This is a genomic window from Deltaproteobacteria bacterium, from assembly GCA_016210005.1.
In the GTDB taxonomy this organism is placed as follows: domain Bacteria; phylum Desulfobacterota; class Binatia; order HRBIN30; family JACQVA1; genus JACQVA1.
Genome location: JACQVA010000006.1, coordinates 57,672 through 115,039, shown reverse-complemented (window position 1 = coordinate 115,039; position 57,368 = coordinate 57,672). Strand labels below are relative to the sequence as shown.

The following is a 57,368-nucleotide window of genomic DNA, read 5'->3' as shown; positions in this document are numbered from 1 at the left end:
GGTGGCGCTGTGGCTGCCGGGCACCGATCACGCCGGCATCGCCACCCAAAACGTGGTCGAGAAAGCGCTGGCTAAAGAGGGCCTCGATCGCCATACCCTCGGCCGCCAGCCGTTCTTGGATCGCGTCTGGGTGTGGAAGGAGAAGTACGGCAGCACCATCCTGCTCCAACTCCGCCGCTTGGGGGCGTCGTGCGACTGGCAGCGCGAGCGCTTCACCATGGACCCGGGCCTGTCGCGCGCGGTGCGTGAGGTCTTCGTGCGCCTGTACGAGAAGGGCCTGATCTATCGCGGCCACCGCATCATTCATTGGTGCCCGCGCTGCCACACCGCGCTCTCGGACGAGGAAGCCGTTACCACCGAGGGCGGCGAGGCCGGCAGCCTGTGGCACATCCGCTACCCCGCGGAGGACGGCGGTGCCGGTGTCGTGGTCGCCACCACGCGGCCGGAAACCATGCTGGGAGATACCGGTGTCGCGGTTCACCCCGATGATCCGCGCTACGAAGCACTGCTGGGCCGCCGCCTCACCCTGCCGCTGATGGGCCGCAGCATTCCGGTCGTTCCTGACGCCCTGGTCGATCCCGCCTTCGGCAGTGGCGCGGTCAAGGTCACACCGGCCCATGACGCCAACGACTTCGAGATGGCACAGCGCCATGGCCTGGCGCCCATCTGCATCATGAACATCGATGGCCGCATCAACGAGAACGGCGGCGCCTACAACGGGCTCGACCGCTTCGAAGCCCGCAGCCGCATCGTGGCCGACCTCGAGGCGCAAGGCCTGCTGGTGAAGACCGAGCCCTATCGCGTGCCGATTCGCCGCTGCGAGCGCTGCCACACGGTGATCGAGCCCTACCTCTCGGATCAGTGGTTCGTGCGGATGGAGCCGCTGGCACGGCCCGCCATCGCGGCCGTTAAGAGCGGGCGGCTGCGCTTCTTTCCCGAACGCTGGGTCGGGGTCTACCTGCACTGGATGAGCAACATCCGCGACTGGTGTATCAGCCGCCAGCTGTGGTGGGGCCACCGCATCCCGGTGTGGTACTGCGACGATTGCCGCGCGATCACGGTGGCGCGGGAAGACCCGGCCGGCTGCGCTCAGTGCGGCTCGGCGCGCATCAAACAGGACGATGACGTGCTCGACACTTGGTTCAGCTCGTGGCTGTGGCCGTTCTCGACCATGGGCTGGCCGGAAGAAACGCCGACGCTGCGCCGCTTTTACCCCACCGATACCCTGATCACCGCCGCCGACATCATCTTCTTCTGGGTCGCGCGCATGGTGATGGCGGGCTACGAGTTTATGGGCGACTGCCCCTTTCGCGATGTCTACTTCAACAGCATCGTGCGCGACCTGCAGGGGCGCAAGATGTCCAAGTCGCTGGGCAACTCACCCGACCCGCTGCACGTCATCGACCGCTACGGCGCCGACGCCTTGCGCTTCACCATCGTCTCCTCCGCGCCGCTGGGCGAGGACGTCCGCTTCGCCGAGGAGAAGACCGAGTTCGGCCGCAATTTCGCCAACAAGATCTGGAACGCGGCGCGCTTCTGCCTGATGAATGCCGCCGGCGCGCTGCCGCTGGCGGCGGATCACTCGCAGTGGAGTTTGCCGGAACGCTGGATCGTGTCGCGACTGCAAGCGCTCACCGGCGAAGTTCGCGCCGCGCTCGAGGCCCACCGCTTCAACGAGGCGGCGATGGTGTTGTACCGCTTCATCTGGGGCGAGTTCTGCGATTGGTTCGTCGAGCTGAGCAAGCTGAGCCTGTACGGCGAAGAACCGGCGGCGAAACAGCGCGCCCAGGCGGTCCTGCTCCACGTGCTGGAACAGATTCTGCGACTGCTGCACCCCTTCATGCCGTTCCTGACCGAAGAGATCTGGCAGGCCCTGCCGCAATGCAGCGCCGGCGCCAGCATCATGGTGGCGCCCTATCCACGAGCGGATGATCGCCTGCGCGACGAGGCTGCGGAGCGAAGCGCGGCACACTTGATCGAGATCATACGAGCGGTGCGTAACATCCGCGCGGAACTGGGCATCGCCCCGACCACGCCGCTGGCGGTGCGAATTGCCGCCACCGACGGGGCGGACGGCGTGGCGCGGTTCGAGCCCTACGTCAAGGCGCTGGCGCGAGTCAGCCGCGTCGAGCAGTTGGCCGGCGGCGAGCGGCCGAGCGGCGAGCCGTCCGCCGTCGTCGAAGGGGTGGGTGAGGTGTTCGTGCCGTTGCGCGGTGTGGTCGATGCCACCGAGGTGTGCAAGCGGCTGGAGAATGACCTCAACAAGGTGGCCAAGGAGCTGCACGGCGTCGAGGCGAAATTGGCTCGGCCCGACTTCGTCGCCAAGGCCCCCGAGGACATTGTCGCCAAAGAGCGTGCCCGCGCCGCCGCGCTGACGGAGCGTGCGGCCACACTGAACCGTCACGTCGAGACCTTGCGCCTAGGCCTCTGAGTACACGGTGTCGCATGGATGATGCACTCAGCCTTCCCGGTGTTGCCGACGTGATTGCGGCCGCGGTGGCTGAGGACCTCGGTCACGGCGATATCACCACCCGCCTCACGGTCGCGGCCAGTAGCCGCGCCAGCGCGCAGATTGTCGCCAAACAGTCCGGCCTGCTAGCGGGCTTGCCGCTGGTCGAGCGAGTTTACGCGCTCTTTGGCGGCGTGACGCTGGATCGGCACTACGCCGACGGCGACCCGCTCGAAGAAGGCGCCGTGGTCGCGGTGGTTTCCGGCAACACCCGTGCGCTGCTGGGCGGCGAGCGGGTCGCGCTCAACTTGTTACAGCACCTCTCCGGCATCGCCACCCTGACGGCCGCCTTCGTGCAAGCGGTCGGGGACGCTCGCTGCCGCATTGTCGATACCCGCAAGACCCTGCCCGGCCTGCGGCTGCTGGAGAAATATGCGGTACGAGTCGGCGGCGGCGCCAACCACCGCTTCAATCTCGCCGACGGCATTCTGATCAAGGATAACCATATCGCCGCCGCCGGCGGAGTGAGCGCGGCGGTCCAGAGCGCGCGTGCAGGGGCACCGCACACGCTCAAGATCGAGGTCGAGTGCACCACGCTGGCACAAGTTGACGAGGCGCTGGCGGCCGCGGCTGACTGCATTCTGCTCGACAACATGGAAGTGGCGGCCATCGCCGAGGCGGTGCAACGCATCGCCGGCCGCGCCCTGGTCGAGGCCTCCGGCAACATGACCCTCGCCCGTGTCCGCGCTGTTGCCGCCGCCGGGGTCGACCTGATCTCGGTCGGGGCGTTGACGCACTCGGCTCCCGCCTTCGACTTCAGCATGAAGCTGGTCACCTCCTCGCCGTCCGCCCGAGGGCAGGGCTGAGTGCCAGGGTTCGTATGAGTGCCGCCGCCCTGCCACTACGTACCGACGACATCGCCCCCCATCTGGAGACCGTCCGCCTGGGCCGCCGGCTGCACTGCTTTGATCTGCTCGACTCCACCAACACCCGCGCGCGCGAGCTGGCCGAGGCGGGCGCCGCTGAGGGCACGGCGGTGATTGCCGACCGCCAGAGTCGCGGCCGCGGCCGGCTCGGCCGCAGTTGGTCCTCGCCGCCGGCGCTGAACCTCTACCTGTCGTTGATCTTGCGCCCGCCGCTGCCGCCGATGGCCGCCCCGCAAATCACGCTGGTGCTCGGCCTGGCAGCAGCGCAGGCGGTGCGCGAGTGGACGCCGGAGGTCAGCATCAAGTGGCCGAACGATCTAGTAAGCCGTGGCCGCAAGCTCGCCGGTATTCTCACCGAGATGGCGACGGACGAAGACCGCATCCGTTTCGTCATCGCCGGCATCGGCGTGAACCTCAACGGTGAGGCCGGCGACTTCCCGCCTGAATTGCGCGACTCGGCCATATCCCTGCGTAGCGTTACCGGCGCCTCCGTCGATCGCGGCCGCTTTGCCGCCCGGCTATTGCATCACCTCGAGCTGCGCTACGATGAGTTCGTGCGCGATGGCTTTGCCGCCATCGCTCCGTGCTGGCAGGCCTACTCGGGTCTGACCGGCGCGGCCATCGTGGTGCAGAGCCAAAGCGGCGACATGAGCGAGAGGATTACAGGCACGGTGCTCGGGTTGGCGGACGACGGGTCGCTGCGGCTACGGCAAGCCGACGGCAGCGAACGGCGGATCGTGGCCGGCGAGGTGACGGTGGTGGGCGGATACGGCGTCGCCGGAGGCAGCAGCTGATGTTTCTCGCAATCGACGTTGGCAACACTCACACGGTGTTTGGTATCTACGCCGGGACGGCGCTGCAGCGGCATTGGCGGCTGATGACCGACATCCATCGCACCAGTGACGAGTACGGCTTCCTCCTCCGCGGCCTGCTCGGCGAACAGTACGCGCCGCAGATCACCGGCATCGCGGTGTCGAGCGTGGTGCCGGCGATGACCGGCGTGATCGAGGCCCTCTGCCGCGACTACCTACACACCGCGCCGCTGTTCGTCGGCCCGGGCGTCAAGACCGGCATGCCGATATTGTACGACAATCCGCGTGAGGTCGGCGCCGACCGAATTGTGAACGCCATCGCGGCCTACGAGCGTACCCGCGCCACCACCATCGTGGTTGATTTCGGCACCGCCACCACCTTCGATTACATCTCGGACAAGGGCGAGTACGTCGGCGGCATCATCACGCCGGGCCTCGGCATCTCCGCCGAAGCGCTGTTCGAGCGCGCCGCCAAGCTCTATCGCGTCGAGCTGGTCAAGCCCAAGCACGTGGTCGGCCGTAACACCGCCGGCGCGATCCAGTCCGGTCTGATCTACGGCTATGTCGCGATGGTGGACGGTTTGGTGGAGCGCATCCAACATGAGAACGGCGTGCGCGCGCGGGTGATCGCCACCGGCGGCTTTGCCGCCTTGCTCGCGCCCGAATCCGCCACCATCGAGGAGGTGGACGAGTTCCTCACGCTCGAGGGCCTGCGTTTGATCTATGAGCGCAATCGCGCAACCAACTGACTTGGAGGAAGTATGCCCGTCGAAGATGTAGGCGCAATTCGCAACCTCGGCTTGGCCGGCCAAGGCGGCGTCGGCAAGACGGCGCTGGGAGAAGTCATGCTGTTTGACGGCGGCGCCACCACCCGTATCGGCCGGCTGGACGAAGGCACGTCGGCCTTCGGCCACGAGCCCGAGGAGGTCCGCCGCCAGCTGACGCTGACCACGGCGTTTCATCACCTCACCTGGCGTAAACACGATGTGACATTGCTGGACATGCCGGGATACGCCAACTTCATCCCCGATGCCCTCAACTGCATGCGGGCCGCGACCGGCTTGGTGTTCGTACTCGCCCCGGCCGCCGGCGAGATCAAAGTGGAAGCCGAGAAGCTGTGGGAGCGCGCCAACGAGTTGCAGCTGCCGCGGCTGGCCTTCGTCACCAAGATGGACCGCGAGCGCGCCGATTTCGCCCTCGCGGTCGCCGACCTGCGCAAGATCCTGGGGGCGAAGGCGGTGCCGATCCAGTTGCCGCTGGGCGCGGCCGAGACTTTTCGCGGGGTCATCGACCTGGTCGCGATGCGCGCCCTGGTGAGCAAGGGCGACGGCACGTTAGCCGAGGAAGCCGTCCCGGCCGATTTGCAAGCCGAGGCCCAGACCGCACGCGAGCAGCTGATGGAGCTGGTGGCCGAAGCTGACGACGAACTGCTGGAGAAGTATCTCGAAGCCGGCGAGCTCAGCACCGAGGAAATCTTGCGGGCGCTGCGCACCGGCACGGCAGCCGCCAAGCTGGTACCCGTGCTGTGCGGCTCGGCGGGTAAGAACATCGGTATCCCGCCGCTGCTCGACGCCGTGGTCTCCTATCTGCCGTCACCGGCGGAGTTGGGCGCCGCTGGCGGCAGCGATCCGAAAATCCACGAGCCCATCGAACGCCGCCCAGCGGTCGATGAGCCGTTCTCCGCCTTCGTGTTCAAGACCATCGTCGATCCCTTCGCCGGCAAGCTGTCGGTCTTTCGGGTGTTGTCGGGCCGCGTCAATGCCGATGCCACCGTGCTCAACGTCGGCCGCGATACCCGGGAGCGCTTCGGACACCTCTTCAAACTCGAAGGCAAGAAACAACAGGCAGTGCCGCAAGCCATCGCCGGCGAGATCGTCGCGGTGCCCAAACTCAAGGACACCGCCTCGGGCGACACCCTGGCGGAGGAAAAGGCGCCGATCCTGTACCCCGGGCTACTCGAGACTCCGACCGCGATGTCGTTCGCGATCGAGCCCAAGTCCAAGGGCGACGAGGAGAAGGCGACCACGGCGTTGCACAAGATGATGGAAGAAGACCAAACCCTGCACGTCACCCGCGACGCCGACACGCGCGAGATCATTCTCTCCGGCGTCGGGCAGTTGCACATCGAGGTGGCGGTGGAGAAGCTCAAGCGCAAGTTCGGCGTCGAGGTCTCACTCAAGGCGCCCAAAGTGCCCTATCGCGAAACCATCAAAGGGCGCGCCGAGGCCCAGGGCAAACTCAAGAAGCAGAGCGGCGGACGCGGCCAGTTCGGCGACGCCTGGCTGCGGGTCGAGCCGCTGCCGCGCGGTGGCGGCTTCGAGTTCGTCGATGCCATCGTCGGCGGCGTGGTGCCGCGCCAGTTCATCCCGGCGGTGGAAAAGGGCGTGCGCGAGGCCTTGGTCGAAGGCGTGATCGCCCACTATCCGATGGTGGACGTCAAGGTCACCTTGTACGATGGCTCGTTCCATACTGTCGACTCTTCAGAAATGGCTTTCAAGATCGCCGCCTCGCTGGGGTTCAAGATCGCCGTGGCGCAGGCCAAGCCGATATTGCTCGAACCGGTAATGACCATGGAGATCGTCGTCCCCGACGAGTGCATGGGCGACGTCATCGGCGATCTCAACAGCCGCCGCGGCAAGGTGCTCGGCGTCGATCCGAAATCGGGCAGCCAAGCGATCCGGGCGCTGGTGCCGATGTCGGAAGTGTTGAAGTACGCACCCGACCTGCGCTCGATCACCAGCGGCCGCGGCGCTTTTACCATCGGCTTCGACCACTACGAGGAAGTGCCAGCCCACTTGACCGAGAAGATCATCAAAGAAGCGGAGGCGGCCCGGGCCGCGAAGGCGTGATGGCCGGCGACATTCACTCCGACGAGGTCGCGGCGATCGTCGAGCACATTGGCCGCGGCGATGATCCTTACGTCGTACCCAAGGAGCTGGTCGAGGAGCCGGAAAGCCCGCCCCCGCTTGCGGCGCAACCCGCCGCTGAGCAGGAGATCGTCAACAAGAGCTTGTACAACCTGATTAAGAACATGGGGGTGGGCGAAAAGATCAAGCTCGCGCTCAAGGGCAACCGCGACGCCCGCACCATTCTGATTCGCGAAGCCAACCGCCTCATCCCACGTTTCGTGCTGCAGAACCCGCGCATCACCGACGATGAGATCGTCGGCATCGCCCGCAACCGCAACGTCGACGCCGAGTTGCTGCGCATCGTCAGCGAGCACAAGGAGTGGGGGCGCAACCAGCAGGTGCGCTCGGCCCTGGTCAGCAATCCGAAGACGCCGGTGGCGGTCGCCCTGCGCTTCGTCAACTCGCTGACCGAACGCGAACTGCGCCTGCTGGCCAAGAGCAAGAACATCACTTCGGCGGTGGCCGGCGCCGCCAAGCGCATCCTGATTCTGCGCACCACGCCGGGCCACTGACGGCGTCGAGCGGCTACCAACTGGAGTGCGGAGGTCACAGCAATGAGCACGTTGATTGAAGGCTACCGCATCGTCCTCGAGCCCGAGGACGAGTACTGCCACGCCCCCGATGCCGCCAAGAACTACAACGAGAGCATGTACTTCAATGTCTTCGACCCGAAGCAGAAGATCGGCGGCTGGTTTCGCCTCGGCAATCGCGTCAACGAAGGCTACGCCGAGCTGTCTTCCTGCCTCTATTTGCCCGGCGGCCGGGTCGGCTTCATGTTCAACCGCCCCAACATCGACAACAACGACGAGCTCAACGCCGGCGGCATGCGCGTCGAAGTGATCGAGCCTTTCAAGCGGCTGCGCGTGACCTACGACGGCAAGATCCTCCTGCTCAACCACCCGTTGGAAATGGCGCACCCGTCGCGGGCCTTCAAGAACAACCCGCTGGTCGACTGCACGGTCGCCCTCGACTACCGCGGCATCGCGCCGATGTACGGCGGCCGCCCGCTGCAAGCGGACGGCTCGGAGATCCCCGTCGACCCCGAGAAGTCCTTCGCCAAGGCGCACTACGAGCAGCACGTCGCCGCCAGCGGCCGCTTCACCATCGGCGCCGAGCACTGGGACATCGACGGCTTCGGCCTGCGCGACAAATCGTGGGGGCCGCGTTACTGGCAGAGCATCACGTGGTACCGCTGGCTGCCGATGAACTTCGGCTCCGACTTCGGCATGATGATCTCGATCATCGGCCTCGAAGGCGGCGCACCGCGCCGCAGCGGGATGGTGCTGCGCAACGGCGAATACGTCATGATCACCGACGCCCGCATCGAAAGCGAATGGGACGAGAACTGGTACCAGACCAAGCTGCGGGCGTGGGCCAAGACCGACGAACGCGAGTACGTGGTCGAGGGCAAAGTGCTCTCGCTGATCCCGTTGCGCAATCGCCGTAAGGCCGACGACGGCTCCGACCTCGTCACCCGCATCACCGAGGGAATGACCGAGTACACCTGCGACGGCCAGACCGGCTACGGCATGTCCGAGTATCTCGACCAGATCGTCGCCGGCCGGCCGCTGGGTCCGGACGCCCAGTAGCGCCTTCGCTGCGGCGCACCCGCGCTACTTCCTCGGCGTCATCAGGCCGAGACCGACGATCTGGTTGAGCGTGTCGAGCGCGCGCGGCAGCGAGAGCGCGCTCTCGCCTTCGAGTTCCGCACGCACCACCGCCCAGCCGATCTCGAACAGCACGGCGGCCGCCGCCCCGACGTCGAGCTTGGGCCGGACCGTGCCGTCGCGCTGCCCGGCCTGCAACACCTCGACCAGGAGCTGGCGAATGCGCTGGCGCTGCACGCGCGCCGCCAGGCGCGCGACGCGCTCGTCAACCAGCATGCCGTCTCCGAACAGCGAGGCGCGCAGGATGTCGTCACTGCCGTAGTGTCGCGCGGTGAGCTCGACCAAGGCGCGCAGGCGCTGGGGCACGCTCCCGCGACCGTGCAACACCGCCGACGCCTTGCGGAGAAATCCCTCGAGCCGGCTTTCAACCACCGCCAAATAGGCCTCTTTCTTCGACTGGAAGTGCAGGTAGAGGGTGCCCTTGCCGATGCCGGCTGCTTTGGTGATGTCTTCCACCGTGGTGCGCCGGTAACCGAAGCGGTGGAAGCTGGCCGCCGCGGCGGCAATCAGCCGGTCCTTGGGCGCGTCGCGCAACGGGTCGCTCATGCCGCGGCAGTGTAGCAGGTTGACGATAAATGACCAAATTGCTATTTCGGTCATCGGTCAGAGACCGGGGAGGGAAGCCGATGAGTACAGCCGAACGGGTGGGCGCGATCGATGCCTGGATGTCGGTGATGGCGCCACACACGGCGCAGCGCTGGCCGGACTCGTTCTGGCACATCTTCCGCAAGTACGGGGTCGAAGAGCGCTTCCGCCGCGGCGCCTCGCTCGACGAGATCATCGCCGAAATGGACGACGCCGGCGTGCAGATCGGCGTGGCCTCGTCGTTCAACTTTCTCGGCACCTGGATCGTCGACAACGACGAGACCGCCGCCTACGTCCGGCAGGCCCCGGACCGGTTCATCGGCTGCTTTACCGTCGACATCCGCAACCCCATGCCGGCCATGCGCGAGTTCCGCCGCTGCGTCGAGGAGCTGGGCATGCGCGCCTGCCGCCTCGAGCCGTATCAGTTCGGCGACGGCCGTACCTGGGCGCCGCCGCCGACCGATCGGATGTACTGGCCGTTCTACGTTGCCTGCTGCGAGTACAACATCCCGGTGGCGATCCAGGTCGGGCATACCGGTCCGCTGCTGCCGTCGGAGTGCGGCCGTCCGATCTACCTCGATGAAGTGGCTCTGACCTTCCCCGAGCTGCGCATCCTCGGCACGCACGTCGGCAACCCGTGGGAGGAGGAGATGATGATCCTCGCTTGGAAGCACCCGAACGTCTACGTCGAGACCTCGGCGCGCCCGGCTCGGCACTGGCCCGAGCGCCTCAAGCAGTTCGCCGGCGGTTACGGTCAAGACAAGCTCATCTGGGGCACCGACTATCCGCTGTTGCCGTTCAAGCGCACCCTTGACGATGTCTACGCCTGCGGCTTCTCCGTCGAGGCCACGCGCAAGATCGTCCGCGACAACGCCGCGCGCGTGTTCGGGATAGCGCGCTGAATCTCGATGTCGCGCGCCGTCATCGCCGGTGTCGGGCACACGCCTCTGGCCGCGCGGCTCGAGCGGTCCGCCTGGGCGCTGCAGGCCGAGGCGGTGCGCGCAGCGGTTGCCGACGCCGGCCTGACGCCGAGCGCCGTCGACGGCCTGATCACTGAACCCGGCTACTCACAGGGCGTGATCGAAGGCGTCACGCCACACTTCCTGCGCTTGGGCGCGATGCTGGGGCTCAACCCGCGCTACACCGCCTCGGAAGTCATCGGCGGCGCCAGCTCGGTCGCCATGGTGCAGCGCGCCGCGATGGCGATCGGCGCGGGCCTGTGCGAGGTCTGCGTCTGCGTCTTTGGCGACGCCCCGTCACAGGCCGAGGGCACCTGGCGCTACGGCCGCGGCGACGACGCAGCGTTCGGCCTCTTCGGGGCGCCCGGCCTGCACGCGCTCGCCGCCCAACGGCAGATGGCGCTCTACGGCACACGGCCGGAACACCTCGGTGCCGTCGCCGTCACCATGCGCCACCACGCCAGCCTGACGCCGCACGCCCAGCAGCGCACGCCGCTGACGCTCGACGACTATCTCGCATCCCGTTACCTCGTCGAGCCGCTCCGCACGCTCGACTGTTGCCTGATCTCCGATGCCGCCGGCGCGGTAGTGGTGACCTCCGCAGCCCGCGCCCGTGATCTCCGCCATCCCGCCGTCCGCATCGCCGGCTTCGCCCAGGCGCACAACCTGACCAGCTTCGCCGCCGCCGACTACCTCACCGAACTTCCCGCGCGGCGCTGTGGGCCGGCAGCATTTCAAATGGCCGGCGTGGGCCCCGCGGACATCGACGTCGCGGAGTTGTACGACTGCTTCACCATCGTCGTCCTCATGCAACTCGAAGACTACGGGTTCTGCGCCAAGGGCGAAGGCGGCGCGTTCGTGGCGGCGGGCGGCCTCGGTCTCGCCGGCGCGCTGCCGACCAACACTGCCGGCGGCTTGCTCTCCGAGGGCTTTGGCGGCGGCATGCTGCACGTCATCGAGGCGGTGCGCCAGTTGCGTGGCGGCTGCGGCGCTCGGCAAGTGAGCGATGCGGAGGTCGCGTTGGTGAGCGGTCACGGCCTCGGCATGAACACGCACGCGACGTTGATCCTGAGCCGTAACTGACATGGATGCGCCCCGGCCCGTTCCGCAATCGGATGCTGTCATCCGCCCGTTCTGGGAAGCGTGCGCGCGTCACAGCTTGTGTTTTCAGCAGTGCGCCGCCTGCGGGCATCGCTGGCTGCCGGCGTCGGTGGTCTGTCCGCGGTGCTGGGCGGCTGGGGCTGAGTGGCGCCAAGCGCGCGGCGAAGGGAGCGTCTTCAGCTTCGCGGTGTACCATCGCGCCTATCACCCCGCCTTCGAGCCGCTGCTGCCGTACATCGTCGCCGTCATCGAGTTGGCCGAAGGCCCACGGTTGGTGAGCAACATCGTCGGCAGCGCGCCGGGCGAAGTGCGTGTCGGCGCGCCCGTACGGCTTGAATTTCTCGACATCGGCGACGCGGCTCTGCCGGTCTTCCGGCTTGCACCGCAAGGAGCGTGATAATGGCCGTGGGCTTCGAGAACCGAGAGCATATTGCCATCATTACCATCGACCGCCCGGAGGCCCGGAACGCCATCGACCGCGAAACCGATCAGGCATTGGCCGGCGCCTGGCGGCGCTTTCGCGAGGACGCGGAGCTGTGGGTTGCCGTGCTCACCGGCGCCGGCGACCAGGCATTCTGCGCCGGTGCCGATCTGCGCGGCGTCGGAGAGTTCTACCGCTCGCTCACGTCCGCCGAGCGCCTGGCGCGCGCCGGAGTCGAGCCGGGTCTCGGCGGGCTAACGCGCAATCTGCCGCTCTGGAAGCCGGTCATCGCCGCCGTGAACGGCTACTGTCTGGCCGGCGGCTTCGAGCTGGCGCTCGCCTGCGACATCCGCATCGCCGCGGACACCGCCAGTTTCGGCCTGCCCGAAGTAACCTGGGGCATCATGCCGGGCGCCGGCGGTACGCAGCGGCTGCCGCGGATCGCGCCGCTCGGCGCTGCGCTCGAAATGATTCTCACCGGCGAGCGTATCGCGGCCGCCGAGGCGCATCGCCTGGGTATCGTGAACCGCGTCGTTCCGCAGAGCGAGTTGATGCCGGCGGCGCTAGCGCTGGCCGAACGCATCTGCCGCAATGGCCCGGTCGCCGTGCGCGCGGCGAAGGAAGCCGTTTACCGCGGCCTGCACCTCGCACTCGACGAAGCGCTGCGCCTGGAGCAACTGCTCGCCGAGCCGGTCCGCCAGAGCGAGGACGCGCAGGAAGGACCGCGGGCGTTCATGGAGAAACGCCCGCCGCGGTTCAAAGGACGCTGACGCATGAGCAGCAAGCCGAAGGCCTCGCGCCGCCGATCGATCGGCGACTTTGTTCGGAGCGGTGACTTCTCCGACTACTGGCAGACGCGCATCAGCTCCGCCGCGCCGGGCAAGATCCTCGTGCGCGGCTACCCGATCGAAGAGTTGATCGAGCACCTCAGCTTCATCGAGAGCGCGTGGCTGATCGTGCGCGGCGAGCTGCCGTCGGCGCGCGAGGCGGCGTTGCTGGAATTGGTCATGAAGAGCGCGATGGACCAGCAGTTCATCAACTCGGCCGCCTGCGCCGCGCGCTTCACCGCGTCCGCCTTTCCCGAATCGCCGATCCCGGCAATCGCCAGCGGGATGCTGGCAACCGGCTCGGTCACCGGCTCGCCGCAGGAGTGCGCCGAGATGCTGTACGCGGCCCGCACCCGGCCGGGGCGTGCATCGCTGCAGCGTATCGCGCGCGATACGGTGGCCGAGTGGCTAGGGGCGAAGGGGCATGTGCCCGGGTTCGGCCATCCGATCCACAAGAGCGGCGAGCCCCGCGCCAAGATCGTGCGACGTTTGGCGCGCGCGGCCGGCGGTTGGGGAAAGAGCGGCGCGCTCTTCGACGCCATCGGCACGGCGCTGGCAACCGCGAAGGGCCGGCCTTTGCCGATGAATCTCGCGGGCGCGATCGCCGCCGTGATGGTCGATCTCGAATGGCATCCGCTCGAAATCGGCGCGCTCGGCGCGGTGAGTTACGGCATGGCGCTGGTCGCCCACGTGGTCGAGGAAATCCGCGAGGGCGTGCCGTTGCGCATCATTCCCGACGCGCTCGGGGCGAAGTACGTCGGCCCGCCGGAACGGCACCTCACACCCGCAGAGCGCAATCCGCGGTCCGCAATCCAAAATCCGAGATCGCGATGATTCATCCCTATTCTCACTACCTCGCCCGCGCCGGGCGGCACTGGCCCAACAAGGCGGCGATCGTCGATGGCGGCACCGTGCTGACGTACGCGCAGCTCGATCAGCGCGCCAGCGAGCTGGCCGCGGGCCTGCGCGCCCTGGGCCTTGGCCGCGGCGACCGTGTCGCCATCGTGCACGAGAACAACCACCGCTACGTCGAATCCGTTTGCGCCGTGGCGCGTGCCGGCGGCGTGTTTGTGCCCATGCTCGGAGCGCTCACGCCGCGCGAGCATGCGTACATGCTGGCGGACTCGGAAGCGCGCCTGGTGATCGCGCTCAGCCCGGACGGCAGCCGCCGTGCTCACGAGTTGTGCCGCGAGCGCAGCGGCGTCCGCGTTGTCGAAGCCTTCGCGCACGCCGCGCTTTCGAGCGCGTCCGCTGAAGCGCCCGACGGCGCGCCCGACGATCTCGGCCAAATCCTCTACACCTCGGGCACCACCGGTAAGCCTAAGGGCGTGATGCATTCCTTCGCCAGCATCAGCGCGGGCATCGCCGCGTGGGCCACCGGCGCCGGCATTCGGCACGACGATCGCTTGCTCGGCCACTTCGCCCTCAGTCATTTCGGCGGCCGGGTGATGGACTCGGGCATCTGCACCGGCGCGACGCTGGTGATCTTACCGAAACCGGACCCGGTGGAAATCTTGGCGGCGATCGGTGCACAGCGGATCAGCGTGCTGCTGATGGTCCCGACGTTGCTGCAAATGCTGCTCGACCATCCGGACGTCACAAGCTGCGATCTTTCCAGTCTGCGCCTCGTCCTGTACGCCGCTGCCCCCGCTTCGCCCACGCTGGTCCGGCGGGCGTTCGAAGCCTTCGGACCGATCTTGGCCACCGGCTTCGGCCAGACCGAGGCATACGGCCTCAGCACGTTTCTCTCTTCCGCGGAGCATCACGCCGCCCTCGAGGCCGGCGGTGCGCGGCTGGCCTCGATCGGGCGTGAGGCCGACTCGTCGGTGCAGGTGCGGCTGCTGAACCCCGACGGCAGCGACACCGCGCGCGGCGAGGTCGGCGAGATCTGTGTTTGCGCGCCGTGGGTGATGAAAGGCTACTGGAAGCTACCCGAGCTGACCGCGCAGACGCTGAAAGACGGCTGGTTGCGCACCCGTGATCTTGGCCGCCAGGACGACGACGGCTATTTCTACCTCGCCGACCGCCAGGACGACATGATCATCAGCGGCGGCTTCAACGTCTACCCGCGCGAGGTCGAAGACGTGATCGCCGCCGTGCCGGGCGTGCGCGAGTGCTGCGTGGTCGGCGTGCCGGACGCCAAGTGGGGCGAGGCCGTCAGGGCGATCGTCGTGGCCGCGAGCGTGGACGGAGCGACGATCATCGCCCACTGCAAGGCGCAGCTGGCGGCGTTCAAGGTCCCCAAGCAAGTCGACTTCGTCGCCGAGCTGCCGAAGAGCAGCGTCGGCAAGATCCTGCGCCGCGCCGCGCGCGCCCCGTTCTGGCAGGGCCGCGAGCGCGGCATCCACGGTGCAGAGTAGCTCCAATGTTCTCCCTCTTCCGCGCGCTTCACGCTTCCCGACTCACGGTTCACGTGCTTTGGAGGTAGATGATGCCCTTCCCGCCCTTCACCGAAGATCACGCACTGTTCCGCGACTCTGTGCGTGCTTTCGCCGAGCGCGAGATCGCGCCCCACGGCGAGACCTGGGACCGCGAGCAGTCGTTCCCAAGAGAGTTGTTTCGCAAAGCCGGCACCCACGGCTTTCTCGGCGTGCGCTTCGAACCGGCGTACGGCGGCAGCGGGCTCGACTACTGGTACACCGGCATCCTCATCGAGGAGCTGATGCGCGGGCGCAACGTCGGTGTGGTCGTGAGTCTGATGGTACAGTGCGAGATCGCCACGAGCATCATCCACGCCTATGGCTCCGAGGGGTTGAAGCGCGACTGGCTAGTGCCGGCAATCAAGGGCGGGCGCATCGCCGCACTCGGCATCACCGAACCCGGCGCCGGCTCGAATGTCGGAGGCCTGCGCACCACGGCGCGCCGCGACGGCGACGACTACGTCATCAACGGCTCCAAGATCTTCATCACCAACGGCACCATCGCCGACTTCGTCACGCTCGCCGTCCGCACCGGCGAGGCGGGACCGCACGGCGTCAGCGTCGTCATCGTTCCCACCGATACGCCCGGTTTCACCGTCGGCCGTAAGCTGCGCAAGGTGATGGCGCACTCGTCGGATACCGCCGAGCTGTTCTTCGAGGACTGCCGCGTGCCGGTCCGCAATCTCGTCGGCGAAGAAGGGCACGGCTTCTACAACATCATGAAGCTGTTCCAGGGCGAGCGCCTGGTACTGTCGTACATCACCAATAGTTGGATGCGGGAGATCCTCGACGAGACGCTTCAGTACGCCGGCGAGCGCGAGGTGTTCGGGAGTCTGCTCGCCGGCATGGCGGTCTGGCGCCACCGTTTCGCCGATCTGATGACGCAGCTCGAAGCCTCACGGACGCTGACTTGGTACGCCACCGAGCTGATGTGCGCCGGTGACCCCCAAGCCGAGGTGTACGTGTCGATGGCGAAGCTGTTCGCCGGCGAGTTGTTCAAGCGCCTGGCGCCCGAGTGCGACCAGGCCTTCGGCGGCTATGGCTGCATGGAGGAATACTTCGTGGCCCGCGCCACCGGCGGCATCAGCGGCTTTGCCATCGGTGCCGGCACCAGCGAGGTCATGCGCGAGATCATCGCCCGCCGCGGCATCGGAAAGGCGAGGTGACGTCGATGAACGCCGACGACCTGCGTGCCCTGATCGCTGGCGGCATCCCCTTCTTGAAGAAGGTGGCGGTGCAGGTGGACGAGATCACGCCGACGCGCGTGCGCTTGCGCTTGCCGCACGATCCCACCAACAACAACTACGTCGGCATCACGCACGCCGGCGCCATCTTCACCTTCGGCGAGACCTGCGCCGGCGTCGCCGCCGGGGCGGCTTTCGATCTGAGCCGCCTGCGCATGCTCGCCCGGCGCGCCGAGATCGATTACCTCAAACCAGTCGACGGCGAGATCGCCAGCACGGTCGAGATCACCCCGGACACTGTCGCTGGAGTCGAGCGCGCCGTCGAACGTGACGGCAAGGCCATCCTGCCGCTGGCCGTGATGATGTACAATACCGCGGGCGCGGCGGTGGCGGAGATGACCGTCGAGTACCATTTCAGAAAGCTCGCATGACGAGCGTGTGCCGGTAGGAGCAACCCAACAGCCTGCGCCAGGGAGTGACGATGCCATTTGAAGCGCTCGAGCTGTCGCACCAACAGGGCGTGACGACGCTGACCCTCAACCGTCCCGAGCGGTTGAACACTATCGACCTGCCCGCGCTCGATGAGATCATCGCGGCGCTGGCCGAGGTGCGTCGTTCCTCGGCGCGCGTGCTGGTGCTCGCCGGCAAGGGCAAGGCTTTCTGCGCCGGGGCCGATCAGGGTGAGATGGTGCCGCGCGCGCCGGCGGAGTGGGAAGCGATCGTCGATCACTACCTCGATCCGTTGCGCGCCTTGATGGCGTTGCCGATCCCGACCGTCGCCAAGATCCACGGCGACTGCATCGGTGGCGGCGTCGGGCTGGCGCTGAGCTGCGACTTCCGCATCATGCGTGCCGGCGCGCGCATCGGCATCCCGTTCGTGAAGATCGGCCTGGCCGGCTGCGACATGGGCGCAGGCTATTTCCTGCCCCGGATGGTGGGCTTCGGCCGTGCGCTCGATCTGATGATGACCGGGCGCCTGCTCGCGGCGGAGGAAGCCGAACGCATTGGCCTGGTGCAGCGCATCGCCTCGGCCGAGACGTTCGAGGCCGATGCGGCGGCGCTCGTAACGCAGCTTGCCGCCGGGCCGCCGCGGGCGTTGCGCGCCACCAAGGAAGCCGCCTACCGCTCGCTCGATCGCGATCGTGAAGCCGAGTTCGACTTCGAGGTCTTTGCCCAAGTGCAGTGCCTACAGACTGCCGATCACCGCGAAGGCGTCGCCGCGTTCAAGGAAAAGCGCCCGCCCACATTCAAAGGGGCGTGAGCCGACCTTGGACCTTGGACTTCGGACTCTAACGCGGAGCGTGAGCGATGATCGATTTCTCACTGACGGAAGAACAGGAACAGTTCCGGGCCGCCTTGCGTGACTTTGCTGCGCGTGAGATCGCCCCACTGGCCGAGTCATGCGATCGCAGCGGTGCCTACCCGCGTGAGCTGTTTCTGAAGCTCGGTGCACTTGGCTACCTCGGCGTGGGATTCCCTGCCGAACACGGCGGCAGCGGCGGCGATGCGGTCACCTTCGCCGTCTTTGCCGAGGAGCTGGCGCGGGCCTCGGCCGGCATCGCGCTCGGCATTTACGTGCACGTGGCGCTGGCGCTGTCGGCGGTTGCGGCGTTCGGCAATGACGAGCAGCGGCGGCGCCAGCTTGCGCCCGGCCTGCGCGGCGAGCGGATCGGCGCCTGGGCCTTCGCCGAGGCTGACGCCGGCTCCGACCCCGGCGGTATCCGCACGCGAGCCGTGCGCGACGGCGATACCTACGTCGTCAACGGCGCCAAGATGTTCATCACCAACGGCACCTTCGCCGACTTCGTCGTCGCCACCGTCTCGACTGCGCCGGAGCAGGGCATGAAGGGCTTGAGCCTCCTAGTCGTCGAGCGTGGGACGCCCGGCTTCCGCGCCGCCCGCCGGATCGAGATGCTCGGCGTGCGCGCGGCTGAAACCGCCGAGCTGGTGTTCGAGGAGTGCCGTGTGCCGGTGGCAAATCTGCTCGGCGCGGAGAACACCGGCTTCACCGCCGCCATGCGCACGCTCACGCGCGGGCGCATAATGGCCGCCGCCTTTGCCGTCGGCTTGGCCACAGCGGCCTTCGAGCAGGCACTCGCCTACGCCAAGACGCGCAAGGCGTTCGGCCAGCCGATCGGAGCGTTCCAAGGCATCGGTTGGATGCTCGCCGACATGCACACGGCGATCGAGGCGGCCCGGCTGCTCACCTATCAGGCGGCGTGGAAAGCGGCGCGCAATGAGCCGCACATCCTCGAAGCCTCGCGCGCCAAGCTCTTCGCCACCGAGACTTGCACGCGGGTCACCGAACAAGCGCTGCAAATCCACGGTGGGTTTGGCTACGCGATGGAGTCGGCGGCGCAGCGCTTTTACCGCGACTGCAAGGTGCTGGAGATCGGTGAAGGCACCTCGCAGATCCAGCGCAACACCATCGCCCGCATCCTGGGTTTGCCGGCGTGATGAGAGCGCCGGCGGTGCGCATCCGTACGCTGCCGCGGCAACGGCGGGATGAGGAGCCGGCGAGCGCGATAGCAAGCGGGGAAGCCCACCAAGCGCCGGCGAAGACCCCGGTGAACGCATGCTCCAACAAGCTGCGCGTCCGCTCGCGCCGCTTCGCCAGCTTCCGCTGCCAGGCCCTCACCCTGACCCTCTCCCAGAGGGCGAGGGGGTCTCCCTGCATTCACGCCGTGGCGGTTGGCAGATTTCAAGACCGCAAGTTGGACTGTTGGACTGGTCATCGCCGGCGCCGGCCGCTACCCCGCCCTGACCTTATCGTGAATCGGGTTCGCGATTCGCGCGCGCGGCTGTGAGCGCCATCGCTGTTTTCCCAGCCTCGTTGGCTTCCCCTCCTGCGGTTGCGAGCTCGACGTGCTCATGCACGACGGCGTTTCGGATCTAACTCCAGGCTATCAACCGGGCACCAGACGCGCGCCATGGCCGCGGGATTCTGGATGCCTTGAGCACGCATCCAGTCCTCGCTCTCGCTGCGCAGGCGCTGGCCGGTGTCGCCACCGCGCAGCTCGCCCTCGCGATAACGGGCGGCAGCAGCGTACAGGTTCATGTCGGCGGAGGCGCAGGCGCATGCCGCCTCCGCGTATGCATCGGCAGCCTGCGTGGGGCGGCCTTCGGCGTGTGCCACCCCGGCGAGAAGCAGCTTGGAGAACGGGCTGGCCGAGGCGATGCCGGTATCCCGCGCGATGCGCGCGGCGTCGCGCGCGGCGAGGCGAAGCAAGCGCGGGACGGTCCATCGCCGATCCATGCCCCCCGCTGTGGCGCCAGCTCCGGTGCTGGCTGCGGCCAGCGCCGCGCGCGCACGCATGTTGCGCAGCTCTACGCGCGGGCTTTCCATGGCCAGCAGCAGCGCCCGTTGCAGCTTGGGCCAGACTTCGTTGATCCGCCGCCACGCGCCCCAGCCACCGGCGTAGAGATCCAGGTGCATGCCGGCGATCAGATGGAAGTAGTGCTCGATGTCGAAGGCTCCCGAGCTCGGCCAGCGCCCGATCGCCTCATCGGCGACGCGACGCGCATAGTCGGGCCGGTCTTCGGCCAGGTACACCAAGTTGGGAAAGCTGGCCTTGAAGCAGAGCTGCGCGTACAGGTCCCCGCGTTCCTCGGCATCACTGACTAGCAACGGCAGCCGCCGGCCCACCTCGCGCAGCTCCCCCATCTGCGCCAGCGCCGACAGAGCGAACCCTTCGAAGGTGACGGTCTCCCAGGCGACCCCGCGGCAGTGCTGGCGCAAGATCACTGTGGACTGATCGGCGTGCGCCCACGCCGCGCTCCACTTCCCATCTTCGAACGCGCTGCCTGCCAACGACGCGTGGAACATGGCGTGCTCGTAAGGGCCTCCGTTCTCGGTCGTGAGCCGCTCCAGCAATCGCACCAGTCGCTCCGCCCGCTGACGCAAGAACCGACCGCCGATCTGTTGCGTTTTCGGGATCTCAATGGCAAGGCCGCGCGCGATGTGGAGAGCGTCGCCGGCGTTTAGCGCGTCGAGAAGGTGGCGCATGGCGACCACTTCTGCCGCGACCTGATCGATCATGGCGAAGCTGGAGCACGTACCCCAGCAGGTATCCAGGCGCAGACGCAGCTCGGGCGGGATCTCATCGGGCGTACGCGGGTGGAACTTCAGACCGCGCCAGGCCAATCTGGCACGCAGGGCGAGCGCCCAGAGCAACGCCTTGCCCGGCGAGCGCGGGTACGAGACGCCGACGGCGTCCAAGACTGCTCGCATGGCGGCGGTACCGGCGGGCACATGTCCGCTTCGTAGATAATGCTCGCCGGCGCGGCGGCGCAGATCGAGCACGCGCGGCTTTTCTGCCCCGCATGCTTCAAAGGCCTGCGCCGCGGCCTCGAATTGGGCGGCAGCGCCGGCAGTATGCCCCGCATTGGCCAAGGCTTCGGCGTGCTTGGCCAACAGCGCCGGGCGGCCGCGGTGCTCCGGCTGCAGCTCGAGCACCTGGCCGTACAGCTCTGCGGCGCGGCGGAAGGCAAGCGCCTCGGCCGCCCGATCGGCGGCGCGCTCGCCCCACAGCGCCGCACGCTCGGGCCGTCCCGCCCCGAGGCAGTGACGCAGCAGCGCCTCCGGCTCGGGCGACGACAACCGCTCAAACTCGTCCGCCAGCTCACCGTGGCAGCGGCGCAGCTGGTCCGCCGGCAAGCTGGCCAGCAGCGCCTCGCCGATGCGATCGTGATAGGGCTCGATCTGCACCGACTCATTAATCACCGCCGAGCGCAGCAGACACGAGTCCGCCAGGCGCGCCACCACCGGGCGCCCCGGCGCACCGAGGTGTGCGACCCGCAGTGCGAGCTCTCGTTCGATGGGCCGCGCCGCCACCGCGACGACTTCCAACAGCCGGCGCGCCGCTGGCGCAAGGGGCTGCAATCGCCGGCTGACAACGTCAGCCAGGGCTGACGCCGGCGCGTGCTCGTCCGCCCTCGGTGCACTCGGAGCAGCAGACAGTCGCGCCAGCTCACACAAAAGGAACGGTGATCCGGCGGCCTCGGCCGCAATCCGCTGCGCGCCCTGAGCGTCGCCGCGCAACCGGCCGGCAAGCATCAGCGACTCGGCCGGGCTCAAGGCCGCCAGCTGTACGACCTCGCTACGCAGCTGGCGCAGGTCCTCAGAGTGCTCCTCCCACGCGCGCAGGAACGGCACCTCGGCCTCGCTCCGGTACGACAGCAGCAAGAGCATCCGCGGGGCCTCCGCCCCGCGCAGCAGGTCGAGTAACAACAAAGCGCTGTCGATGTCGCTCCACTGCACGTCATCGACCCACACGATCACCGGCCGCGTTTTTCCCAAGCCCCGCAGCAGCTCGCGCAAGGCGGCGACGCCGCGGCGGCGGATCTCGTGCGGTTCGGCTTCCGGTGGAGGCTGCGCCGAGAACAACGCCACCCGGCGCAACACCGGGAAGAGCTGGGCCAGCTCGGCCGGGTGCAGCCGCCCGAGGCGGGCGACCTCGTCGTCGGAGAGCGACAGCAGGTGCCGGCTGAGTGCATCCACCACCGCATCGAGCGCGTTGTAGGGCACGCTCTCCTGCGGGCGGCAACGCCCGCGTAACACCAGCGCCTCGCCGCCAACCCCGTCGATGAAACGCTGGGCGAGCGCGGTCTTGCCTATGCCCGAGGGCCCGACCACGTGCGCCACCACGGGGGCGGCCCCAGCTCGTACCGCGGCAAACAGCTCGGCCAAGCACGCCATCTCGTTCTCGCGGCCCACAAACGGCGAGCTCTCCGGTGACTGCGCCGGTGGGGGCGATGGCGCGCGCCCGCCATCGCACTCGGCCAAACATTCGAGGATCTGCGCGGCGCCGGGGCGCTGCATCGGATCGGAATGGAGCAAGGCGGTAATCAGCTCATCGAGCGCGGCCGGGATGTCCGGCCGCAACGCCCGCGCTGAACGCAGTGGCGGACGGGCTTTGTCTCGTATTATGCGCGCGGGCGAGCCGGTGAAAGGCAGCTCCCCCGTCAACGCCTCATAAAGCACCACCCCCAGCGCGTACCAGTCGGCCGCCGGCGTCAACGGCCGCCCCCAGGCTTGCTCGGGAGCCATGTATGCCGGCGAGCCGCCGAAGCCATCGAGCTCGCCGGTTAGGTGCAGCGCCGTGGCCAGTCCGAAATCCAGCACGACGATGCGGCCGCCGGTGGTGACCATGATGTTGGACGGCTTCACGTCGCGATGGAGTTTCCCGGCCTCGTGCACGGCGGACAATCCTGCCACCACCTGTCGGACATGTTGGCAAAGCACGCTGAGGGCGGCGACCTCGAGGCCCTTGCCCCCATCACGCAGACCGGCAGCCACCGCCTCGGCAAACCCGATGCCGTCGACTAGCTCCATGGTGAAGAAGCACGACTCTCCGGCAACGAACAGCTCGTACAACTCGATCAGGTTGGGATGGACGATGCCGGCGAGGGCGCGGAATTCCTGTTTCAGGCTATAGAGACGATCGGGCGCGGGGACGCGCACCGTCTTCAGCGCCACGTCGGTTTCCGATTCCAGGTCGTGAACGCGGTAGACCACGCCGATGCTACCGGAGCCCAAACACGCGATCGGGCGAAACCGCGCGGTCGCAGGAAAATCAGCGAACTGCGTCCGCGAGTCGTCGTGCATGAGCGGTCATTCTCTTGCGGCCCGCACAACAGATACGGAATGAACCACCGAGGCCCAGGGGGCGCACAGAGGAAACCCCCTCGGAGGCTTGTGTCGTGTTCTTGCTCGGCGTCTTGCGCGCCTCCGTGGTTCGATCATCTTTCGATTACTCACGCACTCAGGCTACTGCTGGCCGCGCAGGCCGAGGGCGCGGATGAGCGCGTAGAGGTGCGAGCGCGCGAGGTCGAGCCGCTGCGCGGTCTCGGTGATGTTCCAGTCCGTAGCGTTGAGCGCGTTCGTCAAGAAGCTCGCCTGGAAACGGCGGGTGGCTTCCTGGAACGTCATCGTTGCAGCGGGCCGGCTCTCGGCCGTCTCCGGAAACACGTGTGCACATTCAATTTGTGACACGCCTTGGCCGGCAGCGCGAATCACCGCCGCCTCGACCGCGTTGGCCAGCTGCCGGATGTTGCCCGGCCACGGCGCGGTCGCCAGCGCTCGCAGCGCGTTGGCGGAAAACCTCAGCAGTGGCAGCTGATGGCGCGCAGACGCCGAAGCACAGAAGAACTGCACGAGCTCGGGGATGTCTTCGCACCGCTCTGCCAGCGCCGGCACGCGGATGGGCAGCACATGCAGCCGGTAGAACAGATCCTCGCGAAAGCGCTGCTCCGCCACCGCCCGCTGCAAGTCGGTGTTGGTCGCCGCGATGACTCGGACGTCGGCTTGCACGGGGGTATCCGCCCCGAGCGGATAGTACTGGTGTGATTGCAGCAGCTGCAGCAGCTTGGCCTGGGCGCCGAGGGGCAAGTCGCTGACCTCGTCCAAAAACAGCGTGCCGTTCTCGGCGGCCGCCACTTTGCCCACGATCCGCTTGACGGCGGTAGAGTGTGCACCGGGCAGCGCGCCGAAGAGCTCGTTCTCCACCAGTGATTCCGGCAACGAGCCGCAGTTGACCTCGATCAGGGGCTGCGCAGCACGGCGGCTGTTGTCGTGGATGGCGCGCGCCAGCTGGCTCTTGCCGGTGCCGGTCTCGCCCGTCAGCAGCACATTGATTTCGAGCGGCGCCGCCAGCTCCACTTGACGCAACACCTCGGCCAGGGCCGCGCTCCGGCCGACGATGCCGTCCACGCGCAGGTGTTGCCTAATGCTCAGCGTCGGGTCCGCCGTCACCCGGCGGTGCTCCTGCTCGATCAAGCGCTCGACGAAGGGTTCGATATGAAGGGTGAAGATCTCGGCCTGCGCGCAGCCGGCCTCGGAGAACAGCCCGCTGCCGGCCGGGCCTTGCAGATAGAGGACTCCACGCGGGTGATCCGTGCCGATGGGCGCGCAGAGCACGGCTTCGATGCGGCTGGCTTGGACGCTGTCGCGTTCCTCGAAGCGCGGGTCCAGGACCGCGGACGGGGTAACGACGATTTCGCCGGTTGCCAGCGCCTCGGCGATGATGCCGCGCGAGATCTTGCCGCGCACGGCCTCGATTTCGTCGTCGGCGAAGCCGTGCGCGATCCACCAGCCGGGCTTGCCGCCGGCTTGCTCGCCGTCGTAGAGTTCGAGGTAGCCGAGCCGAGCGTCAGCGAGATCGACAAAGAGCGCCAGCGCCTCCTTCAAGAACGGCGTCAGCTCGCGCTCGCGGCCGAGCTTGAGCAGCCGGAGGTAAAGATCGCGCTCACGGGCCGCCGCCGAGGTGTCTTCCGGCTGACCGTGCGGCTTGGCCATTGCTCGCCCCTACCTAACTCCGGCCCGGGTCCTTACTGCTTCTCGCCCCAAACGTCGCCGGACGGATCGTCCGGTGAGGAAGAAGCGCGGGCCGCAATATGCCTCGCCGCCGTGGAAGAAGAGAGCACCTCGACAACTACCTCTAATCAAGAAAGTGGCCCAGGAGGGACTTGAACCCCCACGCGGTTGCCCGCAACAGATTTTGAGTCTGCCGTGTCTGCCATTCCACCACTGGGCCTCGGGCAGCTCTGCCATAGCGAATGCAGCGAGCGGAATCCAGCACCGGCACGCTATTGCGGTTGTTCTTGCGGCGGGCGTTTGGGCTCCAAGAAGGTCGCCGGCGGCTCCTTGGCTTCGCTTTGTACCGCCGCTTGGTGCTGGCGCACCTTGGCGGCCGCCTCGCCCGCTAAGCGGCGCAGGGTGGGATCGTTCTCGGCCTGTGCGATCTGGGTCAGGCGTTCGAGCGCCTCGGGCGCGCCGATTTCACCGAGGGCGAATATCGCGGTGCCGCGCATGGCGGGATCGAGATCACGCTGGAGGAATTCCATGATCGGCTGCGCCGCGCGCGGGTCGCCGATTTTACCCAGCGCTGCCAAGATGCGCTGCTTGAGCTGCCCGTCGACGGTGCGCAGGAAGAGATACTGCACCAGCACCGGGGTGGCGTCGTTGGCCCGCAGCCCCGCCAACAAGTCGATGGCCTTGACCTTCACCCGCATATCCGAGTCGCCCACCGCTTGCATGATGTAGGTGACCGCCTTGGCGTCCTTGGTCTCACCCAGTGACTTCAGCCCGTCGAGCCGCACTTCCGGTTCGGGGCTATCGAGCTTCTTGACGAAGTCCTCGAGTTTCGTGCCGCCCTTGGTGTTGCGCTCGTAGCGCTCGCGGATTTGCTTCGACGAAATCTGCGCCCCGGCGCGCGCCGCGCCCAGCGCCAGCGCCAGCGCCAGCAGCAGCCACAACCCGGAGAGCGGGCGAGTCCACACTGCCATCACGCCCACGACTTTACCTGTCCCACACGGCGCCGCGCAACCTACCCGCCGTCACTTCGGCGGGTTGAGCCGGACCATGATCCAGTCGGCCATTTGATGCACGCTATGACGGGGCACGACGCTGCCGCTGAGTTCGACCACCAGAGTCAGCCGGCCGCCGGTGCGCGACATGTTGATCTGACTGACCAGGGTATCGGCGCCGGGATACGATTGCGGCGCAATGTCATCGCCCGCCGCCGGACCTTCAACCTCGACCACGATGCGGGCGGGCTCGCTCTCCTCGTGGCTGGCGACACGGTCGGGTACGCGCGAAAGCTTGAAGAACACCCCGCGCTGTCCGTCGACCGAGCTGATTTCGAACGATCGCACCGCCAGCGGCACCACTATGTCGCCGAGCGGGCTGGGGGCCGCGCCACCGGCGACTGTACTGTCGAGCGGTGCGTGGCGGCGCACACAGCCGCTTAGCAACGCCAGCGCCGCCACCAGCGCCCAGGTCTTCACCACGCCCGATCGCAGGGTCATCTTCATGAGTCGGGGTGATAGCCGAAGCGCCCCGCCGGAGCAAATCGCCCGGGAGCCGGTCGCAACCGCGCCGATGCCGGGCGAAGGACTCGGGCGAATCGGGATTGACTCGCTGGATAGGCCCCGTTACATAACCGCAAGTTTCGAGGAGGCATGATGCGCGGACGTTTTGGGGCAGTGTTTACATGTGTGCTGGCTGGGGCGATGGTGGCGGCGGGCTGTGCGGCGAGAAAGCCGGCGCCGGCTACACCGTCGCCGCTTCCGACTTTCACCATGCCCACCCCGCGGGTGGCGGAGACGCCGGTACCGACCGTACCGCCCGCTACCCCGGCGCCGATCCCGACCCGGCCCGTGCCCAACCCCAACGTCAAGGCTACCAAGGGCAAGCCCATCGGCCCGATCATCACTCACTTCGGCGCGGCCAAGGCTGACGGGCACTCGTACGAGCCCGAGTCGGTGGCCAAGGATGGCACCGCGACCTACCGCAACCGCGTGGGCTCCGGTTTTATGATCGTGGTGGAGACCAAACCCGGTCTGAGCAACACCGAGGTCGGCCACAGTATCTATGCCCACGACCCCAAGGATCCCAGCCGGCGCCCCGATCTCCAACTCATCAGCAACCGGCCACTGGGCGATGGCAGTAAAGAGGTCTGCGACCGCCGCATGCCCAACATCGGTGGCATCCCCGCCGCGCCCTCGTTCAAGGAAACCCAAGAGATCTCGGATACGCTGAACGACATGGGCTGCCGCTTTGAAACCTTTCTGGAAAGCAGTGGCGCCTGTACCGTTACCCCGAACGGCGATTTCTCCTTCGTGTCCAAGGAAACCACCTCGCAGTTTTGCATGGTTGTCGCCAAGGCCTGGGCGCTTCCGATCGGCACCACCGAGCTGACCGTTCGTGTGCGCGATGTCGAAGGCAATCCTGGCCCGGCTAAGAAGATCAAGATAGTTTATCCCGGCCCCCAACCACGACCGAAGCGCAAACCAGGGCCGCGACCGAAGACGACACCGAAGCCGAGACTGCTACCAACACGGTGACAGTAGTAGATCACAGAGTGTGGCTACTGGGCGGGCTGCTGCTTGTGGCAGGATGCGGCGGCTGCCGGGAGTCGAGTGAGCCGCAGCCGGACACGGCCCCGCGCCTGGAAGTGCGGCGGCCGCCGGCGCGCACGCTGGCCGCCGGCGGCGCGCGTGCGCCCACCCCCGCCGGCCGCATCGTGCCACCAACACTGGCTCTGCGGCCGACCAAGGCGCTGGCCCCCGAAGCCGCGCCCACCTTCCCACCGGCGCCGGAACCACCCCCCGAAGAAGACGCGGCTGCCGGCACCGAAGCCGAGCTCGCGGATGAAGGCGACTGCGTCGTGATCATCGACGCCGATCCCGATTTCGGCGAGCCGCCGCTGACCGTCAACTTCAGCGTGGAAAGCCAGTGCCCGAGCGGCATCCCGACCTACGCTTGGGACTTCGGTGACCAGTCGCCGCCGTCATCTGAGCCGGCCCCGGTGCACGTGTTCGAGAAGGCCGGTGAGTACCTGGTGCGCCTGCGGGCCGCCGCCCCGGACGGCTCGCGCGCCTCGGACGAGCTCGATATCACCGTCGAGGCCGGCTTCGAGCAGTAGCCCCCCTCGCTTGCTCCCGGCATTTGGGCTAGAAGTTCGTTCGTTAGCGACAACCAGGCTGGCTGCGTGATGCATCCTGATGACATCAGAGAATTGCTCGCTGCCGCGATCCCGAACGCCGAGATCGAGGTGCGTGATCTGACCGGTGGCGGCGACCACTTCGAGGTCACGGTGGTGTCCGAGATCTTCGCCGGCCGGGGGCGGGTCGACCAGCATCAGCTGGTTTATGCCCCGCTGCGCGCGGCGCTGGCCGACCGCATTCACGCGCTGGCGCTGAAGACCTATACGCCCGAGCAATGGCGGCAGCGCCCGAAATCACTCCGGGTGATCGCTTGAGGAGGCACTGATGACCGATGAGTTGAGACAGCGTATTCAGTCGCTGGTCGCGACGCACAAGATCGTGATCTTCATGAAGGGCACTAAGGTGTTCCCCATGTGCGGCTTCTCCGCCAGCGCGGTGGCCGTGTTTCACGAGCTGGGCGTGCCGTTCGAGACGGTGAACATTCTCGAAGATCCCGAGCTGCGCGAAGGCATCAAGGAATTTTCCAACTGGCCGACGATCCCGCAGGTATATCTGGCCGGCAAGTTCGTCGGTGGCGCCGATATCGTGCGCGAGATGTACGAGAGCGGCGAGTTGCAGCCGCTGGTGCAGTCGGCGTTGGCGGCGTGAAGGGCCGCGGCCGCCTCCGGCCGGTGGATGAGCGTGCCGGCTAGCCTTAGATCTTGCGGCCGGCGGCGGCCCAGTAGCGCTGGCGCAGCTCGCGCTTGAGGATCTTGCCGGAGGGGTTGCGCGGCACCTCGTCAACGAAATCCACGCTGCGCGGGCGCTTGTAGTCGGCCAGGCGCTCGGCGCAGAAGTCGCAAATATCCTCGGGGCGAGCCGCCGCGCCCGGCTTTAATTGCACCACCGCTTTCAACTCCTCGCCCCAGTCTTCGTTGGGTACGCCGATGACGGCAACGTCGAGCACCGCGGGATGCTCGTGGATGACCGCCTCGATTTCCGCCGGGTAGATATTGACCCCGCCGGAGATCACCATGTCGATCTTGCGGTCGACCAGATAGAGATAGCCCTCGGAATCGAAGTAGCCGACATCGCCGACGGTCATGTACTGGCCGCGAAACGACTTGCGCGTCTTCTCCGGGTCCTTGTAGTACTGCATCGCTGCCACCAGCGAGTTGTAGATGTAGACGTCACCGGGCTCGCCCGCGGGCAGCTCATTGCCGGCCTCGTCAAAGATCTTGATCTCGTGCCCCGGCAGCACCCGGCCGCAGCTGCCCGGCTTGGTGAACTGCTCGTGCGGCGGCAGGATGGTGTTCAGGCCGGCATCGGTGGAGCCGTAGTACTCGTACAAGCAGTCACCGAAGTAGTCGGTGATTGCACGTTTGGTTTCCATCGGGCAGGGGGCGGCGCCGAAGATCAGCGCCCGCATCGAGCGCCCCTGGTAGCGTGTCCTCACCGCCGGCGGCAACGCCACGATGCGCTTCATGATGGTGGGCACGGCCATCGTCGAGGTCACACGCTCCTGCTCCACCAGGCGCAGGAACTCCTCCGGCTCGAATTTCGGCATGATCACCAACGTACCGCCCAAGGCGATTGTCAACGCCGAGCCCAGTAGGGGGGCGCTGTGATAGAGCGGCGCGCACACCAGATGCACCTCGTCGGGCGTCAGGTTGAAGCCTTGGATGATACCGAGGACGATCATCGGATCGACCGGGCCATTGCGGGCCACGCCCTTCGGCTGGCCGGTGGTGCCGGAGGTGTAGATCATGGCCGAGAGCCCGGGAACGCTGTCGCCCTCGGGCTCGCCGCTGGGCTGGGCGGCGAGCAGCTGCTCGTAGGCGGCGAACTCGCCGTTGACGCCGTCGCTGACGACGCGCAAGTTGTCGCGCGGCACCAGCGGCAATTGCTCCTGCACCACGCGCACGCGGTCGGTGAACTCGGCGCCGAAGATGAATGCACGCGAGTCGGAGTTGTTGACGATGTAGGCAATCTCGCTCGAGGTCAGCCGATAGTTCAGCGGCACGGCCACCGTCCCGGTCTTGCTGCACGCGCTGGTGACCTCCAGCGCCTCGTGGCAGTTGTTGAGCAGCACCGCCACCTTGTCCCCCGCGCGCAAGCCGAGCGCGCGCAGCCCATACGCCAGCTGATTGATGCGCGCATTCCACTCGCGCCAGGTGTAGCGCCGGTCGCGGCAGACGATGGCGAGCTTATCGGGATAGTTTTGCGCGTTGGCGGCCGGGCCGATCTGCATGGTGATACCCTCCGAGAATGAAACCGTGGCCGGATGCTAAACCCATGTCCGCGGCCGGTCAATTCGGGGGCCACAGCCGGGCGCACGGCAGAGTCGCGAGGCTGGCGGGTGAGCCGGGCGGTGGCCCCTACGCCGTCTTTGGGGCTAGAGCTCAGTACCCCGGCGAGCCGTTACTCGAGCGCGACATCGGACGCCGGCGGGCCCAGGGGCAGAGGGCGAGTTGCTGCTGCAGGTGGCGAATCAAGGCGATCTCGTGGCGGATGTGACGGCGCAGGTCGATCGCCGACTGGCGCGCTTGGTCGCCGCGGAGCTCGTTGTGATGCCGGCGCGGTACGCTCGCCTGCACCGCTCGGCCCCAATAGGCGCGGTACAAGCCCCACAGAAACCGCAGCTGCTCGGCTTGCTCGCTCAACACCGGGCAGGTGGCGCACGGACCGGTGTTGAGCGCGGCGCGCTCCACCGAGGTCAGCTCGGGATGCACTTGTAACGCCGCCGCCAGCCGCGCCATGGTCATGAGCCCCTCGCCGGTCAGCCGTTGTACGGTCTCACGCACGATCGCGGTGATAACCGGGGCACGCGCCTGCAACGTCACCCGGTTGTATACCCGCCCGCAGCAGCATCGCGGCGGCCGCCCCGAGGTCGTGTTGCGCACGAAATAGCGAATGCGGCACATCGGCCAGTGCTGTGCGCTCCACGGCAACACCGCGTCGGCGCTGTCCGCCTGCCCGGCGCGCCGAACCAGCTTGAAGCGTTGCAGGTCGATGACCTCGGCCGGCATGTGACTCCTGGCTGTGAGCTTTGGCACAGCTCACGGCCCCAGATCAAGTGCTTTCTTTGCCCGCCGCGGGACCGCCCGCGCTGGTCAGACGACGAGACGCATCAGCTGCACCAGCCCCAGCAGCAGCACCACCACCCCGCCGGCAGCAGCCAGCGCCATGCCTGCCGCCAACGCCACGCCCTTGGCACGGGCGGGCGCGCTCCGGTTTTCCTCGCGCCGCCAGTAACAGCGCAACCAGAAATACGGCAGGCCGAAGACGAAACTCAGCGGCGCGGGGCGCAAGTGCATGAGCAGCAGTCCGAGCAGGGCTTGCGGCTCGATGTAGATATCGGCCGGGAAGCTCCCCATCATCGTGCCCTTGATCATCAGCCGGTCGCCCACCCGGTCGACTTGCTCGACCTCCATCATCGTCGTGTCCATGTCGGACACCATCTTGACCGAACGTGCCACTTGCAGCCTCCAATCATTCCACGCCGCCGCCATCATGAAGGACTGGCTTACTTCTTGCCCCACCACTTCTTCAGCTTGAGATCGTCCAGAACCGCACTGGCCGCGTTGCGCCCCGCACCGCCGGTGACACCGACCCAATCCCCGGCCAGGTACAGCTTCTCGATCGGGCAACGTCCCTGCGGGTAGTCGTGAAACGGCCGGTAGTAGCCGACCTGGTGCGGTTCGGTGGAGCCGTTGCAACACGAGCCCTTGACGAACGAGGGATTGCGCCGCTCGATGTCGAGCGGCGAATCGACGTGACGCTTGAGGATGCTCTTGCGGAAATCGTTCTTGGTGAAGCCGGCGGTAAATTCCTCGACCTGGTCGGCGTACTCCTCTTTGATCGCGTCCCAGCGTGCTGCGCCGCCGTCTTCGAGGTCGTAGGGCGAGTGCTTCCAGGCCAAGCCGGTGTGTTTACCCGCGGGCGCCTGCGTCGGATCGAGCACGGTGGGAAAGCTGCCGTAGTAGCCCAAGGAGCGCGGCGGCCGGCCGGCGCGATTGTCTTCGTGACACTGGCGCCAGTGGGCGTCAGGATCGAGCGGCAGCACGGCGATCGACCAGCAGCGCTGAATGTCGGGGTCGTTGTCCGACGCCTTCCATACTACAGGTTCATTCAGCGCCCAGTGGGTGTTGTGGAAGCTGTGCTCTTCCCAGCGCCAGGTTTTCACCTTGCGGGCGAACTTCGGCTCCAGTAGCTGCTCGCCGACCATTTGCAGCAGGGTGGTGACGTGGGTGACGTCACTGATGACGCCCTTCTTGGCCGTGTAGCGCGAGCCGTCGCTGCAAACGACTCCGCTGGCCGATTTGTTCTCGGTGACGATCTCCCGAACGTCCTTGCCGAACAGCACCCGGCCGCGGCTTTCCTCCAGACACTTGCGCAGCGCCAGGCAAACCTGGCCGGTGCCGCCCTGCGCCAGCCCGAAGCTGCGCCCGACGGTATGGCTCATGATCAAGTGCATGATGAATGGGTTGCCGAGCTGCGGCTCGTCGTCGGGGCGGGTGAAGCCTTCGGAGATGCGCTGGCGCAACAGGTTGCGCAGGCGGGGTTCTTCGAAGAAGTCGTTCACCAGATCGACCGGTGGCTTCATGCTCAAGCGGATCAGCTCGCGGCCGGCGGGGCTGCGTTCGAGCGGGGAGAGAAACAGCGAGCCGGGCGAGGCAGCGGCGGCGCCGCTGACGGCCTCTTCGGCGGCGGCCCACATCGGGGCGGTGTCCTTGTAGGTCAAGAACAGCTCGCGCCAGGTGTCGGCGTCGCGGCGATTGTAGCGGGCGATGTTGGCGCACATCTTGTCGAGGTCGTGATGCCAGTGGATGCAGCTGCCGTCATCGAACACGGCCGACATGGCGACATCCGTGTAGAGGTAGTTGACCCCGTACTTTTTCAGCTCCAGCTCCTTGTGAACACCGGTCCAGAGCGTGCCCCCCATCCACACCGCGCCCAGGTTGTGCTTGAAGCCGGGCAGGGTCACTTCCTCGCTGGTGGCGCCGCCGCCAACGATGCCGTCACCGCGGCGTTCGAGCACCACCACGTCGAGCCCGGCGCGGGCCAGGTAGCAGGCGCTCGAAAGCCCGTTGGGGCCGGCGCCGATGACCACCACGTCACAGGTTTGTGTCTCGGGCATGTCACTCCTCCAGTTCAAGTTTGCGGCTTATCCGGTCGCTGTTTACCGACTTGGCGGTAGTAGCGCTCGGGGACGCGGCCGGGATCTTTGTAGATGTGAATGCGGCAGGGGTCGTCCGGGGTCGCCGGGTGATCGATCGCCCACTGCGGGTGACCGAACCACTCGATGCACTGAATGTTGTTCCACACCGCGCAGTGGGCACAGTAGCTGGGAAAATCGGGCTTGTCGAAGGTCATGGCTTGCGGGCGGTCGACGCGGCTAAGCCCGTCGGGCCGATCATAGGCGCCCTCGCGCATCAGCCGGCCGCCGGAGCCGCACGGGTCTTGGGTGATGGTGAACTTCTCCTCGTCCTCGCTCACGCTCACCCGCCCCATGTGGGTCTTGAGCAGATGGACCGAAGCGCGGGTGAAGGCGGCTGCCGACTCGCCTCGCCACTGTTGCTCCCAGCGCTCGAAGCCGGCGCGCTGGCGTTCGCCGGTATGGCGCAGGATGCCTTCCAGGCGCTGATCACCGAAGACCTCAGCGACGTAACTGTAGAAGCCGGCTTTCGTGTCGATGAACCGATCGTGGATGACTTGGTGCTGGCGATCGCGCTCGTGCAGCAAGGCGCGCGCCCGGTCGAAGTCGCCGGCTTCGACGGCGGCGGTGATGCGGGCGGCGACCGCGGCCTGCTCGGCGCGGAAGATCTGCTCGATGTACTCCATGGCGTATTCGAGGACCTGGCGCAGCCCTTTGTGAATCAGCACGTACTCCTTGGGCAGCTCGGCGCAGGCGCGCCGGGCCTCGTCCAGATCATTGACCGCCAGCGCCGCCTCCAAGCGCTCACGCGCGCGCCGGCCCAACTGCTTCAGCTCTGCATCGTTCATGGCGGTGCGCTCCGAGAGGCCGTGGCGGCAGCAATCAGCAGCCCAGATGGCGGGCGATCACCATGCGTTGGACCTCGCTGGTGCCTTCGCCGATGGTGAGGATTTTCGAGTCCAGGTAAAAGCGCGAGACCGCGTGCTCGCGGGTGTAGCCGTAGCCGCCGTGGATCTGCACCGCTTCCTCGGCGGCCCGCACCGCCGCCTCGGAGGCGAACAGCTTGGCCATGGCGGCCTCTTGGGCGTAAGGCCGGCCGCTGTCGCGCAGCCAGGCGGCGCGATATGCCAGCAGGCGCGCGGCCTCGACCGCGGTGGCGATATCGGCGAGCTTGAACTGGATCGCCTGGTGCTGGCTCAGGCGCTTGCCGAACGTCACTCGTTGTTGGGCATGGGCCAGCGCCAATTCCAAGGCCGCGCGCGCCAGGCCGACCGACAAGGCGGCGATGCTGATGCGGCCGACGTCGAGGGTCTGCATGAACTGGCGCAAGCCGGCGCCTTCGGGGCCGAGCAAGTTCTCGCGCGCCACGCGGCAGTCCTCGAATACCTGCTCGCGGGTGTCGACGGTGTGCCAACCCACCTTGTGATAGCGGCGGCCGACGGTGTAGCCGGGGGTATCGCGCGGGACGATCAGGGTGCTGTAACGCTTCTTGCCGGCGGCGTCACGCCCGGTCACCGCCAGTACCACCAGCCCGTATGACAGCGGCGTGCCGGCGTTGGTGATGAAACACTTGGTGCCGTTGATGACCCAGGAGTCGCCGTCCAAGATCGCCGCGGTACTGATATTGGCGGCATCGGAGCCGGCCTCCGGTTCGGTGAGGCCGAAGGCGCCGAGGATCTCGCCGCGCGCCAGCGGCACCAGGTAACGTTGCTTCTGCTCCTCGGTGCCGAAGTGCAGGTAGGGCAGTGAGCCGATGGTCAGGTGCGCGTTCCAGGTGGCGGCGATCGACTGGTCGACGCGCGCCAGCTCCTCCATGGCGGCGACGAAGGCCACCGTGCCGGTGTTGCTGCCGCCGTACTCCTCGGGAATCAGCAAGCCCATCAGCTGCAGCTCGGCGAGCTTGCGGAAGACCGCCGTCGGGAACTCACCGGCGTCGTACCACTGCTCGGCGTGCGGAGCGATCTCGTGCTGCGCGAAATCGCGGCAGAGGTCGCGGATCATCCGCTGTTCGTCGTTGAGCTCGAACTCCACTGGATTCCTCGGGCGGTGGGGTAGTTAAGGCTGGACCAGGATTTTGAGATGTTTTGCCGGCTCTTCGAGCAAGGCGCGCAGGCCGCGCGCTTCCAGCTCGGCGAGGTCGATGCGATCAGTGATCAAGGCGGCGCCGCGCACGGCGTCGCTCGCCAGCAGCCGCAGGGCCTCGGGGAACTCGTCGGTGTAGGCGCTGGAGCCGATGATCTCCTTCTCGTGCGCTTGCAAGCGCGCCCACGGCGCCGGCGACGAGTCGCGGTAAATGCCGACAATCGCCACGCGCCCGGCTTTGCCCGAAACCCGCAAGGCGGTTTCGATGCCGGCGAGCGAGCCGGTGCACTCGAACACGACATCGGCGCGCCGGTTGTCGGTGGCGGCGGCGATCTCCTTATCGACCGCGCTCGCCGCCGGATCGAGAGCCAGGCGCGCTCCCAGCTCCTCGGCCAACTGGCGCCGGGCCGCGATCGGCTCGATGCTGAACACCTCAGCGGCACCGCCGGCGCGAGCCGCTTGCAACACCAACAAACCGATCGTACCTGCTCCCACCACCGCCACGGTTTCCCCCGGCTTCAGCCGCGCACGCCGGCAGGCATGCACCGCCACCGCTGTCGGTTCGGCCAGCGCACCCACCTCCGCCGGCATGCCGGCAGGGAGGCGGTAGAGCGAATAGGCGGGGACGTTGACGAACTCCGCCAGGCCGCCGTCAGCGCACAGGCCGATGCTACCGAGCTTGGCGCACAAGTTGGGCTGTCCCGCGCGGCACCACGCGCATTGGTGGCAGACCAGGCAGGCATTGGCCGTAACCCGCTCGCCGGCAGCGAAGCCGGCGGCGGCGCTGACCACCGTGCCGCAGAATTCATGCCCCAGTGTGATCGGCGGCACACGGCCGGTGAGCGGATGCGGGCGCGATGGGATCAGCACCGGACCGTGCGTGTACTCGTGCACGTCGGTGCCGCACAGCCCGCACCACTCGACTCGCACCAGCACCTCGCCGGCGCCCGGCTGCGGCGGCGCCAGCGCTTCGATGCGCAGATCACGCGGGGCGTACCAGCGCGCCGCCCGCATCAGCCGCTCCTCCGCTCAGCCATGCCGTCACTTCCCGGCCCGCACCAGCGACTGGGCGCTGAAGAACTGGGGGTCGAGCTTGATGCGGCGATCGTTAGGCGGATCGGCTTGATCCGGCGGCGCGGTGATCACGGTGGCGCGGCTGAGCTTGAGGTTCTCGGCGCCTTGGTAGACGATGTTCCCGGCCCCGTAATAGTCGCCGTCACCGCCCGAGCTTCCGTTCAGATCGGCAAACACCACGTAGATATTGACCAACTCGCCGCTCCAGTTGAACTTGCGGTTGTAGGCGCCGTGATAAGTCTCCTTATCGATGTAAAGCTGGATCTTGCCGAACAGATAGTAGGTGTCCTTCGGCACCGCCTCGATGACCCAGCAGCGGCGGCGCGCCAGGGCGGTGCCCAGAGGCGCCCAAGGCGACCCTTGCCAGCTTGGGTCCTGAAACCCGACCATGGGAACCTTCTTCCATATGCCGCGCCACCCGCCGCTGGGCAGTTGCACCCGGTGCTGCTCGCCGTCGAGACTGTAGGGATCAGTCAGGCGCAGGATATCCTGTTCCCCGGCCAGCTTCCAGTTGAAGTCCTCCGGCTTGCCGTCGAAGAAGGGGCCGTCGTCCTGACTCATGTCGGAGCCGAGGAAGCCATCGGAGCGGTTGGTGGGCGAGACCGCGCGCACGCGCCGCAGAGCGGGCACGTAGGCCCAGGAGGAGTCGCGCTTTTCGGGATCGCGGTAGCGCCAGCTCAACGCGGCGGTGCCGTTGAGGTCGGCGGGTTTCACGGTGGTGGCCAAGAGCTGGGTGAGCAAGTCATCTGGGTTACTTGTGGGGATGTACTGGCGCGGCTGGCCCTGGTAATAGAGGAAGTACACGTCCTGTGTGGCTTTTCGTTCTACGCCTTTACTTGATACCCAATTGATCTCGACGTAGTTTCGCAGGTTGCCGTTGTTCCACCAGTAGAGGTAGTGGTTCCACAGGATTTTCAACGCCGCCTGGGGATCATCGGCGGTCACGTTGGGGAACGGGAAGCCGCGCATGTAAGCCGGCCGCTTGCCGGTGGCCTTGTCGACGATGCTGCCCTTGGCGTCGAGAGCCAACTCGGTGGCGTTGCGCGCGGTCGCCTCGAGGAAGTCGGCGCTCCACTTCTGGCGGCCGTTCTCCCAGGCCAGGATCGGGCTGACGTATTCGCCGCGCTCGTAGTGGCGCAGGATCTCCGGGGGCAGCAGATCCTTGGCGAGTTGCCAGTTCTGCTGCGACAGGGTATCGCCCGGCTTCAACTCCTGCGCCCGAACGGTGCTGGTCGCGACCAGCGTGGCCAAGAACCACAGTGTTGCCGTACGCTTCATGGAGGCTCCTTTCTCACAGCGCGGTGGGTTGCGCGCCGGCAACAGCCCCGGCCTGGAACTCGGCCGGATCGACGTAGCGCTCGGGCCCGTACGGCGGCGGGGCGCAGTTGGCGCACGAGCAGCCGTGGGCGAGCCGCCGGAAGTCCGCGTTGGTATCCCACGCCTGGCCCATGAAGTAGTTGTGATCCATGATCCCGTACAGGCCGGCAGCTTCCATGCAGCGGTGGCGCTCGGCGAACACAGCCAGGGTGTATTCGGCCGGCGGCGGCACCTCGTGCTCCCAAGGAGAGCCGACTTCCTTTTGCCACGGGATCAGCATGGGTACGATCTTGTGTTGCGTGCACCACTCGAAGCAGCCGGTCCACGAGGCCAGGCCTTGATCGAGGTCTTTGAAGCCATACGGTTGCACCATTTCGGGCCCGACCACGAAGGCGCTTCCTACCATGCCGGCGCCGTAAACCTCCAGGCACATGAGCAACGAGTCGATCCAGTACTGGCGGCCGACGAACTTGTGCTTTCCCGGAACGATGACGGGCCAGAGCTTTTCCTCCCAGCAGTCCATGTTGGGGGCGATGTGGTACAAGCCGGCATCGTGCAAGCGCGTCAGGATCTCACGATCGGGCGGGGCGGTGACACAGGCGTAGAACTGGGTGTCGGCCTTGAGTTCGTCGCGCACGTCGCGCAGGGCGGCGTACAGCGCGATGTATTTCTCCATTTCCTTGTTGGTGTTCAGCAAGCTGCCGCCGGTGAATGACACCTGGCGGATGCTGCCGGTTTCGATCACCGCGGCGCGGTAGGCTTCGGCGGCATTGGCCGGCTTGACCGCCATATCGAGCTTGAAGCCCAACTCGCTGAAGCGGCTGGCTTCGGCATCGAGGCAGCAGTAGCGGCATTGGTCGCCGGACTTGGTGTACTCGCAGTAGCGCAGCGCTGCGCCGAGCAAGGCCTCGCGCGTCCACGACAGGAACACCGATCCGTTCATGGTACCGTCGGAGGTGGTGTCGAAGATCCAGCGCGCGCCGCGCTCGAAGCGCACCGGCTCGATCGCTTGGCCGTCGCGAAAGAGCACGAAACCCTTGGCTTCGGTGAGGCGGATCTCGTAGGGGCTGGCGGAATCGAGCCGGCAGACCACCGGCGCGTGTCCGTCGTCCAGGATGAAGTTCCACGGAATCGCCTTGACCTCGCTGCCGGCTTGCACCGCCGGGTTCCACACGTGATCGGAGTTCCACACCAGGAAGTGAGGGAAGGCGTGCGGGCCGACGCGCGGCAACAACTCGTTGGGCTGGATGCCTTCGCGCAGAACGTCGGTCTTGATCACGATCGCCCGCGGGATGGTGGGAAACTGCGCTTGTAAGGCGGCGACTCGTTCGCGCCCTCGTAACTGCACGGCCGTTTTCATACTCACCTCCCTAAGTTGGCATTGGGGCCTGGCGACGCCCGCGTTACTTTCCAAAGCGGACCAGCGACTGGTAGCTGAAGAACTCCGAGTCGTAGGAAACGAAAAAGTCGTTGGCCGCGTCGTGCATTTGCGGCGGCGGTGCGCCGGCATAGGTAGCGCGCCCCTGCTTGAAGTTCTCGGCCACTTGGTAGTAGAGCGCGTGGCCCCAGATATAGTGCTTGCCGTCGGGGCTGCCGTTGACGTAAGCGCCGACCTGATAAGTGGTGACCAATTCGCCGGCCCAGTTGAACTTGCGGCTCCACGCGCCGCGGAAGTTCTCCTTGTCGATGTACAGCTGAATCTTGCCGAAGAGGTAGTACTGGTCGCGCGGCACACCTTCGATGACCCACATCGGGCGTTGCACCAGCACGAAGTTGAGCGGCGCCCAAGCCAGGCCGCTCCAGTCCGCCTGTTGCACGCCCACCATCGGCAGCGCCTTGAAGGGCACGCGCCAGCCGCCGCCGGGCAGTGGCTGGTAGGTGAATTCGCCCTTGAGGCTGTAAGGATCGGCGAGGCGCAGTGTCTGGCGTTCGCCGACCAGCGTCCAGACGAAGTCCTCCGGCTTGCCGTCGAAGAAGGGGCCGTCGTCCTGGCTCATATCGGAGCCGAGGAAACCGTCGGAGCGATTTGCCGGCGACACCTGGCGCACTCGGCGCAAGGCGGGAACGTAGGCCCAGTTGGAGTCACGCTTGTCGGCCGCGCGGTAGCGCCAGGTGAGCGAGGTGGTGCCTTGCAGATCCGCCGGCCGCAGGGTGGCGGCGAGGAACTGCTGCAACACCTCGTTGGGATTGCTCTTCGGGCGGTCGTCGGGCGGCTGGCCGTCGTACTGCGCGAAACAGACGTCAATCATCGCGGTGCGATCAAGACGCGAACGGCCGAGCCAGAGGACGTCGGTGACGTTGCGGCGGCTGCCGTTGGACCAGTAGCCGTAGTAGTAGTTCCACAGCACCTTGATGCCGGCCTGGGGATCATTGGGCGCAATCTCGGGGAACGGAAAGCCGTAAATCGCCGCCGGCCGCTGGCCGCTGCCCTTCTCGATGATGCCGCCGGCAGGACTGACCTCGAAGCGCCCGGCGTTGGCCGCGGTGGCGCTGGCGTAGTCGGGGCCGAGGTTGACCGCACCGTCCGGCCATTCCGCCACCGGGTTGCGGTACTCGCCGCGCTTGTAGTGATCCAGAATCTCCGGCGGTAAGAGATCGGCGGCGAGCTGCCAGGTCTTCTCGTCCAGCACCATGCCGGGCTGCAGCGTCTCGGCCAGCGCCGGCGTCGCGGTCAGCACTGCGGCCAGGCAGATGATTCTGATGAGCGGCATCGCGATTCTCCTCGCACTTAGTGGTTCAACACCGCCTCGGCGCACTGCAGGGCGACGTCGTAAACCTTGTCGGAAGCCAGACTGCTGACGGACAGAATCGAATCGCCGGCGAAATACAGGCCTTCGACCCCGAGCGCCCGCACCGACAATTCCCGCGGCATGACCGAGTACGAGTAGCGGCCCCAGTTGAGTTGGAGATTGTACACCCGCGCTTCGACTTGGCGGGTGAAGTCCGGGAACACCTTCTCCACCGCGGCTTCCCACTTATTGATGGCTTTGCGCACCATCGCGGGTGAGGCATCGAGGCCGAACTGGGTGCCTTCGAAGTTGGCCGTGATGTAGTTGCCGACGAGCTGTTTTCCCGTCGGCACCTTGGCGTTGATCATGTCCCCCAAGATCCAGTCGCCGACGTAGTTGGGCTGCCCTTCGGCCGCGTCGAAGAGGTGGATCCAGCCGTAGTAGTCCTCGGGAATGACCCGCTCGCGCAGCAGATAGAAGACGGTCAGGTCTTCATGCGACAGCTCGCGCAGCTGGGCGATCGAGGCGCGGCCCTCCGGGGTGAGCATCTCGTCGGGAATCAAGCGGCGAAAGCCGACGGCAAACTGGATCGGATAGGCTACCACCACCCGCGGCGTTTGCACCTCGCGCAGCATCTCGTCTTCGTCCCGCATCCAGACGCCGCTGACCTTGTGGCCGTCGAACAGCACCCGGCGCGCCTTCACCCCGCAGACGACGTCGCCGCCGTGAGCCCGAATGTAGGTGGCCAGCGGCGCGATGATGGTGTCGGCCAGAATGCCGTTGGCCGGATACCAGAACGGGACGGCACCGATGCGCGGGAAGGAGCCGAAGATATTGGCCATCTGGCCGATGTTGACCTTGTCGGCGGTGCTGCCTTGCAGCGGCCCGGTCACGCCTGCCAGCACCATGTGGACGACGGGATTCTGCACGTGCCGGTCGAGCCACTCCGCAAAGCTCATGTGCACTTGCTTACGGCAGGCCTCGGGCGACATGTCGGCCATGAGATGGAAGATGCGCGACATCTCCGCTTTCTCGAGCTCGCCCAGCGGCATACCGGCGGCGAACGAAAAGAAGTCGAAGAAGTTCTCGACCCCCTTGGTGCGATCCATCGAGAAGAAGTCGATAGCGGGCCCGCCGCTGCGGCCGACCAAGCCCATCACCCACTTGATCTCCTTCTGCGCCAGCGCCAGCCCGAGTTTGTCGAACACCTGTTTGGCGTAGGCGTCGTCGATGTCGTTGACCATGCCGGTGAGCAGGTGCTCGGCGATGTCCACACGGCAGCCGGCAAACTCGATGGCGCGATAACGGCCGCCGAGCGTCGGCTTTTGCTCAACCACTAGCGGCCGCATGCCGCCCTGACAGAGCAGGGCCGCCGTGGCCAGCCCGCCGGGGCCGCCGCCGACGACCACGACGTCGTACTGGTCGCGAATGCTGTGAATGCCGCGCGAAGGGTTCATGCTACTCCCTCATGTCCCGCGCCGGGTGGCCGCGGCGCAGTGCCCGCCGCTTGCCGCTCTGCCGCGGCGAAGAAGTCGAGCACCAAGCGATTAAAGAGGTCCGGCCGCTCGATCTGCGGCAGATGCGCCGCATCTGGGATGACTTGGTTGCGTGCGTTCGGCAACGCCTGCGCGAGCAGCGCCGCGCCGGGTGCCGAGGTCGGGATCGGGTCGAGGGCACCGGTCACGATCAACGCCGGCACCCGCAGCTGTCCGAGGCGGGGGGTCAGGTCAGGTCGATTGCCCAGAGCGCGAATCGAGGCGGCATAGCCGGCCGGGTCGATCCGTTCGAGCCGCTGGCGGAAGTCCGCCAGGTCGTCCGGATGGCTGTCGGCAAAGTCGGACGAGAAGATGAAACTGATGAAGCCTTCGGCAAAGCCGGCGAGGTCGCCGGACTCGACCACCTCGGCGGAAGCTTCAAAGCGCAGACGCATCTCCTCGGTGGTATCGGGTGCAGTGCTGATCAGCACCAGGCTTTGCACCGCGGCGGGCCGGGCGAGGGCGAACTCCAGCACCGCGACGCCGCCGAGGGTGGCGCCGATCAAGTGCGCGCGGGCAATGCCGAGGTGACGCAACAACTCGGCGATGTCGTCGGCGAAGTCGGTGATTCGTCCGGGTGGCGTGCTCGCCGCGGAGCGGCCGTGGCCGCGCGCATCGAAGGCAATCACGCGGTGGTGTGCTGCCAGCGCGGGGACCTGATGGCGCCATTGGCTGAGATCGCCGCCGCCGCCGTGGGCCAACACCACCGCCGAGCCGGCCCCGGCCTCTTCGTAGTAGAGCTTTGCGCCGGCAGTCGTGACGGTAGGCATGGGGCCTCTTACCTCGGCATCCCCATGAGAAAGGCGATGGTCGAGAGCATGACCTCGGTGTTGCCGAGATCGACGGTTTGCAGCACCGCCTCGCGCAGCCAGCGCTGCATCGGGAACTCCATGCAGTAGCCGTAGCCGCCCATCACCTGCATGCCGTCGAGCGTCACCTGCTTGTAGATCTCGGACGACTTCAACTTGGCCAGCGCGCACTGCATGTGAGTTTCGACGCTATCGCCCTGCGAGAGGTACCAGGCGGCGCTGTAAGTGAGCAAGCGCGCCGCTTCGACCTCGAGGTAATCGGCCGCCAGCTTGTGCTGGATCGCCTGGAACTTGCCGATCGGCTGGCCGAACTGCTGGCGCTGGCCGACGTATTGCACGGCGTAGTCGAGCGCGGCGCGGGCGCTGCCGGTATTGTGCGCCGAGATGCCGACGCGTTCGGTGTTGATGGTGGCGATCAGCTGATACCAGCCGTTGTTCAACTCGCCCAGGAGGTTCTCGCGTGGGACGCGCACGTTCTCGTACCAGACCTCGTAGGTGGGAATGATGTGGCCGCCGAGTTTGGGGATCTCGCGCATGGTGACGCCGGGCGCCTTGGGGTCGAGCAGCAGCAGCGAGATGCCCTTGTGCTTCTTCGCCGTCTTGTCGGTGCGGGCGGCGACGATGATGACGTCGGCGAGATTGATCAGGCTGGTGAACATCTTGTGCCCGTTGAGCACCAGTTCATCGCCGCGGGCGTCGGCGCTGGTGGTGAGGGCGGCGAAATCGGTGCCGGCCTCCGGCTCGGTGAAGGAAATCCCGAAGATCACCTCGCCGCGGGCGATGCGCGGCAGGTACTTCTGTTTCTGCGCCTCGCTGCCGTACTTGGACAGCGCCTCGGCGCTGAAGATGCCGGTGGGAATGAAATCGCAGCCGATGCCCCAGCGCGCCGTCTCCTCGATGATGATGGCGATGTCGATGATGCCGCGGCCGCTGCCGCCGTAGGCCTCCGGCACCATGGTGCCGAACCAGCCCTGCGCCGCCATCTTGGCGCGCAGCTCCGACGGGAAACGGTGTTGCTCATCGCAGCTGCGCACGTATTGCGGCGGGCATTCGCGGCGCATGAAGTCGCGCACGGTGTTACGCAGCAGCTCTTGCTCTTGGGTGAAGCCGAAATCCATACCCGCGTGCTCCGTCTCGCCTCAGCTGTAGTCCTCGCCGATGACCCCGGCCGCGCGTAATTCGGCCACCCGTTCCGGGCTGTAACCGAGCGCCCCGAGGATTTCGGCATTGTCCTGACCCAGGCCCGGCGCTCCGCGCCAGACCTGCCCCGGAGTGGCCGAGAATTTCGGAATGATGCCCACGCCCTTGACCCGGTCCCACACCGGATCGTCCCACTCGATGAAGTTCTCCCGCGCCGCACAATGCGGATCGTCAGCTAAATCCTTGATGCTGTACACCCGCTGGCACGGCACCTGGTACTCGACGGTGAGAATGGCTTCGACCTCGGCGGCAGTGTGCGCCTGCAGCCAGCGGCGCAGCTCGGCCTCGAAGGCAACTGCCCCAGGCATGCCTGAAAGACATTTCTCGAACTGCGGCGACCAGCGCTCGTCGTCGGGATCGACGCCGAGGGCGCGGCACAGGCGCGAGAACGGCTCGCTGGCGGCGTTGATGCAAAACCACACGCCGTCGCCGCTCTGATAGGTGTCCCACGGCACCGCCACCGGATGGCGGTTGCCCAGCCGCTGCTTGACCTCGTCGTTCTGGAAATAGTTGATCGCGGTGTCGGCGAGCATGCGCAGCATGCACTCGTATTGGGAGATGTCGATGGCCTGGCCTTTGCCGGTGCGTTGCGCGCTGACGTACGCCGCCAGCGCCGACCACAGCGACCACAAACCGGTGATGTAATCGCACAAATAGGGCTTGGCGGCGATCGGCGGATTGGGCTCGGGCAGGCCCTGGATGAACATCAGCCCGCCGAAGGCTTGGCCGATCATGTCGTAGGAGGCGCGCCGGACGTAGTCGGGGTGGCCGGTCTGGCCGAAGCCGGAGACGTGGACGATGACCAGCTTGGGGTTGACCTTCCAGACCGCCTCGTCGGTCAGCCCGAGCCGGCCGTAAGTGCCGGGGATGGAGCTCTCGATCCAGATGTCGGCGCGCGCGCACAGCTGCAAGAATATCTCCCGGCCTTGCGGGTTGCCGAGATTGAGCGTGAGGTCGCGCTGGTTGCGTTTTTCCTGCGCCCAAGCGGATTGATCGAAGCGGTAGATCTCGCCTTGCAGCGGCTCGACGTGGATGACCTCGGCGCCGAAATCCGCCGCCAGCGAGGCCGCCCACGGCCCGGCGTTGTTGCGGCCGGTGTCGAGAATGCGCAGCCCTGGCAGCGGGCCGAAGGCCGGCGTGGCTAATGCCGTCATATCCGCCGTCCGACCTCGTGCCCTTCGAGGATGGCCATGTCGACCTTGCGGGGCGCAACGCAATCGCCGATCTGGTACAGCTCGGGCACCTGTCCCTTGAGCTGCTTGTAAAGCGCGTCGTCCGCCCGGCCAGGATAGGCGAACACCACCGTGTCGATGTCCGTGATCGTGCGCTCGGCGAAGGAGAAGACGTGAAAAGCGTTGACGCTGTCGCCGGCGATGCTGCGGACCATATGCATGGGCGTGAACACCGCGCCTTTGCTGCACAGGTTCATGTAAGTGATGATCAAGCTCGGCATGGCAACGTTCATGCCGACGAAGAACACGGGGCTGAGCACTTCGACGGCAACTTCCCGGTTGAGCAGGAAGTCGGCCGCCGTCAGCGCGCGGTAATGGCACTCGCCGTCGATGACCACGGCCCGCTTGCCGGGTTGCACGCGGCCCGCCAGCAGCTCGCTGACGTCACAGACGTTGGGCCCGTCGGCACCCGGGAGCTCGGGGTGTGCCGGCAGTGAGCCGGTGGCCACCACCACCGCATCCGGCTTCTCAGCCAGGACGGCCGCGGCGGTTGCCGCCGTCTGCAAGCGCACGTCGATTTCGAGCTTCTCCATCTGGTAGGCGAGGTAGCGCACGACGCCGCCGAACTCCTGGCGGCCGGCCGCTTGGGTGATGAGATTGATCTGGCCGCCGAGCTGAGCCGCCTTTTCGTAAAGCGTGACCGCGTGGCCGCGTTCGGCCAGGATGCGGGCACACTCCATACCGCCGGGGCCGCCGCCGATGACGGTGACGCGCTTGCGCTTCGGGGCCGCGCTCAGCGTGCCAATACCCCACTCGCGCTCGCGGCCGGCGGCAGCGTTCTGGATGCAGCCGATCGACTTGCTCTGCATGACGCGGCCGATGCAGTTCTGGTTGCAACCGATGCAGGCGCGGATTTCGGCCAGCCGGCCCTCGCGCGCCTTGCGCGGCAGTTCGGGGTCGGCGATCAAGGCCCGCGTCATGCCGACCATGTCGGCCTGGCCCTCGGCGAGGATGCGCTCGGCCAGGATCGGATCGTTGATCCGCTGCGAGGCGAACACTGGGACCTCGCCCGCCACCTCGCGGATCAGTCCGGCCAGATAGGCTTGCGAACCCGGCGGGAAGCTCATGTCGCAGGTGATCAGGAACGGGGTTTGCCCCATGCCGGCGCTGACCGAGAGGTAGTTGAGCTGGCCCGTGGCCACCAGGTGGCGGGCGATCTCCTGGGTATCGTCGGTGGTCAAGCCGCCGGGCACGAACTCGTCGGCCGACAAGCGCAGGCCGAGCACGAAGTCATCGCCGGCGCTGCGGCGCACCGCCTTGATGACCTCGAAAGCGAAACGCATGCGGTTCTCCAGCGCGCCGCCCCAGCGGTCGGTGCGCTGGTTACTCAGCGGCGAAAAGAACTGCTGGATCAGGTAGCCGTGCGAGGCGTGCAGCTCGACGCCGTCGAAGCCGCCGTCGCGGATGTGGCCGGCGCAGGTGGCGTAGGCTTCGATCAGCTCGGCGATTTCCTGTTCGTCCATTTCGTGCGGGGTCTCGCTCGCCACCGACAGCGCCAACGGCGACACCCCGAGCAGCGGCAGGCGTGAGATGCTGCCGTCGATCAGCTGCCGGCCGCCGTGGGCGATCTGGGCGAAGACCTTTGCCCCATGCGCGTGCACCGCCTTGGTCAGCTCGCGATAGCGGGGCACTTCGCGCTCGTCGTATGCAAACGCCTCGTTCATCAACGGCTGCGAGCTCGGATGCACGATCAGGGTCTCGACGATCACCAGCCCAGCGCCGCCCTTGGCGCGCTCGGCATAGTAAGCGATGTGCCGGTCGCCGATCAGATGATCGGACGACAGCAGCGTGGTGGCCGGCATCATGACGATGCGGTTGTCGACCGTCACGTTGCCGATGCGCAGGGGACTGAAGAGGTACTCGAACTGGCTCATGCGGTTGCCGTGGCCGGGGCCGGTCCCAGCTTCGCACGATGCTCGCGATAGATGCGAACGTTCTTCTCGGGCACGAAGCCGTTGTTCATAAACCAGTCGATGGCGCGCTCCAGCCCGTGGCGCACCGGGTGCAGTTCGAGGCCCAGCTCGCGCACGGCCTTCGAGCAATCGTAGGCGATGTGGAACTGGCCCATCTTCATCGCATGGTAGTTCATCGACGGCGCCTTGCGGGTGATGTACTCGGCGCGCAACTGGGCGATCAGCCCGAAGAACATCGCGACCCGGATGGGAATGCGGAACTTGGGCATCGGCAGGCCGGTGATCTCGTGCATCATCTGGCAGGCGTCCAACACGCGGACGTTCTCGTTGCCGATCAGATAGCGCTCGCCGACGCGCCCCTTCTCGGCCGCCAGCACGTGCCCGCGGGCCTGGTCGCGGATATCGATCATGTTCATGGTGCTGTCGATGTAGACCTTCATCCGGCCGCACAGGAAGTGCAGCACCAGCATGCCCGGTAGCGAGGGCCGGTAGTCGAACTCGCCGTAGCACGACGCCGGGTTGACGATCACGACCGGGCAGCCGCGCGCGACCTCCTGCAGCGCTTCCATCTCGGCCATGTACTTCGACATCATGTAAGGATCGCTCGGCGTCCAGCGGTAGACCGATTCCTCGGTGGCCGGCGTGCCGTCGAGGTGCGGCCCGACGCAGGCGATGCTGCTGGTGTACACGACCTTTTGGTAGCGCAACTCGCGGGCCAGCCGCAGGATCATGCGGGTGCCCAAGACGTTGGCGTCGATGAACTCGCTCGGGTCGGCCGCCCAGAGCGCGACGGCGGCGCCAACGTGGAACAGCGTATCGCAGCCTTCCATGCCTGCGCGCAGCGACTGGGGCTCGCGCAGGTCCCCATACGCCCGCTCGACCTCGAGGCCGTCGAGGTAACGGGTGTCGCTGGTTTTGCGGACCAACGCCCTGACCTGGTGGCCGTGCGCGAGCAGGTCGCGCACCACCGCCTGGCCGACGTAGCCGGTGGCGCCGGTGACGAAGGCCTTCACCGCGACACCCGATCAGAGCAGGCCGTTGAGCTTCATGGCCAGCTGCATGTTGCCTTTGACCTTCAGCTTGCCGGTCATGAAGGCCATCTGGCCGGAGAGCTTCTTGTTGATGAAGTTGACGAAGTCGGCGTCCTTCATCGTGACGGTGATGTCGGGGGTGGCCGCTGCCTCCGCCTTGATGTTCATCTTCTGGTCGCGGATGTCGAGCGTCCAAGTGCCGCCCTGATCGCCGTTGATCTGGAACAGCAGCGTGCCGGTGAAGTTCTCGATCTTCTTGGGATCGGCTTGCACCGCGGCGGGCAATTCGGTCTCGAACCATTCCCGGGGTTGTGTGATCGGCATGACTCTCCTCCTCGATTATATTGTCGCTTGCAGCCCGTCAGAGCGAGGCCGCAGGTTTGCCGGGGCCGGCTTCGCTCTCGGCGAGTTCGCCGGCTTCTCTCTGCTTGCTGTTCTTCTTCTCCTCTTCCAAGACGCGGCGCAGCTCCTGCTCGCCGAAGTCGAGATGACGGGCGACGGCTTGGCGCGCCTTGACCGGATCGCGCGCGATCACGGCCTCGACGATGGCCACGTACTGGCGGAACATCTTGCCGAACAGATGCGGGGCGAAGGCGAGCTTCTCGCGGCTGTACGAGAAGGCGCCCTCCACCATGGTCCACAGCATGCGCATCAGATAGGCGTAGATGCTGTTGTGGGTGGCCTCGGCGAGGCGGAAGAAGGTCTTGGCGTAGAGGTCGGCGACCTCGGGCGAGAAGATCGACTTGCCGCCGGCGACCAGCACTTTGGCCTGCTCCAGCAACTCACGCAGCTGCGCCAGTTCGCGATCGTTGGCGCGCTCGGCCGCCAGCGCGGCGCCGTCGGGGTCAATGCGGCGGCGCACCTCGAAGAGCTCGAAGATCTTTTCCGGGTGGCGTTCGAGCATGGTCAAGACCGGTTCGCCGAGCGTGGCCGGAATCATCGTGCGTACGAAGCTGCCCTCGCGCGGCCGGATTTCGATGTAGCCGATGGCTTCGAGCACCATCAGGGCCTCGCGCAGCGTAGGGCGGCTGACCCGCAGGGTTTCGGCCAGCTCCTTCTCGGTCGGCAGCCGCTGCCCGGCCTGCAGCTTGCCTTCGGCAATCAAGGCTTTGAACTGCTCGACGACCTTGTGTGAAATCTTGACGTTCTTTTCGATGGGCGCCAGTTCGGCCATGCTGTCCACTTTCTCTACACCCTCACTCGATGGCGGCGGCGCGATTCTGCCCGGCCGGCCGCTGCAAAAAGGCGCGCACGCGTTGCTGGTGATCGGCCGACTGGAGGCAGAGGCTTTGGGCCAGTCCCTCGGTGTCGAGCGCCTCGGCCAACGTCCCGTGCAGCGCCGCCCGCATCGCCGCGCGGCCTAGGCGGACTGCCAGTTGCGGCGCGGCGGCGATCTGCCGCGCCAGTGCCGTCACCTGGCCGGCCAGCTCGCCGGCCGCACTGATCTCGTCCACCAAGCCTACGGCCAGTGCCTGCTCCGCGCTCAGCCGGCGGTTGGTCCACAGCAGCCGGCAGGCCTGCGGCAGGCCGATCAGTCGCGGCAAGAAGTAGGTCGCACCCAGGTCGGGAATCAAACCGACCCCGGTGAAACCGAAAGTGATAGTGGCGTCGGCCGCGATCACGCGCAGGTCGCACGCCAGCGCCAGACTCAGCCCGCCGCCGCTGGCCGCGCCGTTGATGGCGGCAATCGTCGGCACGCTCAGCTCATGCAACCCGAGCACGATCTCGCGCGCCATGCGCTCGAAGCGTCCGATCTGCCGTGTCAGGCCCCAGCTCAAGCGCTCTTCGAGCCCGGCGACATCCGCGCCGGCGCAAAAACCGCGGCCGTTGCCGGTGAGCACAAGCACGCGGGTGTCGGCGTCGGCAGCAAGCACGCGGATGGCGGCACCCAACTCGGCGCAGCCTTCTTCCGTCAGCGCGTTGAAGCGCGCCGGCCGGTTCAGCCGCAGCCACGTCACCGCACCGTCGCGCTCGAGCTCGAGAGTGCTGAAAGCGGGCCAACTCATAGTTTGATGCCGAGAATGCGCTGGGCATTCTGGTAGTAGATCTTGTCGAGGATGGCGGGCGGATACTTCTCCGCCTCGTAGTCGGCAAACAGGCGCTGGTGCGCGATCAGCGGGTAGTCGCTGCCGAACATGACTTTGTCCTGCAAGCGGCCGCGGATCTCGCGTTTGAGCGAGTCGGGGAAGTATTTCGGCGACCAGCCCGACAGCTCCTGGAAGACGTTGCCCTTGTGCAGCAGGATGGCGATCATCTCCTCCTGCCACGGCCAGGCCGGATGGCAGGCGATGACGGTGAGATTGGGGAAATCGGCGGCGACGTCGTCGATGTACGGGATCGGCTGGGTGTGCTTGAGCTTGATGCCCATGCCGCCGGGGGTGCCCGAGGCCAGCCCGGTGAAGCCGGTGTGGAATTGCACCGGCACTTTCAACGCGGCGCAGGTTTCGTACAGCGGATAGAAGCGGCGATCGTTGGGGAAGAAACCCTGGGCGGTCTGCTGGAACTTCAGGCCGCTCAAGCCGAGATCCTTGATCGAGTGTTCGAGTTCCCGCACCGCCATCTCGCCCTTCCATGGGTCGATCATGGCCCAGCCGCCGCAGAAGGCCTCGGGGTAATCCTTGATGATCTTGGCGATGTAGTCGTTCGAGGTGCGCGGCATGCCGGTGTTGGACTCGGCATCCCAGGCCACGATCATGCCCCTGACGCCGGCGTCGACGAAGTCCTTGGCCATCTCGGCCTCGGTTTTACATACGGCTTTGAAGCGGTAGTGCTTTTCGAGTGCCTCGTTGTACTTGGCCAGGCTGTCGTTCCAGGGCTTGGTGCTGATGTGAGCGTGCACGTCGATGACTGGCATAAGCTCCTCACTGTTCGTGTTCAGCACCGGCCACGGTGTACTCTTCGAGCAAGTTGAGCTCGGCGATGGCTTGCTCGCGGAGCACGAACTTGCGCACCTTGCCGCTGCCGGTCATGGGGAAGTCGCGCACGAATTTGACGAAGCGCGGCACCTTGTAGTTGGCGATGCGCCGGGCGGCGAAATCGACGATCTCCCGGCCCGCGCACTCCACGCCCTCGCGCAACTCGACGAAAGCCATGCAGACTTCGCCCAGTTTGTGATCGGGCACGCCGACGACTTGCGCCTGTTTCACCTTGGGGTGGGTATGCAGCATGTTCTCGATTTCGACCGGGTAGACGTTGAAGCCGCCGCACAGGAACATGTCCTTCACCCGGCCGGTGATACGCAGGTAGCCGTGATCGTCGAGAACACCGAGGTCGCCGGTGTGGAACCAGCCGTCGGGGTCGATCGCCTCGCGGGTCTTCTCCGGCATGTTGTAGTAGCCCTGGCCGACACAAGAGCCTTTGAGCGCATCACCGAGGCAGATCTCGCCCTGCTCGCCCGGTGCGGCGTCCTTGCCAGTGCGCGGATCGACGATCTTCACCCGCGCGTTGGGCAACGGGGTACCGACGGTGGTGCGCTTGAGCTCGGCCGGATCATCGATCTTGGTCGTGGTCGCGATGCCGCCGCACTCGCTGAGTCCGAACACGTTCAAGATTTCGGCGCAGCCGAGATCGCCAGCGATGGCATCCATGGTCGCACTCGGCAACGGTGAGCCGCCGACGATGCCGCCGCGTAGCGAGCTCAGGTCGAATTGCTTGCGCCGGGGTTCGTCGAGATAGCCGATATAGTACGCCGGCGAGCCGTAAAGGTGGGTGATACGTTCCTCGGCGATGGTCTTGAACGCGGCCACGGGATCGAAGGTCTCCTGCAGCACCACGGCGGCGCCGCGCAGGAACGACAGGGCGGCGACGAACATGCAGCCGAAGTTGCTGAACAGCGGTAGGTTGAGCAGGCAGCGGTGGTGCTCGTTCAGCCCCATGCGGGCGGTGGTGTTGTAGATGCTGGCCAAGTTGTTGCGATGCAGCGACAAGCCGCCCTTGGGGAAGCCGGTGGTGCCCGAGGTGTAGACCATGTTCATGACGTCGAAGGGGTCGACCGCGGCTTGTGCCCAGGCCAGCTTCGACAGCCAATTGCGCTCGCCCGCAGCTACCGCCTCGTAGCTGATGAGGTTGTCGTGGGCGCGCCGGCTCAAGCAGATCACCCGGCGCAGCTGCGGCAGCGCTGCCGCTGCCAGCTCGCCCGGACGCGCGTTGTCGAGCTCGGGGCAAATCGCGCGCAGCATTGCCAGCGAATCGATCTTGCCGAGGAACTCGTCGTTGAAGATCAGCGTGCTGCTTTGCGACTGGGCCAGGGCGTAGCGGGTCTCCTCTTCCTTGAAACGGGTGTACACGGGCACCAGGATGGCGCCGATTTTATAGGCGGCGAACTGCGCCGTGAGCCACTGCGGGCAGTTGGTCATCCACAGCGCCACCCGATCGCCCTTGGCCACACCCAGCCGCAGCAAGCCCGAGGCCAAGCGGTCAACGCGCTCGCGCAGCTGGTGGTAAGTGATGCGCTCGTCGCCGTAGACCACCGCCTCGCGCTCGGGCCAGCGCTTGGCGCTGTCGTCGAGCACCGTGCCCCACGTCTTGTTGGTAACCGCGTACCAGGCGGGCGCGGTGGCCGAACTCACTGCTGGTTCTCCATGTCGAAGGCGTGGGCCGCGCGCGGGTCGATGTCCTTGGCGATGTAGAACACGCGCCGCGTCGGCAGCACGTCGCCGACCTTCAAGGCGGAGCCGGGGACGTCTGCCTGAGTAACCTGCCAGACGATTTTGCCGAAATCGCGGGTGGCGCCGCGATCGCGCTTCATCTTCTTCACCGCGAAGTGAGCGACGTGGTTGCTGAAGCTGAAGTGAACTTTCTCGCCGAAAACGAAATCGCTGCGTGCCATAACTCACACGTATCGCGCCCAGTGCGCCGCCTCGTGCGTGGCCCAGCCGATCGAGCGCGGTTGGCGGCAGTCGCCGATGGCGTAAAGCTCGGGCACCTTGTGCTCCAAGGCTTCCTTGAGCAGCTCGTTGGGCAGCCGCCCGCAGGTCACCACCACCGAATCGGCCGAGTACATCTCCTGCCGCCCATCGCGATCGAGGGTGACGACGCGGCCGTTGCCGATCTCCACCACCTTCTGATGCAGGCGCAGCTTCACGCCGGTCTTGGGAATGTATTCGTCAACCAGCATCTGGCAGCGCACCGGATCGAGCAGGTACGGGCCCTTGGTGACGTTGCCGCTCTTCTCGATCAGGTAGACCTCCTTGCCCTGCAACGCCAGGCTGACGGCGACCTCCGCGCCTTCGACGCCGCCGACCACCACCACCCGCTCGCCGATGGTGGCGTTGCCGCGCAAGTATTCCTCGTAGTGCACCACCATCGGATTGAGTACGCCGGGGATGTTCGGCCAATTGGGCTGCGACCCCGTGGCCACGATCAGCACGTCGGGCTTCTCCTTCTCGATCAGGGCGGGGGTGACTTCCTGGCCGAGAATCACCGGCACGCCGAGCTTCTCCAGCTGGCCGCGCAGGTAGATGACCACATTGCGCAGATCACGCGTGCGCAAGTGCGGGAATGAGGAGGCAAGATTCACCAGGCCGCCGAGGCGGTCCTGCTTCTCGTACAGCACCACCTCATGGCCGCGCTGCACGGCCACCCGCGCGAACTCCATCCCCGCCGGCCCGCCGCCGGCAACGATGATGCGCTTGGGCCGAGCGGCTTTGCGGATTTCGTAATAGTCGCGCTCTTTGCCGTAGCCGGGGTTGACCGCGCACTTCACCGACTGCATCTGCCAGAAAGCGGTCAGCAGGCACCAGTTGCACGACATGCAACGGCGGATGTCGTCGTGCTGCCGCGCCAGTACCTTGCGGGGGTAGTCGGGATCGGCGATCACCTGGCGTCCGAGCGCGATCAGGTCGGCCTTGCCGCTGCTAATGATGTCATCGGTGGCGCGCGGCTCGTTGAGCTTGCCGACGGTCATCACCGGCACGTTCGGGTACCGTTGCTTCACCGCGGCGGCATAGTCCACCAAGATGCCCGGCTTGAAGTAGACTGGCGGATCGAGGTGGGCGAGGGCAACGACGTTCATGACCGAACCGGTAGACACGTCGAGGCAGTCCACCCCGGCCTTGAGGAACGCCGGCACCAGCGTGTTCAGTGCGTAATCGAAGTCGTAGCCGTCGACGCCGTTGTACTCCTCGGCGCTGAAGCGCCAAACGATGGGGAAGTCGGCGTCGGTGTGTTCGCGGATGGACTGGATGACGCGGCGGGCAAACAGCGTGCGGTCCATCCCCCACTTGTCCTCGCGCTTGTTGTAGAGCGGGGACATGAACTCGTGCACCAGCCCGCCGTGGCAGGCGTGGACGTTGACGGCGTCGTAGCCGGCCTCGGCGGCGCGGCGGGCGCCTTGGCCGAAGTCTTCGATGATCTGTTCGATTTCGGCGTCGCTGAGCGCGCGGGTCTTGGCGCCGCCAAGCAACGGCAACACCGAGGGCGTAACCGGGGGTTGCCCGCCGATGTACTCGGGCCGGCAGATCATGCCGCCGTGGAAGAGCTGAATCGCCGCCTTGGCATCGGCCAGATGGATCGCGTTGGCGACATCGGCGAGCCCGGCCACGTATTTGTCGTCGTCGATGCGGGTGAGGCGGCGAAAGGCGACGCCGGAGGCGCTCACCGCGGTATTGGCTACGCAGACCAAGCCCGGGCCGCCACGGGCTTCGGCGGCGTAGCTGTCGATGTATTCCTGCCGGACGAAGCCGTCATCGACCCCGAAGCAGCGGTACATCGGGGCGGTGGCAAAACGGTTCTTGAGTTTGAGCTTTTCCCCGATTCGGATCGGGTCGGCCAGGGTCGCCACGCTGCGCTCCTCACCACTCGAACCAGCGCGGCCCTTCAAGCGGGTCGATCAGGCGTGCATAGTCGTACGAATTGTAGAAAATGCCGCACTTGTGGCAGGAGGCCCGCTTGCGCGGATCGGTGAGCTGGTAGAAGTTGTATTTCTCCATCAGCTTGTGATGCTCGAGGCTGACCTGGAGGTAGTACTCGGTCGGCACCGCCGGCAGCTCCATGTCGGAGAACATCGAGCCGGGCGAGCAGCGCCAGAACTGGTAGAAGGGGAGGATGCCGTGCTGCAGACACCACTCGAAGCCTTCGACTACCGAGGCCAGGCCCTCCTCGTAGCTCTTGAAGCCGTCGGGAATGGCCACTTCGGGGCCGACCACGAAGTTCGTGCTCAAGTAACCGTTGCCGAACACGTTGACGCCTTCGAGCAGCAGATCCTTCCACTTCTCGTAGCCGACAGTGCGAGCTTTGCCCGGGCACACGGTATCGAAGAGCTTGGGGTTCCAAATCTCGATGTTCCAGGTGGCCCAGCAGAAGCCGGCATCTTTGGCACGGCGGGCATCGGCCGGGTCGAGCACCTGGGTGCCGAGCAGGAACGAGGCGCGCTGCCCGGCGGGGGTGCTGCGCAGGGCCTCGATCGTGCGCATGTAGATCTCCAGCTCCTTGTTGCGATTCCACAAGGCGCCGGCGACGATGATGTGGGCATGCTCGCAAGCTGCCGCGTCCGCGCCGCCGAAGGCGATCTCAAAAGCCTCGACCAGCTGCGCAGTATCGGCGGACACCTTGGTGCGAAAGCCCGCCGCCTTGGCCAACTCGAAGGTCGTGTTCCAGTCGCAATACCGGCACTGCTCGCCGTTGCGGAAGTACTCGCAGTAGTCCAGCGGCACGATCCCAGTGGCGTGGCAGGGGCCGACCTCGAAGAGCACCGCCGTGATCGGCGTGCCGTCGCTGAGCTGGCGGCCGAGCCACGACGACTTGCGCGGGAAGAACACCTCTTCCAGCGGCTGGTCGCCGCAGTGCAAGAAGAAGCGACCCTCGGGCGAGACGCGGATGGTGTACGGGCTCTCCAGGTCGATGATGACCTTGACGTGGGTTTCGTCATTGAAAGCGAAACTCCACGGCAGTTGCGCCGGGCTGCCGGCCTCGTCGTCAGCCACGATGTCGTGGTGGAACTTGAAGCCCCGCACCGTGTCGGAGAGCCCGTCCGGCCCGACCCGCTTGAGGTCGTCGCAGTAGTTGAGCCCGCGCGTCAGCAGGTCGGTCTTCAAGACGATGGTGCGCGGTATCTTGGGGTAGCGCTCGCACAACTGCGCGAACAGCCCCGTCCCATTGCCGTTCTGTCCGTTTGTGTTTGTCATGGCAGCTTGTCTGACAAGCTCCCTTACCTCTCCTTGAGCGTTTCTGTCAAGCTTCTTGACCTGGCCGCCGGCTTTGAGCTATTGGTCTGACCAGCTACACAGGGAGGACGATGAACCCCCGACTGCATGAATTGACGCAGGCCTTCCCCCAGACCCGCTGGCGCACGATCCTTCGCACCGACGTGCTGCGGGAGGGCATTCGCTACACCCCGGTGCTGCGCGAGGTGGCCGAGTGGGCGGTGCCCGAGACCCTCTATGTCTTCGAGTACGACCACTACGAGCACGTGCGCCGCTTGCACGCGGCCGAGGGCACCCCACTGCCGGCGGCCGGCGAAGGCGCCGAGGCCTTGTCCGAGGGCTGGGTGAAGACGCCCTACGGCTTTACCCTCAAGGACGGCTACCTCATCCAGATCGGCTTCGATCATCACAGCCCATACGAAATCCAGGCCCGCAACGGCAACTATTGGCTGCTGCGTGAGGGCGACCCGGTCGAAGAAATCAACTTCCAGCGCCGCCCGCGCTGGTACGATCAGCGCACCAGCGACGACACGCTGATGTCCAACGTGATCCAGCTCATGGGGCACGACGTGCTGGTCGGCTGCATCCTGCGCCACTGCGAGTACTTCAACGACAACGAGAGCTGCAAGTATTGCAGCCTGGTGGAGGGTACCCGCGGCCTGCGCGACGTCGGCATCGAGCGTGAAATGGGCATGAAGATCGCCCGCATCGTCGAAACCTACCGCGAGGCGCTCAAGGAACAAGTGCGCATCCTCATCCTCACCGGCGGCAGCCTGCTCGACGATCAGCGTGAAGCGAAGATGTACGCGCGGATCTTCGAGGCCCTCAAGCAGGTACGCGACCAAGCCGGCGCCAACACGGTCTTCCTCGGCGGCACGCTCGCTTTCGATCGCGAGGGCTCGGCGGCCCTACACGCCGCCGGCGTCTCCAGCGTCACTTACAACCTCGAAGCCTGGGAGCCCAAGCTGTTTGCCGAAATCGTTCCCGGCAAAGCCCGCTGGATCGGCCGCGAGCAATGGCTGAAACGGCTCACCGACGCCGTCGGCGTGTTTGGCCGCGGCTACGTCGGCACTAACTTCGTTATCGGTCCCGAGCTGGTCGCCGAGGGCGGGTTCCGCAATCTCGACGACGGCATCCGCTCGTGGCGCGACGCCTTCGAGTGGTGTATCGGCCATGACGTGGTACCGATGACCACCATCTGGAAGCCCAAAGCCGGCTCGGCCTACGCCGACAAGCCCACGCCGCCCACCGAGTACTTCCTGCAAGTGGCCGCCGACCGGCGCCGGCTGATCAAGCAGAGCAAGCTCTGGAGCGAGTGCATCGACATTTGGAAATGAGTCCGCCGCTCACGCTCCTCGACGCCCTGCGCGAACACGCCCACTGCCAGCTCGACGCCCCCGCGCTGATCGGCAACGGCAGTACCCGGTCCTGGGCCGAACTTGAGGCCGGCAGCGGCCAAG

The 57,368-nt window shown here is 66.5% G+C and carries 52 protein-coding genes and 1 tRNA gene (2 of these 53 cut by a window edge); 23 read left to right on the top strand and 30 right to left on the bottom strand.

Annotation, left to right across the window (positions count from 1 at the left end; translation table 11 throughout):
* The 7 genes in view from HY699_00870 to HY699_00840 are tightly spaced (at most 42 nt apart) and all read left to right on the top strand, a layout consistent with a single transcriptional unit that may run on beyond the window.
* A protein-coding gene (locus HY699_00870; GenBank protein MBI4514357.1) for a valine--tRNA ligase crosses the window boundary here: on the top strand, window positions 1-2,431 show its 3' portion. The gene continues 221 nt to the left of window position 1, outside the view; only the last 2,431 of its 2,652 coding nucleotides appear in the window; its start codon lies beyond the left edge, outside the window; its stop codon occupies window positions 2,429-2,431.
* A gap of 14 nt (window positions 2,432-2,445) precedes the next feature.
* On the top strand, window positions 2,446-3,315 hold the full coding sequence (nadC, locus tag HY699_00865) for a carboxylating nicotinate-nucleotide diphosphorylase (protein ID MBI4514356.1): 870 nt from the start codon (window positions 2,446-2,448) through the stop codon (window positions 3,313-3,315).
* A 14-nt stretch (window positions 3,316-3,329) separates the two neighbouring features.
* Window positions 3,330-4,169, top strand: a complete 840-nt coding sequence (locus HY699_00860) for a biotin--[acetyl-CoA-carboxylase] ligase (protein MBI4514355.1) — start codon at window positions 3,330-3,332, stop codon at window positions 4,167-4,169.
* Entirely contained in the window at window positions 4,169-4,936 is a 768-nt protein-coding gene (locus tag HY699_00855; protein ID MBI4514354.1) for a type III pantothenate kinase, read from the top strand. Before HY699_00860 ends, HY699_00855 begins: the two co-directional genes overlap by 1 nt.
* Window positions 4,937-4,948: 12 nt before the next feature.
* Entirely contained in the window at window positions 4,949-7,036 is a 2,088-nt protein-coding gene (fusA, locus tag HY699_00850; GenBank protein ID MBI4514353.1) for an elongation factor G, read from the top strand.
* On the top strand, window positions 7,036-7,608 hold the full coding sequence (locus HY699_00845; protein ID MBI4514352.1) for a hypothetical protein: 573 nt from the start codon (window positions 7,036-7,038) through the stop codon (window positions 7,606-7,608). Before fusA ends, HY699_00845 begins: the two co-directional genes overlap by 1 nt.
* A gap of 42 nt (window positions 7,609-7,650) precedes the next feature.
* Window positions 7,651-8,685 (top strand): hypothetical protein, encoded by a 1,035-nt coding sequence (locus HY699_00840; protein ID MBI4514351.1) that lies wholly within the window; start codon window positions 7,651-7,653, stop codon window positions 8,683-8,685.
* A gap of 24 nt (window positions 8,686-8,709) precedes the next feature.
* On the opposite strand, the gene HY699_00835 is transcribed toward HY699_00840, so the two are convergent.
* Window positions 8,710-9,363: a TetR/AcrR family transcriptional regulator gene (locus HY699_00835; GenBank protein ID MBI4514350.1), complete on the bottom strand. Its 654-nt coding sequence runs from the start codon at window positions 9,361-9,363 to the stop codon at window positions 8,710-8,712.
* 26 nt (window positions 9,364-9,389) lie between these two features.
* On the opposite strand from HY699_00835, the gene HY699_00830 reads away from it, so the two are divergent.
* The 10 genes from HY699_00830 to HY699_00785 all read left to right on the top strand — a co-directional run bounded on the left by HY699_00830 (window position 9,390) and on the right by HY699_00785 (window position 18,717).
* Window positions 9,390-10,250, top strand: a complete 861-nt coding sequence (locus tag HY699_00830; GenBank protein ID MBI4514349.1) for an amidohydrolase — start codon at window positions 9,390-9,392, stop codon at window positions 10,248-10,250.
* A 6-nt stretch (window positions 10,251-10,256) separates the two neighbouring features.
* Window positions 10,257-11,390, top strand: coding sequence for a thiolase family protein (locus HY699_00825; GenBank protein ID MBI4514348.1), 1,134 nt, complete (start codon window positions 10,257-10,259; stop codon window positions 11,388-11,390).
* Between the two features lies 1 nt (window position 11,391).
* Window positions 11,392-11,805 (top strand): OB-fold domain-containing protein, encoded by a 414-nt coding sequence (locus HY699_00820; protein ID MBI4514347.1) that lies wholly within the window; start codon window positions 11,392-11,394, stop codon window positions 11,803-11,805.
* A gap of 2 nt (window positions 11,806-11,807) precedes the next feature.
* Window positions 11,808-12,599 (top strand): enoyl-CoA hydratase/isomerase family protein, encoded by a 792-nt coding sequence (locus HY699_00815; protein MBI4514346.1) that lies wholly within the window; start codon window positions 11,808-11,810, stop codon window positions 12,597-12,599.
* Between the two features lie 3 nt (window positions 12,600-12,602).
* A complete protein-coding gene (locus HY699_00810; protein MBI4514345.1) occupies window positions 12,603-13,490 on the top strand; it encodes a hypothetical protein in 888 nt (295 codons plus the stop codon).
* Window positions 13,487-15,016, top strand: a complete 1,530-nt coding sequence (locus HY699_00805) for an AMP-binding protein (protein MBI4514344.1) — start codon at window positions 13,487-13,489, stop codon at window positions 15,014-15,016. Before HY699_00810 ends, HY699_00805 begins: the two co-directional genes overlap by 4 nt.
* Window positions 15,017-15,087: 71 nt before the next feature.
* On the top strand, window positions 15,088-16,242 hold the full coding sequence (locus HY699_00800) for an acyl-CoA dehydrogenase family protein (GenBank protein ID MBI4514343.1): 1,155 nt from the start codon (window positions 15,088-15,090) through the stop codon (window positions 16,240-16,242).
* A gap of 5 nt (window positions 16,243-16,247) precedes the next feature.
* Entirely contained in the window at window positions 16,248-16,691 is a 444-nt protein-coding gene (locus HY699_00795) for a YiiD C-terminal domain-containing protein (protein ID MBI4514342.1), read from the top strand.
* Window positions 16,692-16,741: 50 nt separating this feature from the next.
* Window positions 16,742-17,521: an enoyl-CoA hydratase/isomerase family protein gene (locus HY699_00790; protein MBI4514341.1), complete on the top strand. Its 780-nt coding sequence runs from the start codon at window positions 16,742-16,744 to the stop codon at window positions 17,519-17,521.
* A 50-nt stretch (window positions 17,522-17,571) separates the two neighbouring features.
* Entirely contained in the window at window positions 17,572-18,717 is a 1,146-nt protein-coding gene (locus HY699_00785; protein ID MBI4514340.1) for an acyl-CoA dehydrogenase family protein, read from the top strand.
* A 412-nt stretch (window positions 18,718-19,129) separates the two neighbouring features.
* Here HY699_00785 and HY699_00780 read toward each other — a convergent pair whose 3' ends face one another.
* The 5 genes from HY699_00780 to HY699_00760 form a co-directional block, all read right to left on the bottom strand.
* Window positions 19,130-22,867, bottom strand: a complete 3,738-nt coding sequence (locus tag HY699_00780; GenBank protein ID MBI4514339.1) for a protein kinase — start codon at window positions 22,865-22,867, stop codon at window positions 19,130-19,132.
* A gap of 162 nt (window positions 22,868-23,029) precedes the next feature.
* Window positions 23,030-24,556 (bottom strand): sigma-54-dependent Fis family transcriptional regulator, encoded by a 1,527-nt coding sequence (locus HY699_00775; protein MBI4514338.1) that lies wholly within the window; start codon window positions 24,554-24,556, stop codon window positions 23,030-23,032.
* A 155-nt stretch (window positions 24,557-24,711) separates the two neighbouring features.
* Window positions 24,712-24,794 (bottom strand) — tRNA-Leu (locus HY699_00770).
* A 52-nt stretch (window positions 24,795-24,846) separates the two neighbouring features.
* Complete coding sequence (locus HY699_00765; protein ID MBI4514337.1) at window positions 24,847-25,545, bottom strand: HEAT repeat domain-containing protein; 699 nt, start codon at window positions 25,543-25,545, stop codon at window positions 24,847-24,849.
* 51 nt (window positions 25,546-25,596) lie between these two features.
* On the bottom strand, window positions 25,597-26,067 hold the full coding sequence (locus HY699_00760) for a hypothetical protein (GenBank protein ID MBI4514336.1): 471 nt from the start codon (window positions 26,065-26,067) through the stop codon (window positions 25,597-25,599).
* A gap of 153 nt (window positions 26,068-26,220) precedes the next feature.
* Here HY699_00760 and HY699_00755 point away from each other — a divergent pair, with 153 nt between their 5' ends.
* The 4 genes from HY699_00755 to grxD all read left to right on the top strand — a co-directional run bounded on the left by HY699_00755 (window position 26,221) and on the right by grxD (window position 28,356).
* Entirely contained in the window at window positions 26,221-27,105 is an 885-nt protein-coding gene (locus tag HY699_00755; protein MBI4514335.1) for a hypothetical protein, read from the top strand.
* A 17-nt stretch (window positions 27,106-27,122) separates the two neighbouring features.
* Entirely contained in the window at window positions 27,123-27,686 is a 564-nt protein-coding gene (locus tag HY699_00750; GenBank protein MBI4514334.1) for a PKD domain-containing protein, read from the top strand.
* Window positions 27,687-27,752: 66 nt separating this feature from the next.
* A complete protein-coding gene (locus HY699_00745; GenBank protein ID MBI4514333.1) occupies window positions 27,753-28,022 on the top strand; it encodes a BolA/IbaG family iron-sulfur metabolism protein in 270 nt (89 codons plus the stop codon).
* Between the two features lie 10 nt (window positions 28,023-28,032).
* A complete protein-coding gene (grxD, locus tag HY699_00740) occupies window positions 28,033-28,356 on the top strand; it encodes a Grx4 family monothiol glutaredoxin (protein MBI4514332.1) in 324 nt (107 codons plus the stop codon).
* 46 nt (window positions 28,357-28,402) lie between these two features.
* Here the strand turns inward: grxD and HY699_00735 are convergent, their stop codons facing one another.
* From HY699_00735 to HY699_00620, 24 genes are all read right to left on the bottom strand, one after another.
* Window positions 28,403-29,938 (bottom strand): AMP-binding protein, encoded by a 1,536-nt coding sequence (locus HY699_00735; protein MBI4514331.1) that lies wholly within the window; start codon window positions 29,936-29,938, stop codon window positions 28,403-28,405.
* A 151-nt stretch (window positions 29,939-30,089) separates the two neighbouring features.
* Window positions 30,090-30,716, bottom strand: a complete 627-nt coding sequence (locus tag HY699_00730) for a hypothetical protein (protein MBI4514330.1) — start codon at window positions 30,714-30,716, stop codon at window positions 30,090-30,092.
* A gap of 84 nt (window positions 30,717-30,800) precedes the next feature.
* A complete protein-coding gene (locus HY699_00725) occupies window positions 30,801-31,166 on the bottom strand; it encodes a hypothetical protein (protein ID MBI4514329.1) in 366 nt (121 codons plus the stop codon).
* A gap of 47 nt (window positions 31,167-31,213) precedes the next feature.
* Window positions 31,214-32,827 carry an NAD(P)/FAD-dependent oxidoreductase gene (locus tag HY699_00720; protein MBI4514328.1) on the bottom strand — a complete coding sequence of 538 codons (1,614 nt, stop codon included), beginning with the start codon at window positions 32,825-32,827 and terminating at the stop codon, window positions 31,214-31,216.
* 14 nt (window positions 32,828-32,841) lie between these two features.
* Window positions 32,842-33,693 carry a hypothetical protein gene (locus HY699_00715; GenBank protein MBI4514327.1) on the bottom strand — a complete coding sequence of 284 codons (852 nt, stop codon included), beginning with the start codon at window positions 33,691-33,693 and terminating at the stop codon, window positions 32,842-32,844.
* A 34-nt stretch (window positions 33,694-33,727) separates the two neighbouring features.
* On the bottom strand, window positions 33,728-34,876 hold the full coding sequence (locus tag HY699_00710; protein ID MBI4514326.1) for an acyl-CoA dehydrogenase family protein: 1,149 nt from the start codon (window positions 34,874-34,876) through the stop codon (window positions 33,728-33,730).
* Window positions 34,877-34,900: 24 nt separating this feature from the next.
* The gene (locus tag HY699_00705) at window positions 34,901-35,941 is read right to left on the bottom strand and encodes a 2,3-butanediol dehydrogenase (protein ID MBI4514325.1); all 1,041 of its coding nucleotides are present in this window, start codon (window positions 35,939-35,941) and stop codon (window positions 34,901-34,903) included.
* A 27-nt stretch (window positions 35,942-35,968) separates the two neighbouring features.
* Window positions 35,969-37,279, bottom strand: a complete 1,311-nt coding sequence (locus HY699_00700) for a DUF1329 domain-containing protein (GenBank protein MBI4514324.1) — start codon at window positions 37,277-37,279, stop codon at window positions 35,969-35,971.
* 13 nt (window positions 37,280-37,292) lie between these two features.
* Window positions 37,293-38,678 carry a hypothetical protein gene (locus HY699_00695; GenBank protein MBI4514323.1) on the bottom strand — a complete coding sequence of 462 codons (1,386 nt, stop codon included), beginning with the start codon at window positions 38,676-38,678 and terminating at the stop codon, window positions 37,293-37,295.
* Window positions 38,679-38,721: 43 nt separating this feature from the next.
* Window positions 38,722-40,029 carry a DUF1329 domain-containing protein gene (locus HY699_00690; protein MBI4514322.1) on the bottom strand — a complete coding sequence of 436 codons (1,308 nt, stop codon included), beginning with the start codon at window positions 40,027-40,029 and terminating at the stop codon, window positions 38,722-38,724.
* Window positions 40,030-40,046: 17 nt separating this feature from the next.
* Window positions 40,047-41,504: an NAD(P)-binding protein gene (locus HY699_00685; protein MBI4514321.1), complete on the bottom strand. Its 1,458-nt coding sequence runs from the start codon at window positions 41,502-41,504 to the stop codon at window positions 40,047-40,049.
* Window positions 41,501-42,352, bottom strand: a complete 852-nt coding sequence (locus HY699_00680) for an alpha/beta fold hydrolase (GenBank protein ID MBI4514320.1) — start codon at window positions 42,350-42,352, stop codon at window positions 41,501-41,503. The genes HY699_00685 and HY699_00680 overlap by 4 nt, the downstream gene beginning before the upstream one ends.
* An 8-nt stretch (window positions 42,353-42,360) precedes the next feature.
* Entirely contained in the window at window positions 42,361-43,509 is a 1,149-nt protein-coding gene (locus HY699_00675) for an acyl-CoA/acyl-ACP dehydrogenase (protein MBI4514319.1), read from the bottom strand.
* Between the two features lie 21 nt (window positions 43,510-43,530).
* Window positions 43,531-44,745: a CoA transferase gene (locus tag HY699_00670; GenBank protein ID MBI4514318.1), complete on the bottom strand. Its 1,215-nt coding sequence runs from the start codon at window positions 44,743-44,745 to the stop codon at window positions 43,531-43,533.
* Window positions 44,742-46,697, bottom strand: coding sequence for an FAD-dependent oxidoreductase (locus HY699_00665; protein MBI4514317.1), 1,956 nt, complete (start codon window positions 46,695-46,697; stop codon window positions 44,742-44,744). Before HY699_00665 ends, HY699_00670 begins: the two co-directional genes overlap by 4 nt.
* On the bottom strand, window positions 46,694-47,749 hold the full coding sequence (locus HY699_00660) for an NAD-dependent epimerase/dehydratase family protein (protein MBI4514316.1): 1,056 nt from the start codon (window positions 47,747-47,749) through the stop codon (window positions 46,694-46,696). Before HY699_00660 ends, HY699_00665 begins: the two co-directional genes overlap by 4 nt.
* A 12-nt stretch (window positions 47,750-47,761) precedes the next feature.
* Window positions 47,762-48,091 (bottom strand): SCP2 sterol-binding domain-containing protein, encoded by a 330-nt coding sequence (locus tag HY699_00655; GenBank protein ID MBI4514315.1) that lies wholly within the window; start codon window positions 48,089-48,091, stop codon window positions 47,762-47,764.
* A 37-nt stretch (window positions 48,092-48,128) separates the two neighbouring features.
* Entirely contained in the window at window positions 48,129-48,941 is an 813-nt protein-coding gene (locus HY699_00650; protein MBI4514314.1) for a FadR family transcriptional regulator, read from the bottom strand.
* A 22-nt stretch (window positions 48,942-48,963) separates the two neighbouring features.
* Window positions 48,964-49,773 (bottom strand): enoyl-CoA hydratase/isomerase family protein, encoded by an 810-nt coding sequence (locus tag HY699_00645; GenBank protein MBI4514313.1) that lies wholly within the window; start codon window positions 49,771-49,773, stop codon window positions 48,964-48,966.
* Complete coding sequence (locus HY699_00640) at window positions 49,770-50,621, bottom strand: amidohydrolase (GenBank protein MBI4514312.1); 852 nt, start codon at window positions 50,619-50,621, stop codon at window positions 49,770-49,772. The genes HY699_00645 and HY699_00640 overlap by 4 nt, the downstream gene beginning before the upstream one ends.
* Before the next feature lie 7 nt (window positions 50,622-50,628).
* The gene (locus tag HY699_00635; protein MBI4514311.1) at window positions 50,629-52,335 is read right to left on the bottom strand and encodes an AMP-binding protein; all 1,707 of its coding nucleotides are present in this window, start codon (window positions 52,333-52,335) and stop codon (window positions 50,629-50,631) included.
* Entirely contained in the window at window positions 52,332-52,595 is a 264-nt protein-coding gene (locus HY699_00630; protein ID MBI4514310.1) for a hypothetical protein, read from the bottom strand. The genes HY699_00635 and HY699_00630 overlap by 4 nt, the downstream gene beginning before the upstream one ends.
* Before the next feature lie 3 nt (window positions 52,596-52,598).
* The gene (locus HY699_00625; protein ID MBI4514309.1) at window positions 52,599-54,548 is read right to left on the bottom strand and encodes an FAD-dependent oxidoreductase; all 1,950 of its coding nucleotides are present in this window, start codon (window positions 54,546-54,548) and stop codon (window positions 52,599-52,601) included.
* A gap of 10 nt (window positions 54,549-54,558) precedes the next feature.
* Window positions 54,559-55,890 carry a hypothetical protein gene (locus tag HY699_00620; GenBank protein MBI4514308.1) on the bottom strand — a complete coding sequence of 444 codons (1,332 nt, stop codon included), beginning with the start codon at window positions 55,888-55,890 and terminating at the stop codon, window positions 54,559-54,561.
* A 110-nt stretch (window positions 55,891-56,000) separates the two neighbouring features.
* On the opposite strand from HY699_00620, the gene HY699_00615 reads away from it, so the two are divergent.
* Both HY699_00615 and HY699_00610 read left to right on the top strand, forming a co-directional pair.
* Window positions 56,001-57,245, top strand: coding sequence for a hypothetical protein (locus tag HY699_00615; GenBank protein MBI4514307.1), 1,245 nt, complete (start codon window positions 56,001-56,003; stop codon window positions 57,243-57,245).
* Window positions 57,242-57,368, top strand: the start of a protein-coding gene (locus HY699_00610) for an AMP-binding protein (GenBank protein ID MBI4514306.1). Its footprint extends 1,361 nt past the window's final position; the window shows 127 of its 1,488 coding nt (coding positions 1-127); its start codon is at window positions 57,242-57,244; its stop codon lies beyond the right edge, outside the window. Before HY699_00615 ends, HY699_00610 begins: the two co-directional genes overlap by 4 nt.

Excerpts from the sequence above, each read along its gene's own strand:
- nadC (MBI4514356.1), top strand. The coding sequence starts at position 2,446 with ATGGATGATGCACTCAGCCTTCCCGGTGTTGCCGACGTGATTGCGGCC.
- HY699_00860 (MBI4514355.1), top strand. The coding sequence starts at position 3,330 with ATGAGTGCCGCCGCCCTGCCACTACGTACCGACGACATCGCCCCCCAT.
- HY699_00855 (MBI4514354.1), top strand. The coding sequence starts at position 4,169 with ATGTTTCTCGCAATCGACGTTGGCAACACTCACACGGTGTTTGGTATC.
- fusA (MBI4514353.1), top strand. The coding sequence starts at position 4,949 with ATGCCCGTCGAAGATGTAGGCGCAATTCGCAACCTCGGCTTGGCCGGC.
- HY699_00845 (MBI4514352.1), top strand. The coding sequence starts at position 7,036 with ATGGCCGGCGACATTCACTCCGACGAGGTCGCGGCGATCGTCGAGCAC.
- HY699_00840 (MBI4514351.1), top strand. The coding sequence starts at position 7,651 with ATGAGCACGTTGATTGAAGGCTACCGCATCGTCCTCGAGCCCGAGGAC.
- HY699_00835 (MBI4514350.1), bottom strand. The coding sequence starts at position 9,363 with ATGACCGAAATAGCAATTTGGTCATTTATCGTCAACCTGCTACACTGC.
- HY699_00830 (MBI4514349.1), top strand. The coding sequence starts at position 9,390 with ATGAGTACAGCCGAACGGGTGGGCGCGATCGATGCCTGGATGTCGGTG.
- HY699_00825 (MBI4514348.1), top strand. The coding sequence starts at position 10,257 with ATGTCGCGCGCCGTCATCGCCGGTGTCGGGCACACGCCTCTGGCCGCG.
- HY699_00820 (MBI4514347.1), top strand. The coding sequence starts at position 11,392 with ATGGATGCGCCCCGGCCCGTTCCGCAATCGGATGCTGTCATCCGCCCG.
- HY699_00815 (MBI4514346.1), top strand. The coding sequence starts at position 11,808 with ATGGCCGTGGGCTTCGAGAACCGAGAGCATATTGCCATCATTACCATC.
- HY699_00810 (MBI4514345.1), top strand. The coding sequence starts at position 12,603 with ATGAGCAGCAAGCCGAAGGCCTCGCGCCGCCGATCGATCGGCGACTTT.
- HY699_00805 (MBI4514344.1), top strand. The coding sequence starts at position 13,487 with ATGATTCATCCCTATTCTCACTACCTCGCCCGCGCCGGGCGGCACTGG.
- HY699_00800 (MBI4514343.1), top strand. The coding sequence starts at position 15,088 with ATGCCCTTCCCGCCCTTCACCGAAGATCACGCACTGTTCCGCGACTCT.
- HY699_00795 (MBI4514342.1), top strand. The coding sequence starts at position 16,248 with ATGAACGCCGACGACCTGCGTGCCCTGATCGCTGGCGGCATCCCCTTC.
- HY699_00790 (MBI4514341.1), top strand. The coding sequence starts at position 16,742 with ATGCCATTTGAAGCGCTCGAGCTGTCGCACCAACAGGGCGTGACGACG.
- HY699_00780 (MBI4514339.1), bottom strand. The coding sequence starts at position 22,867 with ATGCACGACGACTCGCGGACGCAGTTCGCTGATTTTCCTGCGACCGCG.
- HY699_00775 (MBI4514338.1), bottom strand. The coding sequence starts at position 24,556 with ATGGCCAAGCCGCACGGTCAGCCGGAAGACACCTCGGCGGCGGCCCGT.
- HY699_00765 (MBI4514337.1), bottom strand. The coding sequence starts at position 25,545 with ATGGCAGTGTGGACTCGCCCGCTCTCCGGGTTGTGGCTGCTGCTGGCG.
- HY699_00760 (MBI4514336.1), bottom strand. The coding sequence starts at position 26,067 with ATGACCCTGCGATCGGGCGTGGTGAAGACCTGGGCGCTGGTGGCGGCG.
- HY699_00755 (MBI4514335.1), top strand. The coding sequence starts at position 26,221 with ATGATGCGCGGACGTTTTGGGGCAGTGTTTACATGTGTGCTGGCTGGG.
- grxD (MBI4514332.1), top strand. The coding sequence starts at position 28,033 with ATGACCGATGAGTTGAGACAGCGTATTCAGTCGCTGGTCGCGACGCAC.
- HY699_00735 (MBI4514331.1), bottom strand. The coding sequence starts at position 29,938 with ATGCAGATCGGCCCGGCCGCCAACGCGCAAAACTATCCCGATAAGCTC.
- HY699_00730 (MBI4514330.1), bottom strand. The coding sequence starts at position 30,716 with ATGCCGGCCGAGGTCATCGACCTGCAACGCTTCAAGCTGGTTCGGCGC.
- HY699_00720 (MBI4514328.1), bottom strand. The coding sequence starts at position 32,827 with ATGCCCGAGACACAAACCTGTGACGTGGTGGTCATCGGCGCCGGCCCC.
- HY699_00715 (MBI4514327.1), bottom strand. The coding sequence starts at position 33,693 with ATGAACGATGCAGAGCTGAAGCAGTTGGGCCGGCGCGCGCGTGAGCGC.
- HY699_00705 (MBI4514325.1), bottom strand. The coding sequence starts at position 35,941 with ATGCGGGCGGCGCGCTGGTACGCCCCGCGTGATCTGCGCATCGAAGCG.
- HY699_00700 (MBI4514324.1), bottom strand. The coding sequence starts at position 37,279 with ATGAAGCGTACGGCAACACTGTGGTTCTTGGCCACGCTGGTCGCGACC.
- HY699_00695 (MBI4514323.1), bottom strand. The coding sequence starts at position 38,678 with ATGAAAACGGCCGTGCAGTTACGAGGGCGCGAACGAGTCGCCGCCTTA.
- HY699_00690 (MBI4514322.1), bottom strand. The coding sequence starts at position 40,029 with ATGCCGCTCATCAGAATCATCTGCCTGGCCGCAGTGCTGACCGCGACG.
- HY699_00685 (MBI4514321.1), bottom strand. The coding sequence starts at position 41,504 with ATGAACCCTTCGCGCGGCATTCACAGCATTCGCGACCAGTACGACGTC.
- HY699_00680 (MBI4514320.1), bottom strand. The coding sequence starts at position 42,352 with ATGCCTACCGTCACGACTGCCGGCGCAAAGCTCTACTACGAAGAGGCC.
- HY699_00675 (MBI4514319.1), bottom strand. The coding sequence starts at position 43,509 with ATGGATTTCGGCTTCACCCAAGAGCAAGAGCTGCTGCGTAACACCGTG.
- HY699_00670 (MBI4514318.1), bottom strand. The coding sequence starts at position 44,745 with ATGACGGCATTAGCCACGCCGGCCTTCGGCCCGCTGCCAGGGCTGCGC.
- HY699_00665 (MBI4514317.1), bottom strand. The coding sequence starts at position 46,697 with ATGAGCCAGTTCGAGTACCTCTTCAGTCCCCTGCGCATCGGCAACGTG.
- HY699_00655 (MBI4514315.1), bottom strand. The coding sequence starts at position 48,091 with ATGCCGATCACACAACCCCGGGAATGGTTCGAGACCGAATTGCCCGCC.
- HY699_00650 (MBI4514314.1), bottom strand. The coding sequence starts at position 48,941 with ATGGCCGAACTGGCGCCCATCGAAAAGAACGTCAAGATTTCACACAAG.
- HY699_00645 (MBI4514313.1), bottom strand. The coding sequence starts at position 49,773 with ATGAGTTGGCCCGCTTTCAGCACTCTCGAGCTCGAGCGCGACGGTGCG.
- HY699_00640 (MBI4514312.1), bottom strand. The coding sequence starts at position 50,621 with ATGCCAGTCATCGACGTGCACGCTCACATCAGCACCAAGCCCTGGAAC.
- HY699_00630 (MBI4514310.1), bottom strand. The coding sequence starts at position 52,595 with ATGGCACGCAGCGATTTCGTTTTCGGCGAGAAAGTTCACTTCAGCTTC.
- HY699_00620 (MBI4514308.1), bottom strand. The coding sequence starts at position 55,890 with ATGACAAACACAAACGGACAGAACGGCAATGGGACGGGGCTGTTCGCG.
- HY699_00615 (MBI4514307.1), top strand. The coding sequence starts at position 56,001 with ATGAACCCCCGACTGCATGAATTGACGCAGGCCTTCCCCCAGACCCGC.